This is a genomic window from Kribbella aluminosa (assembly GCF_017876295.1).
GTDB lineage: Bacteria > Actinomycetota > Actinomycetes > Propionibacteriales > Kribbellaceae > Kribbella > Kribbella aluminosa.
Window position 1 is genome coordinate 678,322 of the sequence record NZ_JAGINT010000002.1, and the last position, 57,297, is coordinate 735,618.

Genomic DNA, 57,297 nt, shown 5'->3' on the forward strand with positions numbered 1-57,297 from the left:
CTCCGCGAGCGTCGTGGTCGACTCCGGCGCGAGGTTGATGCAGGGCTGGATCTTCCAGCCGGGGCCGAGGTCGCGCGCCTGCCGGGACAGGACGCCCTCGGTCGCCCGCGCGCCGCCGCCCTTGGCGCCGTCCGGGTTCTCCGCGCTGGTCGAGTAGGTCCGCGCGGACGACAGCCGCGCCAGGTTGCCGAGATGTACGTCGAGACCGTTGAAGTCACCCATACCGGTCGACCCTAGAGCGCGGTCCGCCGCGCCACACCCCGTCGCATGAGACCGCCGAGACCGGTTTCGGCCGAGTGGTCTACCCAAGGTGCTTTACCGACCGCGATTCGTCGGTAACAGTGAACCGGTGCCTGCTTCGTCTGTCGCGCTGATCGGTCCACCCGGCCCGGCGACCGCGTTCGCCGCCGCCGGTCTCACGTTCGTCCGGTACGACGAACCCCCCGCGGACCTCGCGGCGTACCGGGCGGTGGTGGTACTCGCGGGGCACTACCCGGAGCCGGCCCGATTCGACACGTCGGCGCTGGCGGAGTACGTGCGCGGCGGCGGGACGGCGTACGTGGAGTTCGCAGTCGACGACGGCTTCCTGCCGGCCGGCCCGGTGCGGGACGCCCACATCGAACGCATCTTCACCCGCGAGCCGCTGACCGGGATCGAACCGCTCAGCATCCTCGACGAGCACCTCTCCCGCGCCCAAGAAGTCACCCCGCCGCCCTCCGCCACCGAACTCCTCACGTACGGCTCCGTCGCCGGCACCCACAAGGCAGTCTTCGGTCCCCCCGCCGAAACCTTCCCCGCCCTCCTCGACATCCCCGTCGGCACCGGCCGCCTCCTCTACGCCACCACCGCCCTCAGCCACCACCTCCAAGGCCGTTACAAACCGGTACGCCGCTGGACGCGTCTACTGCAGCTGATCACCGCCGAACTCACGGGCACCGACGCCCCACCCGACTTGGAACTCTTCACCGAACCCCACGTGTGGGTCGCGACCGGAGAACCCGCGAAGGTAGTCGTCCGCACAACCACCCAACCCCCACCCGCAACCAACCGCGACGTCCCACTTGAGCTGGTTGAGGTCGCACCCGGTCGATACGAGTCTGGGCTAACCGTGCTTCCCGACGGGGTACATACATTCGCCGTCGGCGAGCACACGACAACGATCACCGTGGGACCCCGCCCCGAGCGCTACCGCCGGATGATCGACCGCGGCATCGCCTGGTTCGACAAGGCCGGCATGTTCTACGACGCCCCCGACGGATCGAAGGGAGTCGCGGAGGGGTTCTCCAACGAGATCGGCTTCGACGGCACACTCCCCTTCCGCCCCGTCCCCCGCGGCGACTGCTACACCCAGACCGCCCACGCCTTCCGGAGGTACGCCGACCTGACCGCCGACCCCCGCGGCCACACCATCGCGGAAAACCTCATGCGCCACGTAGTAGAGGAAGAACAACTCACCGACCGCAACAACCTGTACGGCGCCTTCGAACCCCGCGGCGCCCGCACGGACCTCACCGCCACTAACAACCTGTTCGCCGACGACGGCGGCTGGATCGCGCTCTTCGCGCTGATCTCCGGCGACCTCGAGGCCGGCCTCCGCGGCGTCGAATCGCTGATCCGCACCGCCAACACCGAACTCGGCCTCCAGGTGGACCCCTGGCGCACCCCGTCCACCCTGATGGTGAAGGGCTGGGACGAGTTCGGCCGCAGCCCGATCGAGGACGGCCTCGACCTCACCTCGCACTGGCAGAGCTCCGCGCTGTGCTCCTATCTCTACGCGTACGGCGTCACCGGCGAACCGTCGTACCTGGAGATCGCCGAACGCGGGCTCGACCACATGGCGTCCCACCACCCCCGCGCCCGCCTGGAAACCAGCCGCACCTGCGAGGCCGGCCGCTTCCTGCTCCCACTCGCCGGCGGCTACTTCTACACCCGCAAACCCCTGTACCTGCAGACGATGCTCGACCTCGCCGACTACCTGAAGAGCCGCCAGGGCCCGGACGGCGGATTCGCCGAGTGGGACGGTAAGTGCCCGCCGAGCAACGAGGCGTACGGCGTCGACGAGGCGTCGATCTTCCAGGCGAACGGCGACCCGGTCACCGACCAGCTGTACGGTACGCCGTTCGCCGCCTGGGCCTTGCCGATCGTCCACCAGATCACCGGCGAACCGGTCTTCGAGGAACTCGCCCACGGCGTCCTCGACTACCTGAGCCGGATCCAGATCGACGACCCGGACGACGAGCAGCTCGACGGCACCTGGCAGCGCGCGTTCGACTTCGACGCCTGGGAGTACTTCGGGTCGAACGCCGACATCGGCTGGGGACCGTACTGCGTGGAGACCGGGTGGTCGGTCGCTCCGAGCCTGATCGCTGCCATGCAGTACCTCCAACGCGAGCCGTTCTTCCCGGAGCCCGGCACCAACCCCGCACCTGTCGCCGCCGTTCGCGCGGAGTTCGAATCGATCCGCAAGGGCGAGCCCGCGCCGCCGACGTTCCGCCGTCGTGCGGACGGGCGGATCGTTCGGGTCCAAGGCGGCGTACGGGCTGTGCTCGGCGACCTCACCGCCGGAGGTGAGCCGGCGTGGGCCCGCAACGACCCGGCGAACTCGTACGAGATCTACGTCCGCGGCGCCGACAACCACCTGCACCACACCTACCTGGACGACCGCGTCGGCCAGGGCCGCTGGCAGCAGCTCGGCGATCTCGAACTCGCCGACGACCCGGTGGTTGCCTTCAACCCCGGCGCGGACGCGATCGAGGTGTACGTCCTGGGCGCCGACCGCCGCATCCACCACTGCTCGATGATCGACGTCCGCGGCGGTCACACCCCGTGGGAACCTGTCGGTACGCTGCACTTCACCGGCTCCCCGGCCGTGCTGTACGACGAGACCCTCGGCTCGGTCCGCCTGGTGGCGAACGACACCGCCGGCCAGGACCGCCGTACCCGCAAGGTCAACCGCTGGCACCTTCCCTGGCAAGACTATTCACACTGGATCACCGCATGACGCAGATCGCCATCGACGGCGGGCAGTCCGCCCTCCGCCTCCGTGTCCTCCCGTCCGGCCGGACCGGCACCGGCCCTGGTTACACCCACGGCCCGGACGCGCTCCCCAAACTGCTCGACGCGATCGGTACCGCCGCGGCCGAGGCTCAGCTGAACGGGCCGGTCGACGTCGTCGCGCTGGGTCTCACCGGTTATCCACAGGCGCCGGGTGCCGCCGAGCGGCTGGCGGCGGATGTCGCGGAGCTGCTGGATGCGGACGAGGTACGGCTGACGCAGGACATGGTCACCGCGCACGCCGGTGCGCTTCCGGACGGGTACGGCGTAGTGGTTGCCGCAGGCACCGGTCTGGTGTGTCTCGCCGTCGACCGGGACGGGACGTGGCGGAAGCTCGACGGACACGGGTACCTGTTCGGCGACGCGGGAAGTGCGTTCGCGATCGGCCGCGCCGGGCTGGTCGCCGTACAGCGGGCCCGTGACGGCCGGGGCCCCGCGACCAAGCTCGCCGACACCGCGCTCGACCCGGTCACGCTGTACCGCTCGTCGACGCTGGTCGACGACGTCGCGCGGTTCGCTCCCGAAGTACTGCGTTGTGCCGCCGAAGGCGATCCGGTCGCGCACGAGCTCGTCGGCCGGGCCGCCGCCGACGTCGCCGAGACGATCGCCGCCGCGGTCGCGCAGCTCGCCGGTGAAGGACCCGTACCGGTCGCCTGCGTCGGCGGCCTGTTCGCAGGCGCCGGGGAACAACTGTTGACCCCAGTCCGCGCCGCCCTACCCGCGCGTGCACGGCTGTCCGCAGCGGCCGGCAACTCACTCGACGGCGCCGAGCGTCTCGCCACCGGACCCGCCGGAACGTACGCCGACCTGATTGTGACGCACCGTCGATGAGAACTCTTGCCCCCGGCACCCTCGTGGTGTCCTGCCAGGCAGGGCCCGAGAACCCGCTGTACGGTCCGGCCGGGATGGCGCTGATGGCGCAGGCCGCCGAGGCCGGCGGCGCGGGCGCGATCCGGGCCAACGGACCGCACGACATCGCGGCGATCCGCGCGGTCACCGACCTGCCGATCATCGGCATCCACAAGCTCGGCGACCCGGCGGGCGTGTTCATCACCCCGACGTACGACGCCGCGGCCGGGATCGTGGCCGCCGGCTCCGACCTGATCGCGCTCGACGCGACCCTGCGACCGCGTCCCGACGGGCAGCGGGTGGCGGAGCAGATCGCCCGTATCCACGCCGAGCTCGGCGTACCGGTGATGGCCGACGTGGACACCCTGGACGCCGGTCTGGCGGCCCGGGACGCGGGTGCCGACGTGGTCGCGACGACGCTGTCCGGCTATACCAATGGCCGTCCACCGGCCGGACCTGACGTCGAACTGGTCCGGCGGCTGGCCGCGAAACTGGACTGCCCGATCGTCGCCGAGGGCCGGATCCGGACCCCGGAGGACGTCCGCAGCGTCTGCGATGCGGGCGCGTACGCCGTCGTGGTCGGGCACGCGATCACCAACCCGATGGACCTCACCGCCCGCTTGGTCGGTGCGATGGCGGCCCCATAGACCATCAACAGTGGTCTAGTCGATCTTGTCGACCGGGCTCGAATCCCCTTCCGTGAGGCCGTCCGCCGGGCGTATCCATGACGCAGTCAACGCCCTGAGAGGACTCGTCTCATGATCGAGGTCGACCGCCGTACCCTGCTCCGCGCCGCCTTGGCCGGATCCGCCGTCGCCACGCTCGCCTCCTGCGCGCAGCCCGTCCAGAGCAAGAGTGCACCGGTCGCGGCCGGGTCGTCGGTGGACGGCAGCAAGCCGCTGGAGTTCTTCAACTTCGACGGCGGCTACGGCAAGGAATGGACCACGATGCCGCTGGATCTCTACCGCAAGGAGTTCCCGAAGGCGGACGTCAAGCTGAACAGCGGCCAGCAGCTCCAGCAGCAACTTCAGCCGCGCTTCATCCAGGGCGACCCGCCGGACCTGATCGAGAACGTCGGCATGGACGGTGCGACGCTGGCCGCGCAGAAGCAGGTGATGGACATCGGCCGGCTGCTCGACATGGAGGCCTACGGTCAGCCCGGCGTCAAGGTCCGCGACACGCTGCTCCCCGGCGTCGCCGAGGCCGGCCGGTACGACGGGGTGAAGTACGAGATGCCGTACGTCTTCGGCGTCGGCGGGATCTGGTACAGCAAGCCGATGATGGAGAAGCACGGCTGGGAGTACCCGAAGCACTGGGACGAGATGCTCGCCCTCTGCGCGGAGATCAAGAAGACGACGGACATCGCGCCCTGGACGTACCAGGGCAAGTTCCCCGGGTACCTCACCAACCCGATGCTGATGACGGCGTACAAGGCCGCCGGCCCGGACCTGAAGAAGAAGGTCGACAACCTGGAGCCGAACGCGTGGCGCGACCCGGCGCTGATCGCGGCCGCCGAGGGCTACCAGGAGCTGGCCGCGAAGGGCTACCTGCTGGAGGGCTCGCAAGCGCTCTCACACACCCAGTCGCAGACCTATTGGGCGCAGGGCAAGGCCGTCTTCATCCCGTGCGGCGGCTGGCTGGAGAACGAGCTCGGTGACATCGCGCCGAAGGACCTCGGCATGACGATGGTCCCGGCGCCGGGGATGTCGAAGGACGACAAGGCGCCGTTCGAGACCGTCACCGGTGGTCCTGGCGGCGCGCTGATCGTGCCGGCCAAGGCGAAGAACCCGCAGGGCGGGATCGAGCTGCTGCGGATCATCCTGTCCAAGCAGTGCATGCAGAACTTCACCAAGGTGACCAAGTCGCTGACCGTGGTGAAAGGCGCCAGCGACGGCGTCGAGCTGTCCTCGGCGAACAAGTCCATGCAGGCGGTGATCGAGGCCGCCGGCACGAACATGTTCGCGGACTGGTCGTGGCGGCTGTGGTACAAGAAGCTGCTGGACAACTCGGACAAGGCGATGGCCGCGCTGATGAACCGCGAGGTCACGCCGGACGGGTGGAGCAAGCAGATGCAGAATTACGCCGACGAGACCGCGAAGGATCCGTCGATCAAGAAGTTCCACGTCTGATGCACCACGGGAAGTACCGCTTCATCGTCGGCCTGCTGCTGGTCCCGCTGGCGGTCTACGCGGTGTTCGTGATCTCGCCGTACGTGCAGGCGTTCCCGATCGCGTTCACCAACTGGGAGGGGCTGTCGGCGAGCTACGACTACATCGGGTTCGGGAACTTCGTCACGCTGTTCCACGACTCGGTGTTCTGGGTGGCGTTGCGGCACAACCTGTTCCTGCTGGTGTCGTTGCCGATCATCATCGTGACGTTGTCGCTGTTCTTCTCGGCCGCCCTGAACTACCGCGGCGGCGTACCGGGTGCGCGGATCTACAAGGTCGTGTACTTCTTCCCCGGCGTACTGTCGATCGCGATCGTCGGTGTGCTCTGGCAGTTCGTCTTCGAGCCGCGGAACGGGCTGCTGAACGGGTTCCTGCGGGCGATCGGCCTGGACAGCCTCGCGCGGCTCTGGCTCGGTGACGGGAAGACCGCGCTCGGCTCGATCATGGCCGTCGTGGTGTGGGGCGGCGTCGGGTTCTACGTCGTACTGTTCACGGCCGCGATGGCGGCGATCCCCAAGGAACTGTACGAGGCAGCCCTGCTCGACGGAGCCGGCGCGATGCAGACGTTCTTCCGGGTGACGTTGCCGTTGATCTGGAACACGGTGCAGACGGCGCTCGCGTTCCAGGTGATCGGTGCGCTGGACATGTTCGCGCTGGTGAAGATCCTGTCGGTCGGCCCGGGCGGTCCGGACGACGCCACCCAGGTGATCTCGCTGTACATGTACACGAACGCGTTCTCGTACGGGAAGTTCGGCTATGCGTCCGCGATCGGAGTCACGTTGTTCCTGATCAACATGATCCTGACCCTGCTCACGTTCCGGCTGACCCGCCGCGAGCGGGTCGAGTACTGAGGGGGCACGATGGCTCTTTTGACGTCTCCTTCCCGGTCGACCGCTCCCGCCGTACCTCCGTCGCCTGGCCCGGTCCGGAGCGCCGTCGGCTCGCGGGTGCTCGGCGGGGTGTCACAGGGGTTCCTGCTGGTGTGGGGCGCGATGGTCGTGTTCCCGTTGCTGTGGGCGGTGCTCAGTTCGTTCAAGTCGGACCAGGACATCTTCACCAGCCCGTGGAGCATGCCGTCGCGCTGGCGGTGGGACAACTTCTCCCGCGCGTGGAACGAGTCGCACATCGGCTCGTACTTCTTCAACAGCGTCGTCGTCGTGTGCTGCGGAGTCGTACTGACGTTGCTGTTGTCGTCAGCGGTCGCTTACGTGCTGGCGCGGTTCGAGTTCCCGGGTTCGCGGGTGCTGTACTACGTGTTCGTGGCCGGGATGGTGTTCCCCGGGTTCCTGGCGTTGGTGCCGCTGTTCTTCGTCGTACAGAATCTGGGGCTGCTGAACACGTACCTCGGGTTGATCCTGGTGTACGCCGCGCACGGGATGTCGTTCTCGGTGTTCTTCCTGACGGCTTTCTTCAAGACGCAGTCGAAGGAGCTTGCCGAGGCGGGACTTGTGGACGGGTGTTCTCATTGGGGTGTGCTCTTTCGCATCATGCTGCCGCTCGCCCGGCCCGGTCTGGTCAGTATCGGCATTTTCCAGTTCCTCGGGATGTGGAACGAGTACCTGCTGCCGCTGGTGCTGAACACCGACGAGAAGCGGTACCTGGTCACCCAGGGACTGGCGAACATCGCGGTCACCCAGGGCTATCACAGCGACTTCTCAGGATTGTTCGCCGGACTGACCATCTCGATAATTCCGGTCCTGGCCGTATATCTTGGATTCCATCGACAGATCAGCGCCGGTATGACCGCGGGAGCCCTCAAGTGACCGAACTCCTCCTGGCAGCGAAGTCCCTGGACGTCACTCCACCGCCCGGTCATCGGCTCGACGGGTACGCCGCCCGCGCTGGAGTCTCCACCGGTACTGCGGACCCGTTGAACGCGAGCCTGATCTGGCTGTCGAGCACCGACGACCCGGGTGTCCTGTGGCTGACGCTGGACGCGATCGCCGTCGGTTGCGAGCTCGTTTCCGAACTCGCCGCGGCGGCCGGCGCAGCTGCCGGGATCCCGCCGTCGCATGTCGTGGTGTCGGCGTCGCACACGCACTCGGGACCGTCCGGCTGGACCGGCGAGATCCATCCGGTCATCCCCGCTGCCCGCGAGCGGGACCTGGTCGACGCGCTGCTCGGGGCGGTGGGTTCGGTCCGGCTGGAGCGGCAGCCGGTGACCGCGTCATGGCGATCCGTCGAGGTGGTCGGCGTCGGCACCAACCGGCACCGCCGCAACGGGCCGCACGACAACACCGCCGGGATCCTCGCGTTGCACTCGCTGTCGGGTTCCCTCGAAGCGGTGCTGCTGGACTTCGCGTGCCACCCGACGACGTACGGCCCGGAGAACCTGAAGTACTCCGCCGACTGGCCGGGCGCCGCCCGCGCCGCGCTGGCCCCCGCCGTCGTCGGGTTCCTCCAAGGCGCGGCCGGCGACGTCAGCCCACGCTTCACCCGCCAGGGTCGCGGAGCCGCAGAGATCACCCGTCTCGGCTCCCTGCTGGCCGGCCGGGTCCGGGAAGCCCTCGCCCACCCCGGCCTCGAGCTACCACAGTCACCACCGGCAATCCGCCGTACGACGCTCACCCTCCCGGTCCGCAACATCCCACCCGCCGCCGAAGTCGAAAAGGTCGTCTCCGCCGCCGCAAGCCACGTCCACGGCACCGACGACCCCTCCGGCCGAATCTCCCAAACCCGCCTCGACGGCGCCCGCGGCCAAGCCCTGATGGCAGCCGCCGCCCTCCCCCCAACCTTCGACCTCTCGATCAGCGCCGTCACCATGGGCGACGTCTGCTGGATCAACCTCCCGGTCGAACTCTTCGCCGTCCACGGCGCCTGCCTCCAGTCCGACAGCACCCACCCCATCACCCGAGTCATCGGCTACACCGACGGCTACTACGGCTACGTAGTAGACCCCGCAGCCGCCGAAGCCGGCACCTACGAAGCCCTCATCACCTTCTTCGACCAACCCACCACCAACCAACTAATCACCCAAACCGCCCTCTTCGCGAACAGCTAGGCCTGGATCCGTGGACAGCAAGGTGCCGCCGCTGAACCGAAGCCGCCCGACTCACCTTGCAGTGGACACCATTTGAGAGGTTCACCCATCACATTGCCCCTTCACCCATGGTGTGCAGGCGGTGAACGGGCAATGTCAAAGGTGAACCCTTGAAATGGGGCGGCACCCACAGTCGACAACTCCCGGCACTGCCGCGTGATCATTGCCCTAGGCATCGATATCCGCACTCGAGACCGATCGGAGAAGTGAATGGGCCTCTTACCGTTGATTCTTACCGGTGGGCCTGCGGTCGGGAAGAGCGTGACGGGCCGGGCTCTCGCGGAAGGGCGTGCGAGGTGTGCCTTCGTTGATGTGGATGACGTACGTCAGCTTGTCGTCTCCGGCTCTGCGGCCCCGTGGGAAGGCGGCGAAGGGCGGAACCAGCAAAGGCTCGGTGTGACGAACGCCTGCGGCATGGCTCGCAACCTTCTGGCCGCGGGCATTGAAATTGTCGTTGCTGACGTGCTCACACCCGAGACCTCCGAGTTGTACCGGCGAGAGCTACCCGGGTGCCTGATCGTGCATCTCATGGTGGGCTTGCCGGAGGCCCGGCGGCGGGCGGCTTCGCGCGAGGTTTGGCTCACCGACGACGAGTTCCGAATGCTCCACGAGGCGGACGCCACGAACCCGCCGTACGCCGACCAGCGCATCCAGGTGGACACACTCGACCTGCGGAACCAGCTCGCCGTGGTAGCCAGTCTCTGGAATGAAGGCCGATCTGCTGGATAGCGCGGAGACCAGTGCTCCACGGACACCGCTCCTGAACGCGATAGCCGGTTGTGCTTTGGCCAGACAGAAGGCTGCCGTATTGGCATTCGAATCACCATTCCGAATGCCGACTCGATTGACACTGACTTGCAGGTTCAATCGTGCCCCGGTCTGATACGGACTCAGCTTCGTGATGTGCGGATGGTGCGGGCTGCTTTCTGTAGTTCTGTGAGGGTGGTTCGGACGGCGGTGCGGGCTGTGTGTTCGGGGCGGTGGAGGGCGTCTATGTGGCGGAGGGTGTGGACGCCGCGGAGGGGGTGGAGGGAGACGGTGGGGTGGGGGCGGGCGGTCCAGCGGGGGATCAGGGCCAGGCCGGCGCCGGCGGCTACCAGTTCGGTGACTACCGTGAACTCGTTGACGCGGTGGACCAGGTTGAGGCGGTGGTTGGCGGCGGCGCCGATGGCCTCGATGGTGGCCATCAGGGGGAAGCCGTCATGGACGGTGATCCAGGGTTCGTGGGCGACGTCGCGTGGGGTGAGGGTGCGCTTGGCTGCGAGCGGGTGGTCAGCGGGTACGGCGACATCGAGCGGCTCGCGCAGCAGCGGAGTGACGGCGACCGTACGCGGCCAAGCCTCCGCATGGTCGAGGCGATGGGCCAGGACGATGTCGTACTCGCGGGTCAACGGCGGGAACTCGTCCTGCGGTACGTCCTCGTCGTGCAGGTGCAACTGGGGAGCGGCCTGGAGGAGCAGCGGGAAGAACGTGGCCGCGGCGCTGTGGAAGGCGGCGATGGAGACCGCTCCGTCGGGTTGTTCGATGAACTCGTCGACGGCGTGCCGCGCCCGGGCCAGCGCGGACTCGACATCCGCCGCGGCACTCGCGAGCGCCTGGCCTGCGGCGGTGAGTACGACTCGGCGCCCCGAGCGTTCGGTCAGCGGGACCGGCATCGAACGCTGCAGCAACCGCAACTGCTGCGACACCGCCGACGGGGTCACCAGCAGCGCCTCGGCCGCGGCCGTCACACTGCCGAGCTCACCGACTTCCCGAAGTACCCGCAACTGCCGCTCGTCCACAAGAACACTGTAGGCCAGCTACAACCTTGTTGAAGAACTTCGGTCTTGGCTACAACATCGGAATCGGTCACCGTTGGACCCGTGCCCGGATCCCGCCGAATCGACCTCGTCCTGCTGATGGTCGCGATCGTCTGGGGCTCGAGCTACCTCGTGGCGAAGACCGCGACCGCCGCCCTCCCCGTACTCGCCGTGCTGTTCCTCCGTTACGCCATCTCCACCCTGGCCCTGCTCCCCGCGGTACGACGCGCCAACCGCGCCGAGCTCCGCACCGGTTTCCTGCTCGGCCTCACCCAAGCCGCCGTGCTGATCCTCGAGACGTACGGCGTCACGCACACCACCGCCGCGAACGCCGGCCTGATCATCAGCCTCACCCTGGTCCTCACGCCGCTGATGGACCGCCGCCGGATGCCGCCGAGGTTCTACCTTGCCGCCGCGAGCTGCGTACTCGCGGTCGGCCTGCTGATGTCCGGCAACGGCCTGCACCGCCTCGGCGTCGGCGACCTCCTGATGCTCGCGGCCGCCGTCGTACGCGCCGGCCATGTCGCGCTCGTCGGCCGCCTCGCCCACGACGTACGCCCGCTCCAACTGACCGCGATCCAGTCCCTCGTCGGTACGGCGCTCTTCGTCGTACCCGCCGTACTGCACCTGCCAACCGCCCCGTCGACGTGGCTGCAAGTGACCTACCTAGCCCTGTTCTGCAGCGTCTTCGCGTTCCTCGCGCAGACCTGGGCGGTGCAGCGTACGTCGGCCAGCCGCGCCAGTCTGTTGCTCGGCACCGAGCCGATCTGGGCCGTTGCCATCGGCATCGGCCTCGGCGACGAACGGCTGACCGTACCGGCCGCGCTCGGCGCCGTACTCATGCTCGCCGGCACCACGTGGGGCCAATCCATCGAACGCCGCCACCGGGAGTCCCCATGCCTGACACCTACGACCGTCTGATCACCCTGCTCGAAGACGTCCCGTACAAGCTGATCGACCACGCCCCCGACGGCACCACCGAGACGGTCAGTGCACTCCGCGGTCACCCGGTCGCGCAAGCCGCCAAGTGCATCATCCTGCTGGTCAAGCCCGACAAGCGCACGACGAAGTACGTGCTGGCCGTCGTCCCCGGCGACCGGCGCGTCGACCTCGACGCGGTCAAGCAGCTGTACGCCGCCCGGTACGTCGGATTCGCCGACGCCGCGACGGCCGAGCGTCTCGCCCGGACGGTTCCGGGTACCGTCCTGCCATTCAGTCTCGACCCGGAGCTCGAACTGATCGCGGACCCGGCCGTCGTCGCCTCGCCGGAGCTGTACTTCAACGCCGCCCGCCTCGACCGCTCGGTGATGATCTCCGGCCCGGACTACGCCGCGCTCGCGAACCCGCGGGTCGAACCGATCACGCCCCAGTGACGCCGTCGACACATTAACGGGTCCACTTCTGGCCGTCAGAGCCGTTGCAGGTCGCCGTGACGACCGCTGCGCCGTTGCCGGTGCCTGTTGCGGTCAGGCAGCGCGTCGGGTCGGCCACGCTGGTCACGGTCTGGTCTTCGTTGACCTCCCACGCCTGGTTGGTCGCTCCTGTGCAGTTCTCGATGGTTACGGAGCTCCCGGCCGTCATGCACTTGTCGGCGTACACCGTGAGCTGCTTGGTGGTCGTGTAGTTCCAGGACTGGTTGCCACCGTTGTTGCAGTCCCACAGGTCCAGCGACGTACCAGGTGCCGTTGAGGACCCTGGTACGTCGGTGCACCGGCCGCTCGCGACTCCACGCAGCGGCTGGCCCGGCGGGGACGGCGGCAGCGTGTTGGTCGGCTCGTCCTTCAGCAGGCGCCAGCCCCACCACAGCTGGTCCAGTCCGCTCCTGCTGTTGACCTGCAGATCGGCCGGGCCTACCTGGGTCGTCATCGAGTAGGAGTCGCCGGTACGCAGCCCCGGCCAGTACACGATGCCCATCTTGTTCTCACGGGCGACCTGGGTGAGCGCGGCGAGGTACGACGTGTACACGTTGCCCTCGTGGTTGCCGTAGTTCAGCCCGATCGTCATCGGCGACCCGGCCTCGTCGATGATCGTCCGCGACCCGTACGACCCGATCCGGGGCCGCAGGTTCGCCAGCCACGCCGCCTCGGTGGTGTCGGAGGCCCAGAACCCGTAGAAGTGCAGCGAGAGGAGCGTTCCCTGCAGCTCCGGCGCCGCGCCGACCCCGGTCACGTTGTCGTTGTACCCGGTGCCGGAGATGACGATCCGGCTCCGCGGTACGTCGCTGTGCCGGGCGATCCAGGCCGACGTCAGCGAGACCCAGTCGGTCAGCGTGTACCCGAACGGCTCGTTCATCGGCTCGAAGTACACGTGCGGGTTCTTGGCGTACGCCTTGACCACGGTGTCCCACATCGCCGCGTACGCCGCGGTGTCGTCGACCCGCCCGTCCTTGGCGTTGTCGGCCTCCCAGTAGCTGAGGATGACGTTGAACCCGCGCTCGACGGCAGCGTCGATCGCCCCGCGGTAGGACCTCCACCAGGCAGTCCCCACGCTCGACGGGTTGATCGGCAGCCGGACCGTGTTCGCCTTGAGCTCCTTGCGGAACTCGCCGACGATCCCGTCCGCCTTGCGGTACGTCGTCGCGTAGTTGTCCGCCGTACTGAGGCCGGACGGGACCACCGCGTCGTGGGCGTAGTTGTCCCGCGGGTCGGCCCAGTTCACCCCGCGGAACGCGCCGGTGTTCGCGGGCAGCGGTGCCGCCGAGGTCGGAGGGGCAGTGAGCGTGGTGACGGCGGCGGCGACCGAGAGCATCGCGGCGGCGATCCTGCGGGCTGATCTCATGCCGCCGATGTTCACGCAAACATTACCCCTCGTCAATGCCTCGACGCCCACTAAGAAGTGCTGGGGGAGGAGCTACAGCACCAGTTCCGGCTGCAGCTTCTTGGCCGGCCAGACCCGCTGCTTGCGGGCGGCCAGGGTGGAGGCGGCGATCCCCACCACGAACCACGCGGCCAGCGCGAGCAGGTCCCGCCCGAGCGAGGCGCCGGGCCCGCCGTACATCAGGTGCCGGACGCCATCGATCGCGTAGCTCATCGGCAGCGCGTGGTGGAAGAAGTACAGCGGCTCCGGGATCGTCTGCCACGGGAACGTACCGCCGGCGCTGACCAGCTGGACCACCATCAGCACCAGGCCGAGGAACTTACCCACCGCACCGAACCACGCCGACAGCGCGTGCAGGATCGCGACGAAGGTCAACGACGTCAGGATCAGGAATCCGACCGTCAGCCACGGATGTGCCGCGTCGATCCCGAGGCCGAGTACGACGGCCACGAACACCAGCGTCGCCTGCACCGCGCCGAAGAGGGCCGGAGGCAACCAACCGCCGAGAGCCACCCGGAACGGCGACTGCAGTGCGGCCAGCGCCCGTGGGGACAGCGGCCGGACCAGCAGGAACAGGACGTACGCCCCGATCCAGCAGGCGAGGCTGAGGAAGAACGGCGCCAGGCCGGCGCCGTAGCTGGCCGCCGTGGCCTGAGAGACGTTCTGCAGCGTCACAGGGGCACCCAGCGTCTCCGCGACTGCCTTGCGCTGGTCAGCGGTCGGGTTGGGGATCTGCTTCACGCCGTTCTGCAGACCGGTGCTCAGCTGGGTCGCACCGGTCTTCAGCTGACCCATACCGGTCGCAAGACTGTTCACACCGGTCAGCAACTGGCCCTGGCCGGCCACGGCCTGCTTCTCACCGGCAGCAAGCTTCTGTGCACCGGTCTGCAGGGTGCCGAGCCCGGTCTTCAGCTGGGAGGCGCCTGTGTTGAGCTGGTGCGCGCCGGTGGCCGCAGTACTGATTCCGCTGGTCAGCGCGGGCGTAGCGTTTGCCAGCTCGGACGCACCGTCCGATACCTTCCGTGCACCGGTTGCAAGCTGGTTGAGCTGCTTGGACGTCGACTGGATCTTCGTGTTCGCCTGTACGACGGGGCCGCGCAGCTTCGCGGTCTCCTGGAGAATCACCCGGATCTGGTGCTGGCTGAGGCCCTGCTCCTTCAGCTTCGCGGCCAGCTGGGCGTCGAATGTCTTCAGGTCCTGGACCAGCGTGCTGGACGCGGTCGCCACCTGCTTTCCGACACCGGCGATCTTCTCGTTGCCGTCGGCAACCTGGCCCGCGCCGTCGGCCAGCTGCTTGGTCTGCTTCGGCAGCGAAGCAGTCTTGTCCTTCAATGTCCCTAGGCCGCTGTCGAGCTGCGAGGCACCAGTCGCGAGCGACGATGCGCCCTGCGAAGCCTGGGTTGCACCAGTCGCCAGCTGCGTCGCGCCGGTCGACAGTTGCTGCTGTGCGGTGTTGAGCTGCGTGGCGCCGGTCTGCAGCTTCGTGACACCAGTCCCGGCGGACGTCAGCCCGGCCTGCAGCTGGGCGGCACCGGAGGCCGCAGTACTGATCTGCTTGTGGATGGTGTTGTAGCCGGCCAGCAGCTGCGACGCGGCCGTCTCACTCACCTGCGACGCGACCGTCTTCGTCACCTGCGCGACGACCTGGTTGGCGATCGTGTGGGCGATGTAGTTGTTGGCGTCGTTCGTCAGCAGCTCCAGCTGCGCCTGCCGCGGCTTGAAGTCCGCACTGGATGCCAGGTCGCCCGAGAACGACTTGGGCAGCACCAGCGCGAACTCGTACTTCCCCTCCGAAACGCCCTGCGTCGCGTCCGCCCGGTCCACCTGGTGCCAGTCGAAGCTCTTCGACTTCACGAGCTCGTCCGCGACCTGCGGTCCGACGTTGAGCTTCTCGCCGGTCGCCAGCGTCGTACCTTGGTCCTCGACGACAACTGCGGTCGGGATCTTGTTGAGCCGGCCGTACGGGTCGTGGTTCGCGTAGAGATACAGGCCGCCGTACAGCACCGGCACCAGCAGCAGCGCGACCACGGCCAGCTTGGGCAGCCGCCCGGCCGTCAGGCGCCGCAACTCACTCAGGGCCATCCGCAGCGCGGTCACGCCTCTGTCTCCTCTTCCTCTTCATCTTCAATTGCAGTCACGGGCTCGACAGGAGCTGTCGGAGCGACCTGCACGGGGTCGGGCTGATCCGTCTCGCCCATGCGGGCGGCCTTGATGTCGAGCAACCGCGCTGACGCGTCAGCACACGTGATGATCACGCCGTACCCGTCTGCCGCCAGCCCGCGCCCCAGCTCGTACCAGCCATGCGGATCGCCACCGTGTCGATCCGGCATGGTCAGAATGACCACCTGTACGTCGGGACGCGCAACGGTGAGCTCCGCGAGGAGTCTTGTCCGTACGGCGACCGGCAGGTGCTCGAACCGCTTGTCGGCGTGCTCCGCGGCGTCATGCTCGTTCAACCACTCGAGCACCGCCTTACGCCCGGCCTTGCGACCGGCGATCGCGAGCTCCTCGCCGACAACCGTCTGAACCGGCAGGGCGTCGTCGGGCTCGGTGATGCCGGGGGCGTCGACCACGGCGACCCGTCGCCGCAGCAAGGCGAGGTCGGCCTTGCCGTCGAACCGGACCGTGCCGGTGTCTGGCTTCAGCCGACCGGACAGCCCCAGCGCCGCGGCTACGTGCCCAGGGCCCGGGTAACCGGTTAGCAGCACCACCTGATGATCCGCGACCGACACCGACGTGGCGAGCAGCATCGGTGCGTGCGGACCACGCACACTGATCCCGACGGCCTCGAGCTCCATCCTGCATCCCCGTTCAATACGGTTGTGTATTCAATACAGAACTGTATCCTACTCCTATGGAACCTCCCAAGCGCCGCCGTTCGAACACGCGGGCCCGTCTTCTCGAAGGCGCCCTCGAGGTGTTCGCCGAGCGCGGGTTCCACGGCGCGTCGGTGGAGGACATCTGCGAGCGCGCCGGGTTCACCCGCGGCGCCTTCTACTCGAACTTCGGCTCCAAGGACGAGCTGGTGCTCGCGCTGTTCCAGGCCACCACCGACCGGCTGCTGGAGCAGATCGAGGCGCTGCTGCCGGAGCTCGCGAGCCAGCCCGGCTCGTTGCTCGACGCCGTCCTCGGACTGCTCGACGAGACCGCGCCGGACCAGCGCCAATGGCACCTGATCTCGGCCGAGTTCACGCTGCACGCACTGCGCGACCCGGACGCGGCGGAGGCGCTGAACAAGCAGCGCGCGATGTTCCGCGAGAGCCTGACGCGGTTGGTCGAGCAGATCACCGAGACGAGTGGCCTCGAGCTGACCGTCCCGGCGGAGCAGTTCGTCCGGATGGTCATCGCCGTACACGAAGGGGCTCGGTCGCAGAGCCTGCTCGAGCCGGACGAGGTGCCGGCCGGGACGCTGGAGCACACGTTCCTGCCGATGGTGCTGGAGGCGGTCAGCCGACCTTCACGCTGACCGTGTGCAGGCCGGTCGCGCCGTTCGGAGCGGGTGGTGCGGACGACTCGACCTGCGGATTGCCCTGCGCGTCGAACGCCCGTACCTGCAGCAGATGCGTGCCGTGCGGCGCGTTCCACGTCCAGTGCCACTGCCGCCAGGTGTCCACCGACGGGTCCGCGGCCAGCGTCGCTTGTTGCCAAGGGCCCCCATCTACCCGGACCTCGACCTTGGACACGCCGACGTGCTGGTCCCAGGCCACACCGGCCACCGTCACCGGTCCGGGTGTGACCTTCTTGTTCTGCGGGGTGTCGATCCGCGACGACAGCTTGATCGGCCCGAGCGCCGACCACCCGCGCGGCGTCCAGTACCCCTCGAACTGGTCGAACCGCGTCACCTCGATGTCGACCAGCCACTTCGTCGCCGACACGTAGCCGTACAGCCCGGGTACGACGATCCGCACCGGGAAGCCGTGTTCCACCGGCAGCGGCTCGCCGTTCATCGCGAACGCCAGCATCGCCTGGCGGTCGTCGAGCAGCGTCGGAAGCGGCGTACCGGCGGTGAAGCCGTCCTTCGACGTCGACTTGATCGCGTCCGCGTCCTTCGACGGCCCCGCCTCCTGGAGCAGGTCCTTCAGCACGACACCCGACCAGAGCGCGTTGCCGATCAGGTCGCCGCCGACCTCGTTGCTCACGCAGGTGAGCGTGACCCACTTGTGGATGACCTGGCGTTTCAGCAGGTCGTCGAAGTTGAGGTTGAGCTCGCGGTCGACCATGCCGTGGATCCGCAACTTCCAGTCCGCGGGCACGATCTGCGGTACCGAGAGGGCGGTGTCGATGCGGTAGAAGTCCGCGTTCGCGGTGCCCCACGGTACGGCGCCGTCCGCCTGGACGCCGGCCGGCGGTGCCAGGGACGGCGGCTGCGGGAGCTTGAGCTGCTTGCGGGCGTCGGCGACCGCGGCGCGGTTCCCGCCGACGACCTTGCCGAGTACGGCGATCGCGGCGGAACCGAGGGCCACGCCCGCGGACAGCTGCAGGAACCCACGGCGGCTGACGGCGTCGTCCGGGCCGTGCCTGTCGATCGAAGAGGCCAGCAGGGGTTCCAAACGTCGGCTGAACAGGCGCAGTACGAGCAACGCAGTGACGCCGGCGAGCATCGACGGGAGGAATCCGGTCTGCCCGGAGTCCGCGCGGGTGTACGCGGCCGCGACGGCGGCCCCGCTGAGCGCGATCGTGATCAGCGCGCCGGCCCAGTACCGGCGTACGGAGAGAATCCCTCCGACTGCGGCGAGCACCGCGATCACCAGCAGGATCCCGATCCGGAGTGCCGTCTTGTCATGGGTCCCGAACCAGGAGATCGCCAGGTCCTTCAGCCACGGCGGCACCCGATCGATGAACGCCGACCCGATCGCCACCACCGGCGTCTGCGGCGTACCCACCACGGCCGCGACCACGCTGCCGACCGCGAGCCCCGCCAAGGCCGCCAGCACCCCGCCCAGAGCGCCCCGCCACCACAAACCCCGTCGCTGGTTCACTTCTCAACAATTGCGCGATGGGGCGCCCGACACCAGTCGAGCGCCCCATCCGTTAGTCGCGGGTAATGCGATTGGTGAAGTTGTGGTGCTGGTCAGATCCGGTCGGGCGTGATCGGCCCCAGGCCCGGGCGGCCGTTCGGCCACCGACGGGCGTTGTCCCGGACCCGGCGGAGCTTGCCGAGTACGACGTCCTGCTCGTCCGCCAACTGGGACATCCAGAGGCTGTCGATCTCGAGCAGGTGATCCGGCAGTGCGTCACGCAGCCGCCGCTTCCCCTCCTCGGTCAGGACGGCGAACGAGCCGCGGGCATCGTCGGGACAGGGCTCCCGGCGGACGAGGCCGAGGTTCTCGGCTCGGTCCACCAGACGGGTAATGCCACCAGTGGTGACGGTCAGCTCCCTGGCAAGGGAGGTCAGACGCTGCTTCTCCCCGTTGCTACGGGCCAGCCGTAGCAACAGTTCGAACATTGCCATTTGCAGTCCACTGCGCTTCAAGGAATGGCGCATCAGGTGATCCAGCTCAGCTGCTGCTTCTCGCAGCAGCCCGTAGGCCGTCAGCACGTCGCTTTCCCAGGGTTCGGCGGCGCGAGTGGGTTCTGCATCGGCGAGCGCTAGGGGCGAGCAAAGCGAAGGCGCGATGGTCATGCGCGGACTCTATTAGCTGACCAGTTCACTTCGCTACACGGGGTGACCTTTCGGCTACAGATCGACCCAGAACCGCAAACCTCCTGAGCGTAACGGACACCCAGAACCAGATCCGGTCTAGAACGGTGAAATTCGTACTGCGGCGGCGCCGGAACGGTGGCAGGATGACCGGACGCGCTCGCTGGGGAGGGTACGCATGGCGGTGATCGAGGCGGTCGAGCTGGTCAAGGAGTTCAGCCGGCCCGCGGTACTCCCGGGCCGCCTGCCGCGCCCGCGAGCGCTGTTCAGCACCAAACGCGACATCACCCGCGCGGTGAACGGCGTGAACTTCGAGGTCGAGCCCGGCGAACTCGTCGGGTACCTCGGCCCGAACGGCGCCGGCAAGTCGACGACCATCAAGATGCTGACCGGGATCCTCACCCCGACGTCCGGCGTCTGCCGGGTCGCAGGGCTGGAGCCGTCCCGGGACCGCGCCCGGAACGCCCGCAACATCGGCGTGGTGTTCGGTCAGCGGACGCAGCTCTGGTACGACCTCCCACTCCGCGACTCGTTCGAAGTACTGGCGGACCTGTACAACCTGGACCGGGCGACGTATCGCAAGGTGTCGGCCTGTTCACCGAGCTGCTCGACCTGTCGGACTTCCTGGAGACACCGGTGCGCTCGCTGTCGCTCGGCCAGCGGATGCGTGGCGACCTGGTCGCCGCGATGCTGCACGAACCGTCGATCCTGTTCCTCGACGAGCCGACGGTCGGGCTGGACGTGGTCGCCAAGGCGCGGCTGACCGAGTTCATCGCGGAGACCAACCGGACCGCGGGCACGACCGTTGTGCTGACCACCCACGACATGGACGACGTCGAGCGGCTCTGCCAGCGGATCATCGTGATCGACTCCGGCACCGTCCTGTACGACGGGGACCTGTCGCGGCTGAAAGAACGCTTCATGCCGTACCGGCTCCTCGTCCTCACGCTGGCCGAGCGCAGCATCCGCCGGGTCGCGGACATCCCGTTCGCGACCGAGGTCGACTCCGCCGCGGTCGGCACCGTGCTGGCGTACCCGGACCGCAGCGTCGTACTGCGCTTCGACCCGCGGGAGATCACCACCCCCGAGCTGATCGCCCGGGTGTCGCAGGTCTACCAGGTCGACGAGCTGTCGATCGTCGATCCACGCCTGACGGACGTGATCTCCCAGCTGTACGACGGACTGCTCACGTGAGTACGGCGGAGCAGGCGGCGCGGATCAGGGCGTTCCGGGGCATGACCCGGGCCGGGACGCGATCCCTCCTGATCTACCGCGGCGATCTGCTCACCGGCGCGGTGACGCTGGTGATCCAGGTGGTGCTGGCGATCGCGGTCTGGCGGATCGTGTACGGCGACCGGGGGCCGGTCGCCGGTGTGGACGTGCATACGGCGGTCGCGTACGCGGCGATCGCGGCGTGTCTGCAGTCGGTGCTCCTTCCGTGGCAGTTCTCGTCGTTGCCGATGCGGATCCGGAACGGCCAGATCGCGACCGACCTCACCCGGCCGCTCGGCCTGATGTGGCAGGTCCTCGGCCAGAACTTCGGCGTACTGCTCGGCCGGCTGCCGCTCGGCGCGATCGGGCTCGCGGTTGCGGGCGTGATCGGTGCGCTGGTGCTGCCGCCGAGCGGGGGCGCGTTCCTCCTTTCGCTGGTGGCGACGGTGGCCGGCGTCCTGGTGGCGATGTTGTGCAACCTGATCGTGTCGATGGTGACGTTCTGGACGTTCGAGGTCGGCGGGCCGCTGATCGTGTACCGGTTCGGGAGCGCGTTCCTCTCCGGCTCGCTGATCCCGTTGTGGTTCATGCCGGGCTGGCTGCGGTCGTCGGTCGAGTGGCTGCCGTTCCAGGCGCAGGTCTACACCCCGGTGTCGATCTACCTCGGCCGGCTGCGGGGCGGCGAGGCGCTGGCGCTGGTCGGCGTACAGCTGCTGTGGGTCGTCGTACTTGCGGTCCTCCTCGAGCTGGTGTGGCGACGCGCGCGGCACAAGGTGGTGGTGCAGGGTGGCTGAGCCGTCGTGGCTCCGGCAGTACCTGATCCTCGAGCGTGCGGCGCTGCGGGCGCAGTTGCAGTACCGCGTGAACTTCTGGACGACGCTGATGGGCGGCGTCGCCTTTCAGGGCACGCAGCTGCTGTTCCTCGGCGTCCTTCTCGGAAAGTTCGGTGTGATCGCGGGCTGGGGTTTCCCCGAGGTCGCCTTCGTGTTCGCGATGCGGCTGGCATCGCACGCGCTGTACGTCGTTCCGTTCGGGGCCTTGATGTTGACCGACGAGATGGTGCGCGACGGCGAGTTCGACCGGGTGCTGTTGCGACCGGTGAACCCGTTCCTGCAGTTGGTCACGCGACGGTTCTCGCTGATGTCGCTCGGCGACGCGCTGCTCGGCGTCGGCGCGCTGGTCATCTTCAGCCGACAGGCACCCGTCGACTGGGACGCGGTCAAGATTGCCTATCTGCTGCTGGCAGTGCTCGGCGGCAGCCTGATCGAGACTGGCATCGCAACCTTCTTCTGCGGACTGTCCTTCGTCGCAACCTCGACGTTCTCCCTCCGGATCTTCGCCGACAGCTCCATCACCCAGTTCTCCGGCTACCCGTTGACCATGTTCGGTCGGCCGGCCTTCTACGCCTTCTGCACCGCCTTCCCGATGGCCTTCATCTCCTTCCTCCCCGCCACCGTCCTCCTGCACCGCACCTCCGACGTCCCGCTCCCCATCTGGCTGACCACCGCCTCCCCCTTGGCCGGCGCCCTCGCTCTGACCCTCGGCTACGCCTTCTTCACCCGGATGATGCCGAAGTACACGAGTCCCGGAAGCTGACTCACCAGTTGCCGCTCGGGCCGGCCCACGCCGGCTCCCGATCCTGCTCCTGCCCCGAGGAGTCGGGCGGCGGCGTCGGTCGCGGTGTGCGCGGGCGCGCGGTGGACGAACTCGACGGCGCCGAGCGAGCCCCCGAACTCCCGCCCGGCCCACCGCCCGCACCCCCGCCGGAGCCCCCGCCCGAGCTGAACGAACTGGTGGGCGTGGCCGCGCCTCCGGCGGACTCGCCCGCGGAGTGCGCGGCCGCTCCGGCAGCGCCACCGGCGGCCTTGCGCGCACCGTTGACCGCCATCGCCGCGCCGGCCAGGGCCGCCCCCGCGGGACCGCCGGCCGCGGCAGCCCCACCGCCGGAAGCACCCGCACCCGCGCCGGCCTTACCGGCCCCCGCGGCGCCGCGACTGCTGGCGATGTTCAGCGCACCGGTGGCCGAGCCACCCGGGTCGACGGCCGCCGTACCCATTCCAGAGCTGCCACCCGCGACGGCCGCCGTGACCGGGACGATGAACCGCAGCAACGCCGGCAGCGCCGCGATCGCCATCAGCAACATCATCAGCCCGGTCGTCGTCTGTACGAACGAGTTGGACGTCGCCGCGGCCTGCATCTCGTCCGTCTTCGCCGCCGTGATGTGCATCTCGTTCATCTTCATCGCCGCTGCGTAGATCAGGGCCGCGGCGGGTTTGTAGGCGATGAAGGCGAGCGACCAGTTGCAGTACTTGCGCAGCCAGTTCCTGCCGACCTCGGTGTTGGTCGCGGAGGCGGCCAGCGGGAACGTGCCGGCCAGCAGAATCAGCAGCGCCGACCGGACCAGCATCAGCGCCACCTGGACCACACCGGCGATCACCACGATGACGCCGGCGAACATCAGGATCAGCCCGGACACGTTGTCGCCGAGCGAAGCCTTGAAGACCATGGCGACCAGCATCGGGCCGATCTTCGACTGGTCCGGCTGCACCTGCTGGATGATCCTGACCGCCAGCTGGTCCGAATACGTGATCAGCAGCTGCATCGTCGCCGTACCGGCCGCGCTCACCACCACGAAGGTCAAGATTGCCTGCAGCAACGACCTGAGCGGCTCGGCGCGCTGCTCCCAGGCGGTCCGGATCGCCGCGACCAGGATCGCGAGCGTGAACAGCGCCATCGAGATCCCGAGGACGTTGTCCTGCAGGTACTGCACGATCTCGGTGTTCCTGGGGGCACCGGTGTCGGCGCCGTAGGCGATCTCCGGTGTCGGGGACTTGATCCAGAAGGTCGCGACCGCGTTCATCGCCTCGCTCGCGCTCTTGCTGATCGCGTCGGTGAGTTGGCTGAGAGCCGAGTTGGCCGCGTTCATGAGGCCTTCACCGATGTGACAGGTCACGTTGGTCGGTCCGCACATCAGACACCACTCCAAGCCACGAAGTCCCCGAGCCCGCGGACCTGGGAGAACGGCGCGCCGACCGCTGCACCCGGCTGTGGTGGCTGGACCCGCCAGTCTCCGCCGTGCCAGACGAGCGTCAGGGTGGCGCTCATGTACTGTCCTTCGACCGGGAGTGCGAGCGTGATCGTCGCGCGGTCCCGGCCGGCGTCGAGGATCCGGTACCCGGCGATCTGGGTTGCTTCCGAATCGTCCGACGAGCTTTCCCGCCGGAGCGCCGCGATCAGGGCGTCGGTGTCCGGTCCCGGCAGCATCAGCTTCCGGACCGTGGGGATGGCCTGACGCACGTCGGCGAGGGCTGCCAGGGCGTTGTACGCCGCGTACACCGCGCCGGTCGGCGAGTGCGCGAAGCACCGGCGGAACCCGTCGCTGTCGGTCTTAGCCGGACCGAACCTGGCCGACTGCGGTACGACGACCCGGCGGCTGACCTCCCACCGATCCACGGAGGGCGCCGTACTCGGCATCCCTTGATCCCCATCCCCCAGCCCACAACCACCAGCCCCACCACCAGCCCCATCCCCGGCTCCGGTCCCACTCCCGGCTCCGGTCCCAGTCCCAGTCCCGGTTCCGGCTCCAGTCCCGGTTCCGGCTCCAGTCCCGGTTCCGGCTCCAGTCCCGGTTCCAGTCCCGGTTCCGTTCCGGCCGGGGCCGGGCGCGTTCGGTCCGGGCGGCGTGGCGCCGGACGCCGAGGTGGGTCCCGCCGAACCCGCTTGCCCGGCCGACACCTCCGACCGCACCGCCGCGGAGTGACCCGAGGATCCGCTGGTCGCGATCAACGTGACCCCGCAGGCGACGATCGCCCCCACGACAATGCACGCCGCGACAAACCCCGGTCCGTACGGCGACCTGTCCTCGCTCTTGTCCATCCCACTCCCCGATCTCTCAGCCGGAACCTCGCCTCCCAAGGCTGACAAAAATCGGAACCCCGCCGCAGAAGTTATCCACAGGCCCGCGAAGCAGCACTGCTCAGACCGAACTGAGAGCGGTTTCCCCAGAGTTTTCCACAGCTGTGGATCCGAGCGGTTACTTGAGGAGCAGCGCCTCAGAGCCGACTGGCTTGTAGCCGGCCGCCAGGAACGTGCGAAGGGAGGCGGCGTTGCCGGGGGTGATCTGGGCCCAGACGGCGGAGTCGGGCGGGATCAGGGCTCGGGCCGCCAGCGCGAGGCGGCGGCCGTGGCCTTGCCGGCGGGCGTTCGGGGGTACTTCGATGGCACACTCCAGGCGGTCCGCCAGGCCGCGGCCGGTCAGTACCAGGCCTTCGTCGGCGTCGACGTACACCCGGACGTCGTCGCGGTAGCGCCAGGCTCGGTCGACTCGAGGGTGGTCCAGGTCCTGGAGTTCGGTGAGGCCTGCAGTGGCTGCGGTGCGTTCACCCGGGTCGGTGAGGGCCGGGGCGAGCAGCATCGCGTCGAGTGCGCTGACCCGGCGGCCGGTGAACTCCTCGAGCGCGGACAGGAACGGCGGGTTGGTCGGCGCGCACAGGTCGCCCTCCGGTACCCGCTCCGCGACCCACGCCGGATCGACGTCCGCGGCGATCACGATGTGGCCGGTGAACGACACCACGCACGACTCCCGCTCCGACGGCGGCGGTACGACCGAGACGCCGAGATCCGGGGGCGGGAAGGCGCCACGTTCGGCGGCACGCAGAATGGCAGCAAGAGTTGTCATCAGGAGCATTTCATCAAGAGCATCGTCGCGGAGACCCCGCGGCACGCTCGACCGCCGAGGAGGCAGCACGATGCGCGAACCGCAGCTGGTCACGGCCGAGGGACTGCCCGACCGGGTCACGATCTACGAGGTCGGCCCGCGCGACGGGTTGCAGAACGAGTCGGCGATCGTCGACGTGGCGGTCAAGGCGGAGTTCATCCGGCGCCTGGTCGACGCCGGGCTGACGACGGTCGAAACGACGAGTTTCGTGCACCCGAAGTGGGTCCCGCAGCTGGCCGACGCGGCTGAGCTCCTCGAACAGCTCGATCTGCCCGACGGCGTCCGCGCCCCGGTCCTGGTCCCGAACGAGCGCGGCCTCGACCGCGCGCTGGCGGCCGGCGTCCGGGAGATCGCGATCTTCGCGAGCGCGACCGAGACGTTCGCGACGAAGAACCTGAACTCGACGCTGGACGAGCAGTTCACGATGTTCACACCGACGATCCAGCGGGCGCTCGACGCCGGGCTGACGGTCCGCGGGTACGTGTCGATGTGTTACGGCGACCCGTGGGAGGGCGACGTACCGATCGACCAGGTGGTCAAGGTCGGCGCGCGCCTCGTCGAGCTCGGCTGCCACGAACTCTCCCTGGGTGACACGATCGGCGTCGCCACGCCGGGCCAGGTCACGGCGCTGATCAGGGCCTTCACCGCCGCAGGCGTCCCTGTGGACAAACTCGCGGTCCACTTCCACGACACGTACGGCCAGGCCCTCGCCAACACCGTCACCGCCCTCCGCGAAGGCATCACCACCGTCGACAGCTCCGCCGGCGGCCTCGGTGGCTGTCCGTACGCCGAGAGCGCCACCGGCAACCTCGCCACCGAAGACCTCCTCTGGCAGCTCAACGGCCTCGGCATCCACACCGGCGTGAACCTCGAAAAGCTCGTCACCACGTCCACCTGGATGGCTGGCCAACTGGGCAAACCCTCCCCGAGCCGAGTGGTCCAGGCGCTGGCCGGCTGAAACTGTCGGTGGCGGCGAGCAGACTGGGCGCGTGAGTGCGCAGCGGGTTGAGCTTGGGGAGTTCTTGAAGGCGCGGCGGGCGCGGGTTGCGCCTGAGGACGTCGGCCTGCCCGGGGGTGGGCGGCGGCGGACGCCGGGGCTGCGGCGGGAGGAGTTGGCACAGCTGGCGGGCGTCGGCGTGACTTGGTACACGTGGCTGGAGCAGGGGCGGCCGATCAACGCCAGTGGGCAGGTGCTGGACGCGGTGGCGTCGACGTTGCGGTTGACACCGGTGGAGCGGGAGCACCTGTACCGGCTGGCCGAGGCGACGCCGATGCGGTTGCCGCGGATGACGGACTGCGCGAGTGAGGCGGTGTTCGAGGAGATCGTCGACGGGCTGGATCCGCTGCCGGCGGTGATCACCAACACCCGGTTCGACATCGTCCGGGCGAACCGCGCGTACCACGACCTGTTCCACGACTGGCACCAGCTGCCCTGTATCCATCAGAACCTGCTCTGGTGCATCGTCACCGAGCCGACCGCGCGCGAGCAACTACTCAACTACGACACCGAGGTGCCGTACCTGGTCGGTCGGCTGCGGTCGGCGTACGGCGAGCACGTCGGCGACCCGGACTGGGAGACGGACCTGGCCCGGCTGCGGTCGATCTGCCCCGAGTTCGAGCAGCTATGGTCGCGGCACGAGGTCTCGGCCTGTACGTCGAGGCACCGCCGGATCAACAACCCGCGGGCCGGCGAGCTGAACCTGATCGTCACCGAGCTCGCCGTCTCGGCACACCCCGACCTGGTGCTGTTCGTGGAAACCCCCGCCGACGCGGAAACCCGCGCCAAACTCCCCCTCACCCGGCGGGAGACTGCGAATCAGTCAGCGTGACCCGCGGAAGTCACGGCTCGATCGGTCGGCGGATGCGTCGGACCAGGCTCTTGTCCGCGAACTGACCGACACGGTACGTCGACCAGCCGTCGACGCCGGCGCCCACCGCACCGCCGAGCAGCGGCACCCGCCGGGTGACGGTGATGGCCATCCGCTTGCCGCTGATCCGGCCGATCAGCTCCGCGACGACCTCGCCGGACACCTGCCGGTCGAGCTCCGGGTCGAACACAGGCGCGGTCGCGATCGCCAGCGGGGAGGACACCAGGCTGGACTTCTTCAGCCGCGCGGTCACCCCGTCCTCGCCGAGCAGGCAAGTGATCACCGCCGTCCGGACGCGTGGATCGTCCAGGTCGTACCCGCGCAGATGGGCGATCGCCGCCACCATCCGGCACTGCACGACCGCGAGACCGGTCAGGTTGGCGGGCAGCGCGACCGGTAGCGTCACGAGACCGCCGATGCTGGTCGCGAACCCTTGGACGCCGGCGAGCCGGATGTGCTGGTCGATGACCGCCTCGATCGCGAGCGTCACGTCCCCGCCGCAGCGCTCCAGCTTGTTGTCCGCGATCCGCTCCGCGCCCGGGAACCGCTGGTACCCGTCGATCGCGACCTCGAGGATCTGACGCAACATGCCGCCCGCTGCCGTCGGGGCGAACCGCTGGGCTGCGGGCGCAAGACTACTGGCGACGAACCTGGCTACTCCGGCCACGGTGCTCCTTCCCGCCCGGCCCCACGCGTCAGAACCCGGACGTGCTTCAACTGTACGTGCCTCCCCGCCCATCGCCACTCGGGAGAAACCCTTGATGTCCCCTAGGTGAGAATGGTTGGGTGCCGATCGAACCTGCTCCGACTCAGTGGGAGTTCCCGCCTGTAGGGGTGGCCGGGAGCAGTGACGTGGTTGCGGGGGGTGCCGATCTCGCGCCGGGGACGGTGCTGGCGGCGTACCGGCGGGGGCTGTTCCCGATGCCGGACCATCGCGGCTCGGTGCTCTGGTGGTCGCCGGTCGACCGTGGGGTGATCGACGTCGCCGGGTACCAGCCGTCGCGGTCGCTGCGGCGGGCGCGGGCGAAGTTCGAGATCCGGGTGGACACCGCGTTCGACCAGGTGATCCGCGCGTGTGCGGACCCGCGCCGCCCCGGTTCGTGGATCGACCGCGACATCATCGCGTCGTACACCGAGCTGCACCGGCTCGGCTGGGTGCACTCGGTCGAGGCCTGGAACGGCGACGAACTGGCCGGCGGGTTGTACGGCGTGGCGATCGGCGGGCTGTTCGCGGGCGAGTCGATGTTCCACCACCAGACCGACGGGTCGAAGGCCGCCGTCGCGGGCACGATCGAGCTGCTGAACGACGAGTACGCCGCCGACCGGGTGTTCGACATCCAGTGGGTGACCGACCACCTCGCCACGCTCGGCGCGGCCTCGATCCCGCGCGAGACCTACGTACGACGGGTCGTGCGCGCCGTCGACGTACCGCTGCCGAAGGCCTTCAGCTGAGCCCGACGAACGCCGCCATCTGCCGCGCGGCCGACGCGAAGAACGCGTCCGCCGGATCCATCGACCCGACCAGCTGACCGAACAGCTCGAAGCTGATCATGCCGAACAGCTGCGTCCACACGATCACCGCGCGTACCAGCACCGCCGCCGGAACGTCCGGCGCCAGCGCGAGCAGCACCTCCGTCTGCCGGGCCAACGTGCCCTCGGGCTCCGGTGCATCCCCCGGCACGGACAGTCGTCCGGCCGCCTGCGCCCGCTGCAACAACCCGAGCAGCGCCAGCGGCACCCGCGACGCCGGCTCGACCGTCGTCTGCGGCGCCTGGTACCCGCTGATCGGGGAGCCGTAGATCAGCGCGTACTCCTGTGGATAAGTCCGCGCCCACCCCCGTACGGCGGCGTAGATCGCGAGCCACTCCTCGATCGGATCGTCCCCGGTCGCCGCGCCCTCGGCCGCCTCGCCGAGCGCGTCGTACGCGTCGATGATCAGCGCGGTGAGCAGCTCGTCGCGGCTCGCGAAGTACCGGTACAGCGCCGACGACACCATCCCGAGCTCGCGGGAGATCGCCCGCAGCGAGAGCGCCTCGGCGCCGACGGTCGCCAACTGCTGCCTGGCGACCGTCTTGATCTCGTCGGTCAGCTCGGCCCGGGCACGTTCACGGGCAGTACGTCCGGCGTTCATGTCGCCAGTCTGCCACAAAACCGAGAGCAGTGCTCTTGACAGTGAGCAGCGATCTGATGTTCACTGATCACAACAGAGAGCACCGCTCTCGCCAAGCTGAAGGAACGCCGCCATGACCGAGTACAAGCAGACCTACGACAGCAAGCGCGTGATCACCGACAAAGAGGGCAGCATGCGGGTGTTCAACCGGATCGTCGCGCGGCTGACGAAGCTCGGGCTGAGCCTGATGGGCAGCCGGGTGCTCTCGGTGCAGGGTCGCAAGTCCGGCGAGTGGCGCAGTACGCCGGTGAACCTGCTGGTCATCGACGGGCAGCGGTACCTGGTCGCGCCGCGCGGCCACACCCAGTGGGTGAAGAACCTGCGCGCCAGCGGCACCGGCCGGCTGCAGCTCGGCGGCAAGGTGGAGACGTTCCACGCCGAGGAGCTCGCCGACGCCGACAAGCTGCCCGCGCTGCGGCTCTACCTGAAGAAGTGGGCCTGGGAGGTCGGCGCATTCTTCGGCGGCGACGTCACCAAGAACTCCCCCGACGAGGTGCTGCGGCACATCGCCCCGGGCGTCCCGGTCTTCAAGATCAGCTAGTGGTACGCCGCCGCCTGGATCCGGTACAGCTCGGCGTAGTGCCCGTTGCGGGCCAGCAGCTCCTCGTGGGTCCCGGTCTCGACGACCTGAGCGCCGTCCAGTACGACGATCAGGTCGGCCATCCGGACCGTCGAGAACCGGTGTGAGACCAGGATCGTGATCCGCCCGTCGGTACTGTCCCGCGCCGCAGCGGCGTACCGCTCGAAGAGCGCGTGCTCCGTCTCGGCGTCCAACGCGGCGGTCGGCTCGTCGAGCACCAGCAGCAGCGGCCGGTCCCGCATGAAGCCGCGCGCCAACGCCAGCTTCTGCCACTGCCCGAAGCTGATCTCCGCACCGTCCGGCCAGGTCGCGCCGAGTTGCGTGTCCAGCCCCGACTCCAGCCGCGCCAGCACATCCTCCGCCCCGGCTCGTCCGACGGCAGTCGTCACCGCCGGCACGTCGTCTAGCCGCGGCAGGTCACCCAGCCCGACGCTGTGTGCGGCGCGGAACTCGAACCGGAAGAAGTCCTGGAACGCGCCCGTGATCTTCGCCCGCCACGCCTCCGCCGGGATCCGGTCCAGCGGCCGATCGTCCAGGAACACCCGTCCGGCGGCCGGCTCGTACAGCTTGCAGACCAGCTTCACCAGCGTGGACTTGCCGGCACCGTTCTCGCCCACGACCGCGATCACCTTGCCGGCCGGCAAGTGCAGGTCGACGTTCTCCAGCGCCGGGCGATCCGAACCGGCGTACGAGAACGACACGTTCTCCAACCGGATGCCGTCGACGAGCCGATCCGGCGCGGGCTGATCCGCGCTCTTGTCGAACGACGCCGCGTAGTTCTCCAGCCACACCAGCCGCCGCGACCCGTCCAGCCAGATGCCGCGCAGGAACCCGATCTCGCCGACCGTCGCACCGATGTACGACGACAGCCGCGCACCGGCGGCGAGGATCAGCAACACGTTGCCGACCGATCCGTGCAGCCCCACCGCGACGAACAGCACCGCACCGACGTATGCCGCCCCGAAGACCGCCCAGGCGATCGCGTGCCACACCGCGCTCGTCCAGCGCGCGGCGGCGATCGGCCGGTACCACTGCTCCCACTCGCGGCGCCGGCCCGTGACGAGATCGGGCCCGATGCCGATCACCCGGACCTCCTTGCCCGGTGCAGGAGTGGTCGCGGTCCTGAACAAGTGATCCGCCAGCCGGCTGTGCGCGGCGTACCGCTCCTCGACCTCACGCTCGACGCCGGGACGCCAGCTGGAACTGAGGACGGTCGGTAGTGCGAAGAGCAGGAGCAGCGCGAGCGCCGGGTGGATCGACACGAGCAGAGCGACCGTCACACCCAGCCGCAGGATCCAGCCGCAGGTGGAGAACAGCGACATGTACATGTGGTCCAGCACGAACACCTGCTTGCGCAGCACCGACAGACGGTCAAGGTAGTCGCGCCGCTCGTGGTGCTCGACCGTGGCGACCGACGCCTGCAGCCGGGCGACATGCGCTTCGAGCAGGATCGTCACCCGGTCCCGGAACCGCCGCGAGATCCGCGTCGACAGCGTGCGCAGGAACCACGTCGCCGTCACCGACAACGCCAGCCCACCCGCGGCCAGTAGGGCAGCGCGACGATCGCCGCGCAGTACGCCGTCCGCGAGAATCTTGAGCCACAACGCCAGCAGGGCATCCGGTACGGCGGCGAGCAGCGTCATCGCGAAGGCAGCGACCAGCAGCCACGGCTCGTGCTGGTAGCCGAGCTTGCAGAGCCGCCACATCGCGGGGATCGCCTTGGGCAGGTCGTCAGAGCGTGTCATAGCTCAGCCCCTCCTCGTCGACCTCGGCCGTGAACCGCTGCGCCTGCAGGTCGAACATCGTCCGGTACCGCCCGCCGAGAGCCACCAGCTCGTCGTGGCTGCCGAGCTCCACGACCCGGCCGTGCTCGAGGACGCAGATCCGGTCTGCGTGCCGGACCGTCGAGAACCGGTGCGAGATGAGGATCGTGGTGACGTCCCGGGTCGCGGTCAGGATCCGGTCGAAGATCGCCGCCTCGCCGCGAACGTCCAGCTGTGCGGTCGGCTCGTCGAGCAGTACGAGACCGGCGCCTTGCCGTACTGCGCACAACGCCCGAGCCAGGGCGACCCGCTGCCACTGCCCGCCGGACAGGTCGGTGCCGTCGCCGTACCCGGTGGCCAGCCGGGTGTCGAGATCGGCCAGGTCCGAAGCGCCGGCGTCCGCGAGGGCGGCGCGAATGTCCGCCTCGGGTGCACCGGCCGGCGCGACGTTGTCCCGCAACGGCAGCTCGAGCTTGAGGAAGTCCTGGAAGACCGCGGCCACCCGTGTGCGCCACGCCTCGACGTCGAGATCCCTGAGGTCGGTGCCGTCGATCCGGATCGTTCCGGCGCCGGGGTCGTACAGCCGACAGAGCAGCTTGGCCAAGGTGGTCTTGCCGGCGCCGTTCTGACCGACGACCGCCAAGGACGACCCGGCCGGGATCGTCAGATCGAGCCCGTCGAAGACCTGACGCCCGGCCTGTGGATAACCGAAACGCAGGCCACGAAGCTCGATCTCGACCGCACCCCGGCCGCGACCCGCCGAGCCGCTGCCAGGCTTCGAAGTACGGGCAGGTGTCAGTGCGCCGGCAGGTGCCATCGCGGGCTCCAGCCGCTGGACGGCGGCCACCGGTGCGGCCGCGCCGTCCAGCGCCCAGTTCAACCCGCCGAACGCGATCATCCCGACCCCGATCGCCACCTGCGCGAACACCACCAGCCGATCCAGCGGCAGGCTCCCGCCGATCGCCGCCGCACCGAGCGCCCAGAACACCACGCCGTTGGCGACCACGATGATCAGCAGACTCCAGATCATTGGGCGCTCCCGCAGTCGGGTCGCGGCGTACTGCAGCTCGAACAACCGCCGGCGCCGCTCGGTGAACCGCTCCACCGTCCAGTCCGCCAGCCCGAACAGCCGCAACTCCTTCGCCGCACCCGGCTCGACGGCCAGCTCGTACGCGTACGTCGCATGCCGCTGGGCCGAGCGGACCTCGGAGGTGTTCCGGTCCTTCCAGACACCGCTCTCGCGGAGCAGCCAATGCGTCGCGACCCACCCGGCGACCAGCACCAGCGGCGCCCACCAGTTGAACCCGAACAGCACGATCGCGGACGCGATCCCGCCGACCAGCTCGACCAGACTGCCCGCGACGAAGTCGACGTTCAGGTACATCGGCGGCCCGGTCTGCCCACGGTCGAACTCCCGCGCCACCGTCAGGTCCTCGCTCAGCGCCGGATCCTCCAGATGCCCGATCCCCGGCGGCCCGACACACGCCGTCGCCAAGGCGTCGTTCAGGTACGCCGACACCCGATTCCCGAGGTTCGCACTGACCGCCTGATGGACCGGAGTCAGCACCTGCAGCAGCACGAACGTCACCCCCATCAGCACCAACGGCCCCGCCAACGGCCCGCGATGCTGCACCGCCCCCACCAACCACCCCATCGCGACCGCAAACACCGCCGGCAACGCTCCCCGCGCGACCAACAACCCCCACCAAGCAGCAGCCAGCCCCCGATCGGCCCGCGGCAACACACCGAAGAACCGCCACTCGGGACGCCCACGCAGCCGACTCACCATCTCCTCACGATGACACCCCGCACCGACAGAAGTCTTGAACGTTTGCCGGATCAGACCTCAGTCGCGAGTTCGGCCTCCAACTCCTCGACGCTCGGCAGCGCGGACCGGAACTCCTCGGGCAGCGAGTTGTTGATCGCGTTCGTCCACTCCGCCACGCCGATCGGCGCCTTGAATCCCCTCAGCGCGTACTCGGCGACGACCTGGTTCTTGTTCCGGCACAGCAGCAGACCAATGGTCGGACTGTCGCCGTCCTTGGCGAGTACGTCGTCCACCACCGCCATGTACAGGCCGAGCTGGCCGAGGAACGCGGCGCTGAACTTCACCGCCTTCAGCTCGACAACCACGTAGCAGCGCAGTTCGAGGTGGTAGAAGAGCAGGTCACAGAAGAACTCCTCGCCGTCCAGCTCGAGCCGGACCTGCTGCCCGACGAACGCGAACCCCTGGCCGAGCTCGAGCAGGAACTTCCCGACGTGCTCGACCAACTTCTGCTCCAGCTCACGCTCATGCCACCCGTCGGTCGCGCCGAGAAAGTCGAACAGGTACGGATCCCGCGTCGCCTGCTGCGCGAGATCGGATTCCTCCGGCGGCATCGCCGTGGCGAAGTTGGTCACGGCCTTTCCAGCACGCTCGTGGAACCGGCCGTCGATGTGCAACGCGAGCACGTCCCGGCTCCACCCCCGCTCGACCGCCGCCGCGGCGTACCACGTCCGCAACTCGGCGCCGTCGACCTTCGCCAGCAGGGCGAGGTGGTGGTACCACGGCAATTGTGCAAGCGGGGCTTGCACAATTGCCTCGAGCGGCCAGGCGGCGGCGAAGGCGCGCATGTATTTCAGATTGCGGGGTGAGTATCCAGTCGCTCCGGGGAAGCGGGTCTTGAGATCGGTGGAGAGCCGGTCGATGACCTTGCTGCCCCAGCCTTCCTCGTGCTGGCGGTTCAGGATCTCCCGTCCGATCGACAGGTAGCTGACGAGCATCTCCTGGTTGGCGGCGGTGACGGCCCGTCGGTGGCCGGTGGTGATGTGGGTGGAGATGCGGTCGAGCAGGTCCGGGTACCAGTCGGGCAGCGAGGATCGGGCAGGGGCGCTTTCGAAGCGTGGAGTCTTGTCGTTCATGGGCACCAGGCTTCCGGTCGCGGTGCGCGCGACACGAATGCCTTTCCGGGGCATCGCGGGGCAGATCCGGGCCGATCGAGGGGCACGTAGGAGCAGATTCCCCGGAACGGCTGCGAAGATGGCCGCATGATCACTCCCGAGGAGCTTGTGGCTGCGCCGAAGGTGCTTTTGCATGACCACCTGGACGGGGGGTTGCGGCCGGGGACGGTTGTGGAGTTGGCGCGGGAGATCGGGCACGCGTTGCCGCGGAACGACGCGGCCGAGTTGGGGGCGTGGTTCGTGGAGTCGGCGGACTCCGGGTCGTTGGAGCGGTATCTGGAGACGTTCGACCACACCGTTGCGGTGATGCAGACCGTCGAGGCGATCAAGCGGGTGGCCAGTGAGTGTGTGCGGGATCTCGCGGCGGACGGTGTCGTGTACGCCGAGATCCGCTACGCGCCCGAGCAGCACCTGCATCGTGGGCTGACGCTCGAGCAGGTCGTGGACGCGGTCCGGGAAGGGTTCGAGCACGGTATGGCGACCGCCGAGCGGCCGATCGTGGTTCGGCAGTTGCTGACCGCGATGCGGCACATGGCCCGGTCGATGGAGATCGCCGAGCTTGCGGTCGCGTACCGGGACGCCGGTGTGGTCGGGTTCGACATCGCCGGGGCCGAGGCGGGCTACCCGCCCACCCGGCACCTGGACGCGTTCGAGTACCTGCAGCGGGAGAACGCGCACTTCACCATCCACGCCGGCGAGGGGTTCGGGCTGCCGTCGATCTGGCAGGCGATCCAGTGGTGCGGTGCGGACCGCCTCGGGCACGGCGTACGGATCATCGACGACATCTCCCACGACGGCGACAAGGCCGAGCTCGGGCGGCTCGCGGCGTACGTCCGGGACCGCCGGATCCCGCTGGAGATGTGCCCGAGCTCGAACCTGCAGACCGGCGCGGGCCGCGTCGATCGCCGAGCATCCGATCGGCCTGCTCACCGAGCTCCGCTTCCGGGTCACGGTGAACACCGACAACCGATTGATGAGCGGCACGTCGATGAGCCGCGAGCTCGCCCTGCTCGCGGAGGCGTTCGGCTACGACCTCGCCGATCTGCGCTGGTTCGCGATCAACGCGATGAAGTCGGCCTTCCTCCCGTTCGACGAAAGACTTGCGATCATCAACAACACCATCAAACCCTGGTACGACTCACACTGACCCAAGGGAACGAGAAAAGTAAGAAAAGCGGCTGTGCGGGGGTCTGGTACGACTCACACTGAGCGTTGGTATGTGCGGAAGGCTCGGGTCGACAGCCAGGCCACGATCAGGGTGAAGGCGAGCAGATAGCCGCAGTGCCGCCACACCGACGACCAGTCCGGTGACGCGGCCAGCGCCTGGCGGGCCGCGATCGTGGCCCAGTCGACCGGGTTGAACCGGGCCGCGACGTTCACCCAGTGCGGAGCGACGTGCGGGTCGATCATGATCGACGACATGAAGGTCAGCGGCAGCGAGACGAACTGCGAGATCCCGATCAGCGCCTCCTGCTGCCGGGTGAGCAGCGCGACCGCGTTCGACAGCGAGCCGAACCCGAGACCGACCAGCACCGACGCGACGATCGTGATCAGGTAGCCCCCGATCCCGCCGTCGTACCGCGCGCCCGCGGCGAACCCGATCGCGAACACCAGGATCGTCTGGATCAACGTGGTCGACGCGCTGCTGAGCAACTGTCCGGCCATCAGCCCGCCGCGGCTGATCGGTGACGCGAGCATCCGGTCCATCACGCCGCGCTCCATGTCCTGCACGAACGACGTACCGCTCCAGCCGCTCGTCATCAGCGACGTCATCATCACGATCCCGGGCGTCAGGAACGCGATGTACGTCGAGTTCCCGAACCCGGGGAGGTGGACGACGCCCTGGAACAGCTGCCCGAACAGCAGCAACCAGATCGCCGGCTGGACCAGCGTGAACGCGATCAACGCCGGCTGCCGGTACGACGCCCGCGTCCAGCGGCCGAGGATCAGACCCGTGTGCGCGATCATCCCGCCGCCTCCGCAACCTTGAACGACCGGCCGGTGTGCTGCAGGTACACGTCGTCCAGCGACGGCCTCGACACGGTGACCGCGACCACCGGAATCTCCTTGTCCTCAAGGAGTCCCAGGACAGCCGGTACGGCGGTCGCGCCGCGGTCGACCCGGGCGCGCAGAGTGTTGCCCTCGACAACGATCTCGCCGACGCCGGGCAACTGCCTGAGTAGCAGGCGGATCGTGCCGTCGGTATCGGGATCGACCAGCTCGACCTGCACGGAATCACCGCGCAACGAGGCCTTCAGCGACTCCGGGGTGCCCTCGGCAACGATCTTGCCGTGGTCGACGATCGCCAGCTGACCGGCCAGCCGATCGGCCTCCTCCAGGTAGTGCGTGGTGAGCAGTACGGTCAGCCCTTCCTGCCCGGACAACCGCAGTACTTCGTTCCACAGATCGGCGCGGGCCTCCGGGTCGAGACCCGTGGTCGGCTCGTCGAGGAACAGCACGCGAGGCCGATGGACCAGCCCGAGTGCGACGTCCAGCTTCCGCTGCATACCGCCGGAGTACGTCTTCACCGGGCGACCGGCATGCTCCGCCAGGCCGAAGCCGGCCAGCAGCTCGCGGGCACGCTGAACAGCCTCAGCACGGGGCAGGCCGAAGATGCGCCCGCTCAGCACGAGGTTCTCGAGCCCGGTCGCCATCGGGTCCGAGCTGGACTTCTGCGGTACGTACCCGATCGCGTGCCGGACCTTGTCCTGGTCACAGTTCACGTCGTACCCAGCGACATGAGCGGTGCCCGAGTCGGCCCGGGACAGCGTCGTGAGGATCTTCACGGTGGTGGACTTGCCGGCGCCGTTCGGCCCGAGCAGCCCGAGGACGACGCCCTCGGGAACGCTCACGGTGAGGCCGTCGAGCGCGCGCAGCGGTGGATTCTTCCGGCCGGCCGGGTACGTCTTGACCAGGTCGACCGCTTCGACGGCATGCGTAACCATCAGGTAACTCCCTACCTACAGCGCTTCCGGTGGCATCGCCTGCATCCAGGCGAACTTCTCACCGAAGTACTTCACCGGATCCTTCAACTGGTCGCTCGGGGCGATGCCCTCCTCCAGGTAGCGTTTCCACGCCATCCGCCAGTACGTCGACCCGCCGAGCGTGTCGGTACGGATCTCCTCGGCGAGCTGGTGGACGTACGCCGACTCCGCGCGCAGCAGCGCCAGCCGGAACTCCGACTCGACCCAGAAGATCCGCGGGAAGTCGACGGCCGCCATCTGCTCGTGTTCCGTGGTCGCCTTGGCGATCTCCGCGTCGACGACCACCAGCCGCTGCTCCAGCAGCTCGACGGCCCGGTCCGGTTGCAGACCCGGCAGGTACGCGAGGCCTGCCTCCAGCGGGTGGAACTCGCGGGACGGCGTACCGACCAGCTCGCCCAGCCAGTCCTCGAACTCGGCCCGGCCGGCGTCGGTGATCCGGTACACCGTCCGCTCCGGCCGGTTGCCTTCGCGGACCGTCTCCAGCGCCTCGATGAAGCCGTGCTTCTCCAGGTTGGACACGACCGAGTAGAGCGAGCCGTAGTTCATCTTGATGCTCTGGTCCTTACCGCGGGCCCGGAGCGTCGTGGAGATCTCGTACGGGTGCATCGGCCGCTCGCTGAGACTGCCGAGCACGGCGAACGCCAGCGGATTGCCGACCTTGCGTCTGGCCATGACACCTCCTCGATCTCGATTACTCGAAATCGAGTATTAGCTCGCGAGTATCCGATGTCAAGTATTCAGCCAGGCGAACGCGCGGGCTCCCAGCCCGCGCACCGGGAGCGCGGCGAGGGCGCGGTACATCGGCTCCTCGACGTACTTCGTGAGCAGCCAGGCGAGACCGATGACGCCGACCACCGCGCCGGCGATCTGGGTCATCCGGCCGGCACCGAGCTCCATCAGCCGGTACGCGATCAGGTAGCCGACCACCTGGTTGAGCAGGTACAGGGCGAACGAGATCCGGGCCAGGAACTGGATCGGCCGCCGGAACCGCGCGAACACCGTCCAGTCCGGGCCGCGGGCGGCCAGCGCGACGAGCAGCAGCAGTACGCCGATGCCGAGCGAGGACGGCAGGTCCGACGTGTGTGCGTGCTGCGCGAAGACCGTCGCCACGATCAGCGCGCTGAGCTGCACGACGCCGATCCGGCGCTGCGACCAGAGCCAGATCGCGATGCCGATCGCGAACAGCTGCAGGCGGTGGATGCCGAGCCCGTTCCACACCTGGATCACCCAGAGCGGGCTGCGGTCGATACGCCCGTTCCACTGCAGGGCCACCGGCGCGAGGATCATGATCCAGAGCATCGTGGTGATCCGCGGCCCGATGCCACGCGGCCAGAGCAGGGCGGCGGTGGCGAACGCCATCAGCTGCAGCGGCAGCGTCCAGTACGAGCCGTCGATGAGCTGCACGGTCGGGTCGAACGAGGCGGCCAGTGTCAGGTTTCCCCACAGGTCGTGCCGGGTCGGCAGGTTCCAGCTCGGCGGCCCGAAGAACAGCAGCAGCGTGTACGTGAACAGCACGGCGGCGAGGTACGGCGGGAGCACCCGGCAGGCGCGGCGCCACAACCAGTGCGGCGTGGAGCCCTTCCGGATCGTCACGCAGACGAAGTACGCGCTGATCACCAGGAGGATGCTGGCACCGACCTGGAACGGGTACCGCCCGAGCGGCGTACCGAGCTCAGGGTGCAGGAACGGACCCATGTACGTCGTGTGGGTAAACATCACGGCGAGCACCGACAGGACGCGCACCACGTCCCAGCTCAGCCTGCGTGTGGTCCTTCCCGAAGGGCGGTCGGGCGTCGTCACACTCACTCCATTTACGCATCGCTCGCCGATCTCTTCGGCCGTTACCCCCCTGTGACCCTAGGCAGAGACGGGGGTGCCGATGCAAATCGACCCGGTGATGCCTTCCTCACATCAGCCGGCGGTTTGAAACGTCCGCCGGTAGTCCTGCGGCGGTACGCCGACCACGCGGCGGAAGTGGTGGCGGAGCAGGGCCGCCGTACCGAAGCCGGACTCGGTGGCGATCTGTTCGATGCCCATCCGGGTTTGTTCGAGGAGGGTGCGGGCGCGGAGGACGCGTTGCGTGGTCACCCATTTGAGGGGGGTCGTGCCGGTCTCGGCGACGAAGCGGCGGGCGAAGGTGCGTTCGGACATCTGGGCGCGGCGGGCCAGCGCCGGCACGGTGTGCTCGGTGGTGAGGTTGCCGATCATCCAGTTCAGGACCGGCTGCAGGCTCTCGGCGGAGCACTCCGGCACGGGCACCTCGACGTACTGCCGCTGGCCGCCGTCGCGCTGCGGCGGGACCACCATCCGGCGGGCGATCCGAGTCGCGACCGCGCTGCCGAGTTCGCGCCGTACCAGGTGCAGGCAGGCGTCTATGCCGGCCGCCGTACCGGCGCTGGTGATGATGTTGCCGTCGTCGACGAACAGCACGTCCGGGTCGATCTTCGCGGTCGGGAACTGCGCCATGAATTTGTCGATGTACCGCCAGTGGGTGGTGCAGGCCCGCCCGTCGAGCAGCCCGGCGGTACCGAGGACGAAGGCGCCGGAGCAGACCGTGAGCAGGATCGCGCCACGCGCCTCCGCCCGGCGCAGCGCGTCCAGGATCCGCTCGTCGTACTCGTGCCGCCAGGTGGTCGCCGGGATGCCGATCAGGTCGGCGTCCTCGAGCTCCTCCAGGCCGTACGGCGCGATCACCTGGGAGTGGCTGCTGGTCTCCATCGGCACGCCCGGCGTGGTCGAGCAGACCTTGAAGTCGAACGCCGGTACGCCGTCGTCGGTGCGGTCCAGTCCGAAGACCTCGGCGAGCACTCCGAACTCGAACAGGGCGACGTCCTCCATCAGCACGACCGCGATCTTCTGCAGCATGGCAGAATCTTATCGGACTATGTCAATAGTGCCACTGGTGGCAGGATCTGGAACATAGAATCATTACTGCCATGACCGGATACGTAGTTCTCGTACTTCTCGTCCTGGCCGTGATCGCGGCTCTGGAGGTCAGCAACAGGCGCAACTCGACCGGTCCGGCTGCCGGACCGCGGGGCACCTGGGCCGCTGACGACCGCGACCTGGCCCGAACCAAGCTCGACCTGCTCGCGCTCGGCGCGACGGCCAAGCCCTTCACCAGCAAGCCCGCCTCCACCACCGGAACGGTGCACACCATCCGCACCGCCCGCATCACCCACGGCCGTCACGCGGCCTGAATACGCCAACTCGGGGCGTCGTCGTACGACCTGGTCTACACCGGGATTGGTGCGATCTGCTGGCTGCCGGACATCCGGCGGGGCTGACCTTCGAACCACTCACCGAGCACGACAGCGCACCGTGGAACGCGCTCCCCGGTCTGATGACCGAGGATGCGACCGGTGAGTGGCGCCTGACGGAGAATCCGCGCCGCCTGGCGGCCACCTACACGCTGCAGGCGCACAAACCTACTGAGCCCGGCGCTGCTGTACCTTCTGGAACGCCTGCTTGATCTTCGCCTGGTTCTCCGGCTTGCTCAGTTCGCGCTGTGCGACCTGAACCAGCTTGGCGACCACGGCGCCCTTCACCAATGTCTTCACGAACCCCATCAGGGCCTCCCTCTGTTGCCCCCGACGCTACCGGCCGTGACAACCCTCCTCCATGGGTGATCCACCGGAACTGTCCCTGGCGTCGGGCACACTAGGGGTATGCCTGAGTTGCCGGAGGTCGAGTCGCTGGCGGTGTTCCTGCGGGAGCGAGCGGTGGGGCATGCGTTCGTGCGGGCGGACATCACCGCGATCAGCGCGCTGAAGACGTACGACCCGCCGATCTCGGCGATGGTCGGGCTGCTGATCGACGACGTGCGGCGGCACGGGAAGTTCCTGGACATCTCGGCGCAGGGCGTGCACCTGGTGATCCACCTGGCGCGGGCCGGCTGGCTGCGGTGGAAGGAAGAGCAGAACACCGGGCTCGTGCGGCCGGGGAAGGGGCCGATCGCGCTCCGGACCGTGCTGGACGACGGCGCCGGGTTCGACCTGACCGAGGCCGGCACCCAGAAGAAGCTAGCGGTGTACGTCGTTCGCGACGTCGACGAGGTCCCCGGCGTCGCGCGCCTCGGGCCGGACCCGTTCACGCTGTCGCTGGAGGACTTCGGCGAGATCCTCAAACGCGAGGGCCGCGTCCAGCTCAAGGGCGTCCTGCGGAGCCAGTCGGTGATCGCCGGCATCGGCAACGCGTACTCCGACGAGATCCTGCACGTCGCGAAGATGAGCCCCTTCAAACCGGCTTCGAACCTCTCCGCCGACGAGCTCCAGACCCTGTACGACGCGATGCGCGAGACCCTCCAGGACGCCGTCGACCGGTCCGCCGGGCTCGCCGTCCAGGACCTGAAGTCGGAGAAGAAGTCCGGCCTCCGGGTGCACGGCCGGAAGGGCCAGAAGTGTCCGGTCTGCGGCGACATCGTCCGCGAGGTGAGCTTCGCCGACTCCTCCCTGCAGTACTGCGCGACCTGTCAGACCGGCGGCAAACCGCTGGCCGACCGGAGGCTGTCGAAGCTGCTCAAGTAGGTTCCCGCGCATGCGGAAGATCTACGTGGCAGCACACGTCTACATGATTCTCGGGCTGATCAGCGGGCTGTACTACCGCGAGCTCACCAAGGCGAAGGACTTCACCGGCGACTCCCAACTGGGTGTGGTGCACACCCACATCCTGGCGCTCGGCATGCTGTTCTTCCTGATCGTGCTCGCGCTGGAGAAGCTGTTCACGCTGACGAACGGCAAACTCTTCACCGCGTTCTTCTGGGTCTACAACGCGGGCCTCGCGCTCACCGTCGGCATGATGCTGCTGCGCGGCACGCTGACCGTGCTCGGGCACCAGACCGGCGCCGCCCTGGACGGCATCTCCGGTCTGGGCCACGTCACGATCACCCTCGGCCTGATCTTCTTCTTCATCAACCTCGGCAAGTGCCTGCCGGCCAAGGAGCCTGCGAAGGAGAAGGTCGAGGCCTAGGTCGTCCCCTCCGACCGCGTCGATCAGGTTCGCGCCGTTGCGCTGCAAGCGGTCACAGGCGGATGACGTACGGCGAAGACGCCGACCGGCGACCTGCGTCCAGCCGGGCGCGCAGTTCGTGCTCGCCGGCCCCGGTGACCCGGGTGGCCCAGCCGATCGACCGTCCCGGCTCGAGGCCGTCGAACCTCCACCCCTGCTCGGAAGCTGACCAGTCCGGCGGCAGCGGGAGGTCGACCTCGCCGCGGGCCGGCGTACGGCCGAAGTTCGTCACCACCACGGTCAGCTCGCCGCGGCCCGGGTGGATCGACGCCAGCACCGTACCGACCGGAGCGACCAGGACGCGGCGTACGCCGGTCGGCACCGCCAGCGGTACCACGCGGCGCTCCGGCATCGGGAACGGGCCGATCGTGGTCCGGGTGAGCTCGTGACCGGTGACGGCGTACCGGCGGCCGGCGAACCGGATCTGGTGCAGGCTGTCCGGCTCGGCCATGCCGACGAACCGGACCGCGACATCGGCCGTGCGCCGGGCCACCAGGTGTGCGGTCGTACCGGCCGGGGTCAGGTCCCAGACGCCGTCGGCGTTCGCGGTGACGGTGTCCTCCGGGACGATCCGCAGCTTCCCGGCCAGCGCGACCCGGACGACCGGCGGCTCACCGGCCTCGGGCAGCCGGACGACCAGATCGTCACCGTCGCGGCGCCAGGTCAGCGCTCTGCCGGTGTGGTCCTCGACGACGTGCCGTGGCATGGTCACCAGCCCCGGCAGCCGTACTTCGTGATCCGCGGGCCGGCACGCGATCCGGAGCAGCAAGAGCTCACGGCTTCGCACGATCGCCTCACCCCACGGTTGCGGTGCGAACTCGCCCGGGATCCCCTGAATCAGCGCCACCGCGACCTCCTCCGAGCCACGGTCCTAGATCCGCCCGCCGGGGTCAACGTTTTATCCCGTCCGCGCGGCAACCGCCTTCCGAAACCGGTTGTGCGTTTCGGCCGACCGCTGGTCTGACATGCTGGGTGCATGTTCCGGAACCAGGAGATTCCTTCGGTCGTGGTGAGCGAGCTCGACGACGCGCTGCTGGCGGAGGCGTTCGTACTCGACGTCCGCGAGCCGGACGAGTGGGACCGCGGCCACATCGAGGGCGCCACCCACATCCCGCTCGGTGAGCTCCAGGAGCGGGTCGGCGAGGTCCCGCTGGACCAGAAGGTGCTCTGCGTCTGCGCGGTCGGCGGCCGCTCCGGCATGGCCACCCAGTTCCTGAACCAGGTCGGCCGGGAGGCGATCAACCTCGACGGCGGCATGCACGCCTGGGAGATCGCCGGCCGCCCGGTCAGCACGAACTAACAGATAGAGAAGAAAACCTTCCACACGGTGACTGCAGGCGTTACTTTGTCACCGGTCGGTTGATCGGCGTACACCTGCGGCTCATGAGGCGGTAGCGCGCGCGGCGTCGGATGACCGCGTCCGTCCACCGTGGGGAGGCTCCTGTGTCGCTCATCCGTCCCTTGACCACAGCGATCGGCGTTGGTGGCCTGTTGGCCGGCGTGCTGGTCAGTCCCGCCGTCGCCCGGCCCGGTGCCGCGGCGATCCCGGACGCCGCGATCGCCGAGAACGGCGTACTGACGTCGCGGTCCGACAGCCCGGTCGCGCCCGGGGTGAACTACACGTCGTTCGAACGGCTCGACCCGAAGGGCTGGCAGCGCGGCGACATCCTCGACACCGACCTGAGCAAGCACGGCGTGACCGTCGACCTGGTGAACACCGGGAAGGTCTCCGGCGGGCAGCCACTCAGCCGGCAGTTGGCGAGCAAGGGCGCGATCGCAGGCGTGAACGGCGACTTCTTCGACATCAACGACACGAACGCGCCGCTCGGCGTCGGGGTCGAGTCCGGCAAGCTGGTGAACGCGCCGGCCGCCGGGCACAACGACACCGCGGTGATCGGCAAGGACGGGCTCGGCAGGATCGCCCAGCTGTTCCTGCAGGGCACCGCGACCGACGGGCCGACCAAGCTCGAGCTGACCAACCTGAACTCGCCGGCGGTGAACGCCGGCGGGATCGGCCTTTACACCCCGGAGTGGGGCGATGCCGCCCGAACCCGGACCGTGGACGGCCTGCCGACCGTCCGCGAGGTGATCCTTCGCGACGGTGTGGTCGTCTCGTCCGCCACCACTCCGGCCACCACCCCGCTGGCGGCGAACGAGCAGGCGCTGATCGGTCGCGAGGCCGGTGCGGAGGCGCTGACCGCACTGCAGGTCGGTGACAAGGTCGACGTCGCGTACGGCCTGCGCCCGGACGCCGCCGACGTCGCGGCCGCGGTCAGCGGCAACTACCAGCTCGCGAAGGACGGCAAGGTGCCGGCCGACGTACCGGACGCCGACCTGGCGCCGCGGACCGCGGTCGGGTTCGACGCCGCGGGCGGCCGGATGATCCTGCTGACGGTCGACGGCCGGGCGACCGGTTCGCGCGGCCTGTCGCTGAAGGAAATGGGTCAGCTGATGATCAGCCTCGGTGCTGACGAAGCGCTCAACCTGGACGGCGGCGGCTCCTCGACGATGCTCGCCCGGACGCCGGGCAAGGCCGCGCCGGACGTCGTCAACAACCCGTCCGACGGCAACGAGCGACTCATCCCGAACGGCCTCGGCCTCCTCCCGGTGAAGGGCAGCGGCGCGCTGAAGGGCTTCCGCGTCGAGTCGGTCGGCACCTCCGCCGAGGGTCCCGACGCCGACATCTCCCGGAGTTCTCGCGTCCTCACCGGCCTCAGCCGGGTCCTCAAGGCCACCGGGTACGACGAGACGTACGCTCCCGCCATCGGTACGCCGTCCTGGTACGCCGGCAGCAACGTCCGCGTCGACCAGCAAGGCGTCGTGACCGGCCGCCGCGCGGGTGACGTGATCGTCACCGCCGCCCGCGGTACGGCGAACGGAAGGTTCCCGATGACCGTCCTCGGCACACCGACCCGCCTGGCGCCGAGCACCTGCCAGGTGTCGCTCGCGGACTCGAACGCCAAGGGCTTCTTCGAGGTCGACGGGTACGACGCCGACGGGTTCTCCACCTGGGTCGAGCCGCGCGACGTCAAGCTCAGCTACGACACCGCCAAGGTGCAGGTGGTTGCGAAAGGCAACGGGTTCGAAGTCAATGCCCTGGGCAACGATGCTGTGTCGACCGTGGTGACCGCGACGGTCGGCACCCTGAGCACGCAGCTCAGCGTCACGGCCGGTCTGGCGAGCACCGTGGTGGACGGCATGGACGACGTCACCAAGTGGGCGGCGAACGCCGTACCGGCCGGCGCCGCGACCGCGTCCCGGTCCGCCGCCGAGGGACATGACGGCGGGCAGGCGATCGCGCTCGACTACTCGCTGACCGGCAGCACGGCCACGCGCGCGGCGTACCTCTCGCAAACCCCGCAGCAGACGCTTCCCGGCCAGCCGCAGAAGCTCGGCGTGTGGGTGTACGGCGACGGCAAGGGCGCCTGGCTGCGGGCGAACGCGTACGACGCCGCGGGCGGTACGGCGCAGAGCCTCAACCTGGCCGCGGCGGTCGACTGGACCGGCTGGAAGTACGTCGAGGCGGACATCCCGCCGGGTCTGACCTACCCGCTGCGGTTCTGGCGGATCTATGTCGTGGAGACCTCGCCGACCCGGCAGTACTCGGGCCGGATCGTGATCGACGACCTGACCGTGCGCAGCGCGCCGCCGGTGACCATGGATCCGCCGGCCAAGGTGATCGATCCGATGGTGGTCACCGACGGGACCGTGACCACGAGCGGCCGCTGGCGGTTCGCGGTGATGTCGGACGCGCAGTTCACCGCCGACGACCCGAACTCGGACTACGTGAAGCAGGCCCGGCGGACGATCCGCGAGGCGCTCGCCCAGAAGCCCGACTTCCTGGTGATCAACGGCGACTTCGTCGACCGGGCGTTCGGGCCGGACATCGCGCTCGCCAAGCAGATCATCGACGAGGAGGTGGCCGGCAAGGTGCCGGTGCACTACGTGCCGGGCAACCACGAGACGTACGGCCCGGGCGACCTGTCCGAGTGGAAGAAGGTCTTCGGCAGTCCGACCAGCACGTTCGACCACAAGGGCACCCGGTTCGTGCTGCGGGACTCGTCGCTCGGCTCGCTGCGGGCCGGCGGGTTCGACCAGATCGCCGACCTGCGCAAGCAGCTCGGCTCGGCTGCCCAGGATCGCTCGATCCGGAACGTCGTGGTGATGGCTCACCACCCGATCGACGACCCCTCGCCGACGCAGAACTCGCAGCTCGGTGACCGGAAGGAAGCCGCGATGATCGTCCGGTGGCTCGCCGACTTCCGCAAGGCCACGGGCAAGGGCGCCGCGTACATGGCGGGGCACGCGGGGACCTTCGCAGCCACCCGCACCGACGGCGTACTGCTCCCGCTGACCGGCAACTCGGGCAAGAGCCCCGCAGCCGCACCGGACGCCGGCGGCTTCACCGGCTGGGCATTGGTGGGGATCTCGAAGTCGGCCGGGCAGCCCTGGTTCCAGGTAGAACTGCGCCCGCACGTCGACGCGCTCGAGCTGGCCGCCCCGACCACCATGCGCCGCAACCAGACCGCCACGGCCGCCGCGACCGTCATCCAGGACAACCGCCGCGTCCCGGTCTCGTTCCCGGTCTCGGCCGACTGGTGGGGCTCGGCCACGATGTACATCGGCCCGGTCAAGAGCGCCCCGTTCTGGGCTGTCGCCGCGTACGACCCGTCCACCGGCCAGCTGAGCGCCCTACGCCCGGGGAGCGCCCAACTGGGCGTAACCGTGAACGGCGTCTCCAAGAGCTCGACCATCCAGGTCGATTGGTAACGTCAGCGGAATGAACGACGTGGTGCTGCCGCAGCGGCTGCAGGAAGGTGACCGGGTTGCTGTGGTGGCGCCGTCGGGGCGCGTGGATGCTGGGCGGCTGGCGCGCGGGGTGGAGTACGTCCGGTCCTGGGGGCTCGAGGTGGACGTGATGCCGTCGGTGCTGGCCGGGCACGAGCGGTTCAAGTACCTGGCCGCCGACGACAAGGCACGGGCCGAGGACCTGCGGCACGCGTGGCTGGACCCGCAGTACGCCGCGGTGCTCTGTGCGCGGGGTGGGTACGGCGTGCAGCGGATGCTGGAGTACGTCGACTTCGACGAGCTGGTCGCCGTACCGAAGTGGTTCGTCGGGTTCAGCGACATCACCGCGCTGCACGAGCCGCTGAACGCACGTGGTCTGGTGACGCTGCACGGGCCGATGGCCGCGGCTGTAGAGCAGTTGGCCGTAGAAGAGGGGCGGGAGCGCCTGCGGGCGTTGCTGTTCGAGCCGGAGACCGTCACGGACCTCCTGCTGGGTGCTCGCACTCTTGTTGACGGTGTCGCGGAGGGCCTGCTGCGTGGTGGCAACCTGGCGATGCTGGCGTCCAGTGTCGGTACGCCGACGTACGCGCCGCCGGCAGGGGTCGTCGTACTCGAGGAGATCAACGAAGAGGCCTACCAGGCGGACCGGCTGCTCACGCAGCTGCTGCGCGCCGGGTGGTTCGACCAGGTGACCGGGCTGGTGATCGGTGACTTCAGCCAGGGCGGGGACGGGCTCGACGACACCATCCGGGAGCGGCTCGAGCCGCTCGGCGTACCGATGGTGGAGGGTGCGGCGATCGGGCACGAGCCGTTGAACCTCGCCGTACCGCTCGGGCTCCCGGTACGGCTCGACGCGACCGCCGGGACCCTTACGCCAGGTGGTCTCGGAGGAAGCTGAACGCCTGCGGGTACGCGTCCAGGCGGTTCGCCAGCTTGGCGAGGCCGTGGCCTTCGTCCGGATAAACGAGCAGCTGGCACGGTACGCCGCGGTTGGTCAGCGCCTCCGTGATCTGCTCGGCCTCCGACAGCGGCACTCGCGGGTCGTTCGCGCCGTGGATGACGAACAGCGGCGCCCGGATGTCGTCGACCCGGCTGAGCGGGCTCGCGGACTCCAGGAACTCCCGGTCGGTGGCGAGGTACCCGTACTCGCGCTCCCGCATCGCGCGGCGGTAGTCCGACGTGTTCTCCAGGAACGTCACCAGCGAAGCGATCCCGACGATGTCCACCCCGGCCGCCCACAGGTCCGGCTGGAACGCGACGCCGGCCAGCACCATGTACCCGCCGTACGAGCCGCCCCAGAGCACGGCCCGCTTCGGGTCGCCGTCGATCGTCGGCAGCCACGCGTTGATCGCGGCCAGGTCCTTCACCGAGTCCAGCCGCAGCTGACGGTCGTCCAGCGAGTACCAGCGCTTGCCGTAGCCGGCCGAGCCGCGGACGTTCGGTACGACGACCGTGTGTCCCTCGCCGGCCAGCGACGAGATGATCGGGCTCCAGATCCGCATCGCGGCACCCTCCGGCCCGCCGTGCACGTGGACAACCGTGGAGCCCAGCTTCGGAGCGGTCGGCCGGAAGACGAAGACCGGGACCTGCTCGCCGTCGAACGACGGCACCCGCAGGCTCTCCGGATGCTGCAGCTCGGCCGGGACCTCGACCTGGGCGATCGCCGTCAGCTCACCGTTCGGCACGTACCGGTACACGGTCGGCGGGGTGACCGGGGAGTTGTAGGTGATCGCCGCGAACGAGCCGTCCGCCGACCAGATCGGGTCCGGCGTCATCATCGTCAGCGCCGCGCAGCCGCCCGCGGGCAGTCCGACCGGCGCGATCAGCGCGCCGTCCTCGAGCCGGTGCAGGGCCAGCGCGACCTCGCCGTCCTCGAGTACGCCGACCAGCTGGTGTACGCCGTCCGGCGACGGCCAGGCGGCGAGGTCCCGCGCGTCGTCCACCAGTACGTCGCTCCACGCCGCGTCGGCCACGTCGTACCGGCGGACCGCCTTGCGATCGCGGTCGACGTCGGTCGACACCAGGAACGCGGACGAGTCGGGCAGCCAGGCGACCGGGGCCCCTGGTCGTTGTGCGCGTCCGCGGGCGTGAGCTCGGTGACCGACCGGCTCGACGTGTCGACCAGCAGCAGCTGGATCGAGTTCGCAGGGCTGCTGGCCTTCGACAGGACGACCCACTTGTCGTCCGGGGACGGGTCCACGCCCATCACCCAGCCGCCGGCGTCGTACAGCACGGTCTCGGTGCCGCTCGCCAGGTCGCGGGTGATCAGGTCGAAGTCGACACTGTTGCGACGGTTCGTGGTGTAGAGGATCCGGCCGGCGCGGGCGGCGACCAGATGGTGGATGTACTCCGCGTCGTGCACCAGCGGGGTCAGCGCCGGGAGACCCGAGCCGGCGAGATCGAGCAGCGAGAGTTGACCGCGCTCGTCGCCGCCGGTGTCGTGCTCGACGACGACCTGGCTGCTGCCCGGGACGAACCGGGCGCCGCGGCAGGTGTCGCCCAGATCGGTCAGTGCGCGCCAGGTCCCGTCCGCGGTGACCTCGTTGACCTGGCGGGTGCCGGTGCCGTCGTACAGCACCAGCATCCGGCCCGCGTCGTCGATGTCGAGGGCCAGGGTGGTGGGCAGAGAGAACAGCGTCGTCAGCAGCACGCGCACATCCTCCCACCCACCCCAGGTCGCTTACGTCCGAAGATCTGAGGGCTCTGGACCACGATTCTTCGGACGTAAGCGGCTTTAGCGGTCTCCGTGCCAGGAGTGCCAGAGCGCGGCGTACGGACCCTGGGCGTCCACCAGTTCGTCGTGGGCGCCCAGCTCGACGATCTTGCCGTCCTCGACGACGGCGATCACGTCGGCGTCGTGGGCGGTGTGCAGCCGGTGCGCGATCGCGACCACGGTCCGGCCTTCCAGTACGGTCGCCAGCGACCGCTCCAGGTGCCGGGCCGCCCGCGGGTCCATCAACGAGGTCGCCTCGTCCAGGACCAGCGTGTGCGGGTCAGCCAGCACCAGCCGGGCCAGTGCGACCTGCTGCGCCTGTGCCGGCGTCAGCGAGACACCACCGGACCCCACCTCGGTGTCCAGCCCGTCGTCGAACCCGGCAACCCAGCCGTCGGCGTCCACCGACCGCAGCGCTGCCCACAGGTCCGCGTCGGACGCGCCCTGCCGAGCCAGCCGCAGGTTGTCCCGCACGCTGCCCACGAACACGTGGTGCTCCTGGTTGACCAGGGCGACGTGACTGCGCACCTGCTCCGCAGACATCCGGTCCAGCGCCGCACCACCCAGGGTGATGTCGCCGACCCGTGGCGAGTAGATGCCGGCCAGCAACCGGCCCAGTGTCGACTTGCCCGCACCGGACGGCCCGACCAGCGCCACCCGGGCACCTGGCTCGACGGTCAGCGTCACGCCGTGCAGCACGTCGCGACCCTCCAGGTACCCGAACCGTACGTCGTCCGCCAGCACGGTCCGCCCGTTCGGCTCGTCCTCGCTGGTGGTGACAGCCGTCTCCACCTCACGGACCCCGACCAGCCGCGCCAGGGACACCTGCGCCACCTGCAGCTCGTCGTACCAGCGGATCATCATGTTGACCGGCTCGACCAGCTGCTGGATGTAGAGCGCACCCGTGGTCAGCGCACCGACCGTCAGCCAGCCCTGGATCGCGAACCCGCCACCGATGACCAGCACTGCGGCCAGTGCGATCGTGTGGGTCATGTTGATGATCGGGAACAGGATCATCCGCAGGTACAGCGTGTACCGCTCCCAGGCGACCCACTGACCGATCCGGGTGTCACCGGACTGGATGCGCCGGTGACCGAGCCGGTGCGACTCGACGGTGCGGCCGGCGTCGACCGTCTCGGCCAGCGCCGAGGCGACCGCGGCGTACCCGGCCGCCTCCGACCGGTACGCCGATGGCGCACGGCGGAAGTACCACCGGCCGCCGATGATCAGGATCGGCGCCGCGATCACGATCGCCACGGCCAGCGCCGGCGCGGTCACGATCAGCGCTCCGATCAGCAGCGACGCCCAGATGATCGCGATCGTCAGCTGCGGTACGGCGTCCCGCATCGCGTGCGACAGCCGGTCGATGTCGGTGGTGATCCGGGACAGCAGGTCACCCGTACCGGCCCGCTCCAGCACGCCCGGCGGCAGGCCGACCGCGCGGACCAGGAAGTCCTCACGGAGGTCCGCGAGCATCTCCTCACCGAGCACCGCACCGCGCAGGCGGGTGATCCGGGTGAACACGGTCTGCACCGCGAGCGCGATCACGAACCCGATCACGACGGACGGCAGCTGCACGTCGGTGCGGCCCTCGGACAGCTTCTGCACCACGTTGCCGAGCAGCCACGGTCCGACCATGCCGCTGAGCGCCGCGACCGCGTTCACCACAGTCAGCCACAGGAACTGCCGCCGGTGCCTGCGGAACAGCGACTTGATGTAGGCGCGGACGGTTGTGCCCTGCGCCACCGGGAGCCGCACTACTTCCTGCGGGGCTGCCGGGTCGTACAGCGGGCGCTTCACACCGACTCCTCGAACGTTGCTTCTTCTTCACGGGTCACAACCGCGCGGTACTGCGGGTTGGTGTGCAGCAGCTCGTGATGCGTACCGACAGCGGCCACCTGGCCGTCCGGCACGAACACCACCCGCTCCGCGCGGTCCAGCATCAGCGGGCTCGACGAGAACACCACTGTGGTCCGGCCGCGGCGCAGCAGTTGCAGGCCATCCGCGATCCGGGCCTCGGTGTGCGCGTCGACCGCACTGGTCGGCTCGTCGAGCACCAGCACCTGCGGGTCGACGTACAGCGACCTCGCCAGCGCCACCCGCTGCCGCTGACCGCCGGACAGGGACCTGCCCCGCTCGGTCAGGAACGCGTTCATCGCGTCGGACTCACCGGCCGGCAGCGACTGCCGCAGCACATCGAGGATGTCCTCGCACTGTGCCGCGTCCAGCGCCGTCTCCGCAGAGACCACGCCGCTGGCCGGTACGTCGAACAGGTCGCGCACCGTCCCCGACAACAGCACCGGGTCCTTGTCCTGCACCAGCACGACAGTGCGCGCCGAGTCGAGCGGGAGGTCGTCCAGCGCGACACCGTCGAGCAGCACGGAGGCCTCGTCGGTAGCCGTCGGGCTGTGGCCGCCCAGCCGGTCGGCCAGCAGACCGCCGGTGTCCGGGTCGCCGCTGACCACCGCGGTGAAGCTCCCGGCCGGGACGTGCAGCCCGGTGACCGGGTCGAGCAGGTCGCCCGCCGGCAGTTGCGCCTCGGCTGTGGCCTTGGTCTCGTCGGTCCGCTGCAGCGACAGCACCCGCGCCGCCCGCCGGGCCGACACCTTCGAGAAGATGAACGCGCTCGCGGTCTCCTCGAACGTGTGCAGCGGCACCAGCATGAACGTGATGAAGCCGTACGTCGTGACCAGCTCGCCGACCGAGATGTGACCGGACGTCACCAGCCCGACGCCCATCCACACCACGATCACCAGGAACAGCCCGAAGAACAGCACCTGGAGCGCGGCGATCAGCGACCACATCCGGGCGCTGCGCACCGCGCTCGTGCGGTACTCCTGCGAGGCGGCGCGGTACCGCTCCAGGAACAGCTGCTCACCGCCGATGCCGCGCAGCACCCGCAGCCCGGCGACGGTGTCGGCGGCGAGCTCGGTGGCCCGGCCGCCCTTGGCCCGCTGCTCGTCCGCGCGGCGCTCCGCGGGACCCATCAGCGGGATGATCGAGAACGCCAGCACCGGGACGGCGACGGCGACCACCAGCCCGAGCCGGGGTTCGTACAGCAGCAGGCCGATGACGACGGCGAAGCAGGTCAGCAGCGCGGCCACGAACCGGCCGAGCACCTCGACGAACCAGCCGATCTTCTCGACGTCGCCGCTGCTCACCTGCACGACCTCGCCGGCCGCGATCCGCCGGGTGAGCAGCGAGCCGAGCTCCGCGGCCTTGCGGAACAGGAGTTGCTGGAGGCGGGCCGCGGTACTGATCCAGTTAGTCACGACGGCCCGGTGGAAGAACGAGTCGGCGCCGGCCTTGGCCGCGCCGAAGGCGAGCAGCAGCACGCCGGACAGGATCAGCTTGGACCAGGACAGGTCGATGGCCGCCTGCACGGCGAGCCCGACCGCGACCGGAGCGGCGGCGATCCCGCCGAAGTACACCAGGCCCCAGAACACCGCGAGCAGCTGCCCGCGGAGCTGCTGGTGCTCCAGCCAGAGAATGAGTCGGAGGCCGGACCGGGTATCGGGCACACCCGGATCGGCGAACGGAATGAGGCGCAACGACATGACGTCTCGCAATGAGGCATAGAGGGATTGAAAAAAGGGGCCTGACCAGGCGAATGGATCAAGCCTAGGCGCCCCCGCCGACAACCCGTCAAACCCTTTTCAGCCAGTGGTCACCGGGCTCGCCTCAGTTGTCCGAGCGGCTCAGTCCGACGGCCAGCCCGGCCTGGAACCGGGTCGCTGCGTTCAGCGTGGTCTGTACTCGTTGGACTCGCCTGCCGACCGTCCGCAGGCTGATGCCCAGCTGGCGGGCGATGGCCTGGTCGCCCATCCCCGCGGCGAGCAGAGCGATCAATGTGCGGTCGTCGTCGGGGTCCAGTTGGTCGCTGCGCGGTGCGGTGTCCAGGGTCAGTGGTGGAGCGCTCGCCCACACTCGCTCGAAGAGTGCGATCAGGCTGTCCAGCAGCGAGCTAGGCCGGATGACCAGCAGCCCTTCGGTCACCGGGCGTCCAGTGACCGCCGGCATGGTCGCCACCTTGTCGTCGTAGATCGCGAGCCGGACCGGTACGTCGCCGACCACCCGAGCCTGCTCGCCGACGGTCAGCGTCTCACGCAGCATGTCCAGTCCCTGCTCGTCCACGGCGGCCCGGCTGTAGACGATCCGGTGTCGGACACCGCGCTGGATGGCTGCCGTGACCGGTTTGGTGTCCGCCGGTACCAGTCGCTTGCCGTACGGCGGTGTCTCGAAGGCGCGGATCTCGGAGCGGGTGGCACTGTGCAGGGCGAGCCCGTAGGCAGGCGCCTGGTCTCCCGGGACAACCTCCACCGGTGCCTGCCGGAGCGGATCCGGGGTGGCCCGGTGCAACCGCTCCAGCTCCTGCACTCTGGCCGCTGCCCGATCCAGCTCCAGCTGACGCGTGTCGAGCATCCCCTGCAGCGCGAGCTCCGGTGGCACCGCCGTGTACCGCCCGTCGGTGACGCGGAGGAAGTGTTTGGCCAACAGAGCGGCGAGGGTATCGCTGACGGGTACGTCCGGATCGGCGTGGACCAGCTCGTCCGCCGTCTGGCCGGGATGCGTCAGTACGTGCTCGTAGAGCCGCTCTTGCGTGGCGTCGATCCCCAGGCCTTCCAGCACTCGCACAGGCTATGGCCGATCTCAGTCAATGGCCTAGTCCGGTCCTCCGGATACCTTTACAGCCCTGACGAGGCTCGGTGACGCTCCAGGTATCCGCCTGTGCCTCAGGAGCCGCCATGTCCCGCCCAGCTCTGTCTGTCCTGCTCGGAACCATGCTGGTCGCCGGTTTGCTGTCCGCGGCCGACGCCGCGGCTGCGTCCCCGCAGCGGGCTGCGTCGGCTTCCCGGAGCACCGCCGACCCCGGTCTGCCGCAGGTCACCGCCCCGACCACCGTCACCCTGGTGACCGGCGACAAGATCACCCTGACCCCCGATCCGGACGGCACCCAGGTGTCGATGCAGCCGGCCGTGCGCCCGAACGGCTACCGCCCCGTGATCCGGCTGAGTGAACTCAACGGTCACCGGGTGGCCGTCCCCGAGGACGCTGGACCGCTGATCGCGTCCGGAGTGCTCGACCAGACCCTGTTCGACCTCAACTACCTGGTCGCCAACGGCTACGCCGACAACGCGACCAAGCAGTTGCCGTTGATCACCCAGATGACCTCCGCGGTCCCGGCCGCGAAGGTACGCCACCAAGCCGACGCGGTCCCCGGGGTCACGCCGACCGTGCAGCTCGACAGTTTGCACGCCACGGCGGCCGACGTACCGAAGTCGCAAGCCGGTGCGTTCTGGGCCTCGATCACCGGCGGTACGGCGCCCACGCCGGGCAAGGCCGCCGCCAGGGCCTTCGGGCAGGGCATCGCGAAGGTGTGGCTCGACCGGAAGGTGAAGGCCACGCTGGACCAGAGCGTCCCCATGATCGGCGCGCCGCAGGCCTGGGCCGCCGGGTATACCGGCAAGGGGGTGAAGGTCGCGGTGCTGGACACCGGCATCGACCCGAACCACCCCGACCTCAAGGGCCGGGTGACCGAGTCGAAGAACTTCACTCGGGATGCCGACATCACCGACGGCTTCGGCCACGGCACCCACGTCGCCTCGATCATCACCGGATCCGGTGCCGCGTCGGGAGGCAGGTACAAGGGTGTCGCGCCCGACGTGGACCTGCTGGTCGGCAAGGTGCTCGACCATACCGGGACCGGTGAGGAGTCCGACGTGATCGCCGGAATGGAGTGGGCGGCCGCACAGGGTGCGAAGGTGATCAACCTCAGTCTCGGCGGCGACCCCTACGGTGACGAGTCGCAGGACCCCGGTTCACTCGCCGTGAACCGGTTGACCGAGTCCACCGGCGCCCTGTTCGTCATCGCCGCCGGAAACAACGGCCAGTACGGCGCCTCCACCGTCGGCAGCCCTGGTGTCGCGAAGGACGCCCTGACCGTGGCGTCCGTCGACAAGAGTGACCAGCTGGCCTACTACTCCAGCCGTGGACCGCTGCTGTACCCGGACCGGGTGAGCAAACCGGACATCGCGGGTCCCGGATCGGACATCGTCGCCGCCCGGGCCGCCGGTACGTCGATGGGTAGTCCGGTCGACGACCACTACACCTCTGCATCCGGTACGTCGATGGCGACGCCGCATGTCGCTGGTGCCGCCGCGATCCTGGCCCAGGAACATCCGGACTGGTCGGGCCTCCAGCTCAAGGCCGCACTGATGAGCACAAGTAAGGACGACCACTACTCCGTCTTTCAGCAGGGCGCCGGCCGCGTCGATGTGGCTCGCGCTGTCACCCAACAGGTGGTCGGTGTGACCACGGGCGTCGACTACGGCCGCATTCTGGACACCGAGCAGGGCGATGTGGTCCGGCCGGTCACCTATCGCAACGACAGCGCGTCGGACGTGACGCTGAGCCTGACTGGCTCGCTCCGCACTACCACTGGCACCGATACGAGTGCCGCGGTGTCCGTGCCCGGTCAGGTCGTCGTACCGGCGCATGGGACCGCGACCGTGGACGTCACGGTGCATGCCGCGGAGCTCGCGGCCGGATTCTCCTCAGGAGCGGTCGTGGCGACCGCGGACGGCGTGCAGGTGCGTACGGCAGTCGCACTGCGGAAGTCCCGCCAGACCTTCCCGGTCCAGGTGACCGTGAAGTCGTCGGCGCCGATGTACTCCGGTGCGGACGTGTCCGCGTTCGACGTGGAGGACTCGACGGTGCCGAGGATCGACACCTATGCCGCGATGTCGCCGGACCGGATGACCGCCTCGATCACGCTCGACCTGCCGCCGGGCCGCTGGTGGATCCGCGTCGGGCACGACCGGCTCCATCCATCCCAGCGCGCCGAGCGGGTGGTGTTCTCCGAGCCCGATGTCACCGTGGCGGGGCCGGCCCCAGCTCAACTTCGACGACAGGGACGCCGTTCCGCTCAGCGTGACCACGGACACGCCCAGCCATCCGATCTCCGGTGGGTTGACCGAGCGGCGCGACAGCGCGGACGGCAGCAACGGCCTGGTCCTGGTGGAGAACTTCACCTGGTTCGGCGACGGTGACTTTCTCGCCGCCCCGAACAAGCCGGTCACCGACGGGAAGTACACCGTCAACCTCGAGTCCACCCGAGGTCAGCCGCAACTGCGGCTCACGGTCGACTCCGCCAACGGACGCGGCCTCGCCCTGCTGCCGAGTTATCC

General features: G+C 69.0%; 53 protein-coding genes and 2 pseudogenes (2 of these 55 cut by a window edge). 28 read left to right on the forward strand and 27 right to left on the reverse strand.

From position 1 onward, the window contains the following. Positions 1-222, reverse strand: the beginning of a protein-coding gene (locus tag JOF29_RS24620; protein WP_209696829.1) for a glycoside hydrolase family 172 protein. Its footprint begins 864 nt before the window's first position; only the first 222 of its 1,086 coding nucleotides appear in the window; it begins with the start codon at positions 220-222; the stop codon falls past the left edge of the window. Between the two features lie 127 nt (positions 223-349). Here JOF29_RS24620 and JOF29_RS24625 point away from each other — a divergent pair, with 127 nt between their 5' ends. From JOF29_RS24625 to JOF29_RS24660, 8 genes are all read left to right on the forward strand, one after another. After that, the gene (locus JOF29_RS24625) at positions 350-3,001 is read left to right on the forward strand and encodes a hypothetical protein (RefSeq protein WP_209696830.1); all 2,652 of its coding nucleotides are present in this window, start codon (positions 350-352) and stop codon (positions 2,999-3,001) included. Beyond that, complete coding sequence (locus tag JOF29_RS24630) at positions 2,998-3,885, forward strand: N-acetylglucosamine kinase (RefSeq protein ID WP_209696831.1); 888 nt, start codon at positions 2,998-3,000, stop codon at positions 3,883-3,885. The genes JOF29_RS24625 and JOF29_RS24630 overlap by 4 nt, the downstream gene beginning before the upstream one ends. Then, positions 3,882-4,550 (forward strand): N-acetylmannosamine-6-phosphate 2-epimerase, encoded by a 669-nt coding sequence (locus JOF29_RS24635; RefSeq protein WP_209696832.1) that lies wholly within the window; start codon positions 3,882-3,884, stop codon positions 4,548-4,550. Before JOF29_RS24630 ends, JOF29_RS24635 begins: the two co-directional genes overlap by 4 nt. 111 nt (positions 4,551-4,661) lie before the next feature. Then, entirely contained in the window at positions 4,662-6,032 is a 1,371-nt protein-coding gene (gene ngcE / locus JOF29_RS24640; RefSeq protein WP_209696833.1) for an N-acetylglucosamine/diacetylchitobiose ABC transporter substrate-binding protein, read from the forward strand. Continuing rightward, complete coding sequence (locus tag JOF29_RS24645) at positions 6,032-6,922, forward strand: carbohydrate ABC transporter permease (protein ID WP_209696834.1); 891 nt, start codon at positions 6,032-6,034, stop codon at positions 6,920-6,922. Before ngcE ends, JOF29_RS24645 begins: the two co-directional genes overlap by 1 nt. Before the next feature lie 9 nt (positions 6,923-6,931). Continuing rightward, the gene (locus JOF29_RS24650; RefSeq protein ID WP_372446349.1) at positions 6,932-7,834 is read left to right on the forward strand and encodes a carbohydrate ABC transporter permease; all 903 of its coding nucleotides are present in this window, start codon (positions 6,932-6,934) and stop codon (positions 7,832-7,834) included. After that, complete coding sequence (locus JOF29_RS24655) at positions 7,831-9,072, forward strand: hypothetical protein (protein ID WP_209696836.1); 1,242 nt, start codon at positions 7,831-7,833, stop codon at positions 9,070-9,072. Before JOF29_RS24650 ends, JOF29_RS24655 begins: the two co-directional genes overlap by 4 nt. 435 nt (positions 9,073-9,507) lie before the next feature. Further along, positions 9,508-9,840, forward strand: coding sequence for a hypothetical protein (locus JOF29_RS24660; RefSeq protein ID WP_209696837.1), 333 nt, complete (start codon positions 9,508-9,510; stop codon positions 9,838-9,840). Positions 9,841-10,001: 161 nt separating this feature from the next. Here JOF29_RS24660 and JOF29_RS24665 read toward each other — a convergent pair whose 3' ends face one another. Then, positions 10,002-10,892: a LysR family transcriptional regulator gene (locus JOF29_RS24665; protein ID WP_209696838.1), complete on the reverse strand. Its 891-nt coding sequence runs from the start codon at positions 10,890-10,892 to the stop codon at positions 10,002-10,004. Between the two features lie 81 nt (positions 10,893-10,973). Between JOF29_RS24665 and JOF29_RS24670 the strand changes: the two genes are divergently transcribed. Both JOF29_RS24670 and JOF29_RS24675 read left to right on the forward strand, forming a co-directional pair. Further along, positions 10,974-11,831 (forward strand): DMT family transporter, encoded by an 858-nt coding sequence (locus tag JOF29_RS24670; RefSeq protein ID WP_209696839.1) that lies wholly within the window; start codon positions 10,974-10,976, stop codon positions 11,829-11,831. After that, positions 11,807-12,283: a YbaK/EbsC family protein gene (locus JOF29_RS24675; RefSeq protein ID WP_209696840.1), complete on the forward strand. Its 477-nt coding sequence runs from the start codon at positions 11,807-11,809 to the stop codon at positions 12,281-12,283. The genes JOF29_RS24670 and JOF29_RS24675 overlap by 25 nt, the downstream gene beginning before the upstream one ends. 13 nt (positions 12,284-12,296) lie before the next feature. Here the strand turns inward: JOF29_RS24675 and JOF29_RS24680 are convergent, their stop codons facing one another. The 3 genes from JOF29_RS24680 to JOF29_RS24690 form a co-directional block, all read right to left on the reverse strand. Beyond that, positions 12,297-13,688 (reverse strand): ricin-type beta-trefoil lectin domain protein, encoded by a 1,392-nt coding sequence (locus JOF29_RS24680; protein WP_209696841.1) that lies wholly within the window; start codon positions 13,686-13,688, stop codon positions 12,297-12,299. 72 nt (positions 13,689-13,760) lie between these two features. Next, positions 13,761-15,824: a YhgE/Pip domain-containing protein gene (locus tag JOF29_RS24685; protein ID WP_209696842.1), complete on the reverse strand. Its 2,064-nt coding sequence runs from the start codon at positions 15,822-15,824 to the stop codon at positions 13,761-13,763. Further along, positions 15,821-16,525, reverse strand: a complete 705-nt coding sequence (locus JOF29_RS24690; protein ID WP_209696843.1) for a hypothetical protein — start codon at positions 16,523-16,525, stop codon at positions 15,821-15,823. Before JOF29_RS24690 ends, JOF29_RS24685 begins: the two co-directional genes overlap by 4 nt. Positions 16,526-16,581: 56 nt before the next feature. Here JOF29_RS24690 and JOF29_RS24695 point away from each other — a divergent pair, with 56 nt between their 5' ends. Then, positions 16,582-17,193, forward strand: a complete 612-nt coding sequence (locus JOF29_RS24695) for a TetR/AcrR family transcriptional regulator (protein ID WP_209696844.1) — start codon at positions 16,582-16,584, stop codon at positions 17,191-17,193. On the opposite strand, the gene JOF29_RS24700 is transcribed toward JOF29_RS24695, so the two are convergent. Both JOF29_RS24700 and JOF29_RS24705 read right to left on the reverse strand, forming a co-directional pair. Beyond that, positions 17,174-18,706 (reverse strand): molybdopterin-dependent oxidoreductase, encoded by a 1,533-nt coding sequence (locus tag JOF29_RS24700; RefSeq protein WP_307863656.1) that lies wholly within the window; start codon positions 18,704-18,706, stop codon positions 17,174-17,176. The two genes, JOF29_RS24695 and JOF29_RS24700, sit on opposite strands and share 20 nt — an antisense overlap. 92 nt (positions 18,707-18,798) lie before the next feature. After that, a complete protein-coding gene (locus JOF29_RS24705) occupies positions 18,799-19,350 on the reverse strand; it encodes a MarR family winged helix-turn-helix transcriptional regulator (RefSeq protein ID WP_238156732.1) in 552 nt (183 codons plus the stop codon). Between the two features lie 196 nt (positions 19,351-19,546). Between JOF29_RS24705 and JOF29_RS46325 the strand changes: the two are divergent. The 4 genes and pseudogenes from JOF29_RS46325 to JOF29_RS24725 form a co-directional block, all read left to right on the forward strand. Continuing rightward, positions 19,547-19,840: pseudogene (locus JOF29_RS46325) on the forward strand (ATP-binding cassette domain-containing protein); the annotation flags it as partial. Between the two features lie 32 nt (positions 19,841-19,872). Next, positions 19,873-20,562, forward strand: a complete 690-nt coding sequence (locus JOF29_RS24715) for an AAA family ATPase (RefSeq protein WP_504739550.1) — start codon at positions 19,873-19,875, stop codon at positions 20,560-20,562. Continuing rightward, the gene (locus tag JOF29_RS24720; protein ID WP_209696845.1) at positions 20,559-21,374 is read left to right on the forward strand and encodes an ABC transporter permease; all 816 of its coding nucleotides are present in this window, start codon (positions 20,559-20,561) and stop codon (positions 21,372-21,374) included. The genes JOF29_RS24715 and JOF29_RS24720 overlap by 4 nt, the downstream gene beginning before the upstream one ends. Then, complete coding sequence (locus JOF29_RS24725) at positions 21,367-22,176, forward strand: ABC transporter permease (RefSeq protein WP_209696846.1); 810 nt, start codon at positions 21,367-21,369, stop codon at positions 22,174-22,176. Before JOF29_RS24720 ends, JOF29_RS24725 begins: the two co-directional genes overlap by 8 nt. Before the next feature lies 1 nt (position 22,177). On the opposite strand, the gene JOF29_RS24730 is transcribed toward JOF29_RS24725, so the two are convergent. The 3 genes from JOF29_RS24730 to JOF29_RS24740 all read right to left on the reverse strand — a co-directional run bounded on the left by JOF29_RS24730 (position 22,178) and on the right by JOF29_RS24740 (position 25,258). Beyond that, positions 22,178-23,551: a TrbL/VirB6 family protein gene (locus JOF29_RS24730; protein WP_486327216.1), complete on the reverse strand. Its 1,374-nt coding sequence runs from the start codon at positions 23,549-23,551 to the stop codon at positions 22,178-22,180. Further along, positions 23,551-24,456 (reverse strand): DUF8175 domain-containg protein, encoded by a 906-nt coding sequence (locus JOF29_RS46330; protein WP_209696848.1) that lies wholly within the window; start codon positions 24,454-24,456, stop codon positions 23,551-23,553. The genes JOF29_RS24730 and JOF29_RS46330 overlap by 1 nt, the downstream gene beginning before the upstream one ends. Positions 24,457-24,613: 157 nt before the next feature. Beyond that, positions 24,614-25,258: a GNAT family N-acetyltransferase gene (locus tag JOF29_RS24740; protein ID WP_209696849.1), complete on the reverse strand. Its 645-nt coding sequence runs from the start codon at positions 25,256-25,258 to the stop codon at positions 24,614-24,616. A 70-nt stretch (positions 25,259-25,328) separates the two neighbouring features. Between JOF29_RS24740 and JOF29_RS24745 the strand changes: the two genes are divergently transcribed. Beyond that, positions 25,329-26,255 (forward strand): hydroxymethylglutaryl-CoA lyase, encoded by a 927-nt coding sequence (locus JOF29_RS24745; RefSeq protein WP_209696850.1) that lies wholly within the window; start codon positions 25,329-25,331, stop codon positions 26,253-26,255. Positions 26,256-26,286: 31 nt separating this feature from the next. Further along, positions 26,287-27,126 (forward strand): helix-turn-helix transcriptional regulator, encoded by an 840-nt coding sequence (locus JOF29_RS24750; protein ID WP_209696851.1) that lies wholly within the window; start codon positions 26,287-26,289, stop codon positions 27,124-27,126. A gap of 10 nt (positions 27,127-27,136) precedes the next feature. Here the strand turns inward: JOF29_RS24750 and JOF29_RS24755 are convergent, their stop codons facing one another. Beyond that, positions 27,137-27,832, reverse strand: coding sequence for an EcsC family protein (locus JOF29_RS24755; protein WP_209696852.1), 696 nt, complete (start codon positions 27,830-27,832; stop codon positions 27,137-27,139). 185 nt (positions 27,833-28,017) lie between these two features. Between JOF29_RS24755 and aat the strand changes: the two genes are divergently transcribed. Continuing rightward, a complete protein-coding gene (aat, locus tag JOF29_RS24760) occupies positions 28,018-28,617 on the forward strand; it encodes a leucyl/phenylalanyl-tRNA--protein transferase (protein WP_307863657.1) in 600 nt (199 codons plus the stop codon). Here aat and JOF29_RS24765 read toward each other — a convergent pair. After that, on the reverse strand, positions 28,610-29,296 hold the full coding sequence (locus JOF29_RS24765; protein WP_209696854.1) for a TetR/AcrR family transcriptional regulator: 687 nt from the start codon (positions 29,294-29,296) through the stop codon (positions 28,610-28,612). The genes aat and JOF29_RS24765 overlap by 8 nt on opposite strands. Positions 29,297-29,408: 112 nt before the next feature. On the opposite strand from JOF29_RS24765, the gene JOF29_RS24770 reads away from it, so the two are divergent. Then, the gene (locus JOF29_RS24770) at positions 29,409-29,876 is read left to right on the forward strand and encodes a nitroreductase family deazaflavin-dependent oxidoreductase (protein ID WP_209696855.1); all 468 of its coding nucleotides are present in this window, start codon (positions 29,409-29,411) and stop codon (positions 29,874-29,876) included. Here the strand turns inward: JOF29_RS24770 and JOF29_RS24775 are convergent. Genes JOF29_RS24775 through JOF29_RS24785 form a run of 3 tightly spaced genes read right to left on the reverse strand, consistent with a single transcriptional unit; the run spans position 29,873 to position 34,579 of the window. Then, positions 29,873-31,660, reverse strand: coding sequence for an ABC transporter ATP-binding protein (locus JOF29_RS24775; protein ID WP_209696856.1), 1,788 nt, complete (start codon positions 31,658-31,660; stop codon positions 29,873-29,875). The genes JOF29_RS24770 and JOF29_RS24775 overlap by 4 nt on opposite strands. Next, complete coding sequence (locus JOF29_RS24780; RefSeq protein ID WP_209696857.1) at positions 31,647-33,467, reverse strand: ABC transporter ATP-binding protein; 1,821 nt, start codon at positions 33,465-33,467, stop codon at positions 31,647-31,649. Before JOF29_RS24780 ends, JOF29_RS24775 begins: the two co-directional genes overlap by 14 nt. A gap of 50 nt (positions 33,468-33,517) precedes the next feature. After that, positions 33,518-34,579, reverse strand: coding sequence for a PDDEXK nuclease domain-containing protein (locus JOF29_RS24785; protein WP_209696858.1), 1,062 nt, complete (start codon positions 34,577-34,579; stop codon positions 33,518-33,520). A gap of 126 nt (positions 34,580-34,705) precedes the next feature. On the opposite strand from JOF29_RS24785, the pseudogene JOF29_RS24790 reads away from it, so the two are divergent. Continuing rightward, positions 34,706-35,765: pseudogene (locus JOF29_RS24790) on the forward strand (adenosine deaminase). A 53-nt stretch (positions 35,766-35,818) separates the two neighbouring features. On the opposite strand, the gene JOF29_RS24795 reads toward JOF29_RS24790, so the two are convergent. The 5 genes from JOF29_RS24795 to JOF29_RS24815 all read right to left on the reverse strand — a co-directional run bounded on the left by JOF29_RS24795 (position 35,819) and on the right by JOF29_RS24815 (position 40,467). Beyond that, positions 35,819-36,586: an ABC transporter permease gene (locus JOF29_RS24795; protein WP_209696859.1), complete on the reverse strand. Its 768-nt coding sequence runs from the start codon at positions 36,584-36,586 to the stop codon at positions 35,819-35,821. Further along, complete coding sequence (locus JOF29_RS24800) at positions 36,583-37,563, reverse strand: ATP-binding cassette domain-containing protein (protein ID WP_245359430.1); 981 nt, start codon at positions 37,561-37,563, stop codon at positions 36,583-36,585. The genes JOF29_RS24795 and JOF29_RS24800 overlap by 4 nt, the downstream gene beginning before the upstream one ends. A 15-nt stretch (positions 37,564-37,578) precedes the next feature. Next, the gene (locus tag JOF29_RS24805; protein WP_209696860.1) at positions 37,579-38,274 is read right to left on the reverse strand and encodes a PadR family transcriptional regulator; all 696 of its coding nucleotides are present in this window, start codon (positions 38,272-38,274) and stop codon (positions 37,579-37,581) included. A 57-nt stretch (positions 38,275-38,331) separates the two neighbouring features. Next, positions 38,332-39,348, reverse strand: a complete 1,017-nt coding sequence (locus JOF29_RS24810) for an acyltransferase family protein (protein ID WP_209696861.1) — start codon at positions 39,346-39,348, stop codon at positions 38,332-38,334. A 165-nt stretch (positions 39,349-39,513) separates the two neighbouring features. Continuing rightward, a complete protein-coding gene (locus tag JOF29_RS24815) occupies positions 39,514-40,467 on the reverse strand; it encodes a helix-turn-helix domain-containing protein (RefSeq protein WP_209696862.1) in 954 nt (317 codons plus the stop codon). A gap of 71 nt (positions 40,468-40,538) precedes the next feature. Between JOF29_RS24815 and JOF29_RS24820 the strand changes: the two genes are divergently transcribed. After that, entirely contained in the window at positions 40,539-40,802 is a 264-nt protein-coding gene (locus JOF29_RS24820; RefSeq protein WP_209696863.1) for a hypothetical protein, read from the forward strand. Positions 40,803-41,030: 228 nt separating this feature from the next. Here the strand turns inward: JOF29_RS24820 and JOF29_RS24825 are convergent, their stop codons facing one another. Then, positions 41,031-41,171, reverse strand: a complete 141-nt coding sequence (locus JOF29_RS24825; RefSeq protein WP_209696864.1) for a hypothetical protein — start codon at positions 41,169-41,171, stop codon at positions 41,031-41,033. A 99-nt stretch (positions 41,172-41,270) separates the two neighbouring features. Between JOF29_RS24825 and JOF29_RS24830 the strand changes: the two genes are divergently transcribed. Beyond that, entirely contained in the window at positions 41,271-42,128 is an 858-nt protein-coding gene (locus JOF29_RS24830) for a DNA-formamidopyrimidine glycosylase family protein (RefSeq protein WP_209696865.1), read from the forward strand. A 10-nt stretch (positions 42,129-42,138) separates the two neighbouring features. Beyond that, positions 42,139-42,570, forward strand: coding sequence for a DUF2871 domain-containing protein (locus JOF29_RS24835; RefSeq protein WP_209696866.1), 432 nt, complete (start codon positions 42,139-42,141; stop codon positions 42,568-42,570). A gap of 52 nt (positions 42,571-42,622) precedes the next feature. Here the strand turns inward: JOF29_RS24835 and JOF29_RS24840 are convergent, their stop codons facing one another. Further along, a complete protein-coding gene (locus JOF29_RS24840) occupies positions 42,623-43,456 on the reverse strand; it encodes a hypothetical protein (protein ID WP_209696867.1) in 834 nt (277 codons plus the stop codon). Between the two features lie 129 nt (positions 43,457-43,585). Between JOF29_RS24840 and JOF29_RS24845 the strand changes: the two genes are divergently transcribed. The 3 genes from JOF29_RS24845 (at position 43,586) to JOF29_RS24855 (ending at position 48,295) form a co-directional block, all read left to right on the forward strand. Next, positions 43,586-43,909 (forward strand): rhodanese-like domain-containing protein, encoded by a 324-nt coding sequence (locus JOF29_RS24845; protein ID WP_209696868.1) that lies wholly within the window; start codon positions 43,586-43,588, stop codon positions 43,907-43,909. Positions 43,910-44,052: 143 nt separating this feature from the next. Further along, a complete protein-coding gene (locus JOF29_RS24850; RefSeq protein WP_307863658.1) occupies positions 44,053-47,379 on the forward strand; it encodes a phosphodiester glycosidase family protein in 3,327 nt (1,108 codons plus the stop codon). 10 nt (positions 47,380-47,389) lie between these two features. After that, the gene (locus JOF29_RS24855; protein ID WP_209696870.1) at positions 47,390-48,295 is read left to right on the forward strand and encodes a S66 peptidase family protein; all 906 of its coding nucleotides are present in this window, start codon (positions 47,390-47,392) and stop codon (positions 48,293-48,295) included. Here the strand turns inward: JOF29_RS24855 and JOF29_RS43515 are convergent. The 5 genes from JOF29_RS43515 to JOF29_RS24875 form a co-directional block, all read right to left on the reverse strand. After that, entirely contained in the window at positions 48,267-49,175 is a 909-nt protein-coding gene (locus tag JOF29_RS43515) for an alpha/beta hydrolase family protein (RefSeq protein ID WP_307863990.1), read from the reverse strand. The genes JOF29_RS24855 and JOF29_RS43515 overlap by 29 nt on opposite strands. 44 nt (positions 49,176-49,219) lie before the next feature. Further along, complete coding sequence (locus JOF29_RS43520) at positions 49,220-50,047, reverse strand: hypothetical protein (protein ID WP_245359431.1); 828 nt, start codon at positions 50,045-50,047, stop codon at positions 49,220-49,222. 84 nt (positions 50,048-50,131) lie between these two features. Beyond that, positions 50,132-51,910: an ABC transporter ATP-binding protein gene (locus JOF29_RS24865; RefSeq protein WP_209696871.1), complete on the reverse strand. Its 1,779-nt coding sequence runs from the start codon at positions 51,908-51,910 to the stop codon at positions 50,132-50,134. Next, the gene (locus tag JOF29_RS24870) at positions 51,907-53,667 is read right to left on the reverse strand and encodes an ABC transporter transmembrane domain-containing protein (protein WP_209696872.1); all 1,761 of its coding nucleotides are present in this window, start codon (positions 53,665-53,667) and stop codon (positions 51,907-51,909) included. Before JOF29_RS24870 ends, JOF29_RS24865 begins: the two co-directional genes overlap by 4 nt. A 124-nt stretch (positions 53,668-53,791) precedes the next feature. Further along, entirely contained in the window at positions 53,792-54,739 is a 948-nt protein-coding gene (locus tag JOF29_RS24875) for a helix-turn-helix domain-containing protein (protein WP_209696873.1), read from the reverse strand. A gap of 116 nt (positions 54,740-54,855) precedes the next feature. Here JOF29_RS24875 and JOF29_RS24880 point away from each other — a divergent pair, with 116 nt between their 5' ends. Both JOF29_RS24880 and JOF29_RS24885 read left to right on the forward strand, forming a co-directional pair. Beyond that, positions 54,856-57,159, forward strand: coding sequence for a S8 family peptidase (locus JOF29_RS24880; RefSeq protein ID WP_209696874.1), 2,304 nt, complete (start codon positions 54,856-54,858; stop codon positions 57,157-57,159). Then, a protein-coding gene (locus JOF29_RS24885; protein ID WP_209696875.1) for a protease-associated domain-containing protein crosses the window boundary here: on the forward strand, positions 57,080-57,297 show its start. It continues 1,480 nt past the right edge of the window; 218 of the gene's 1,698 nt are visible here — the first part of the coding sequence; it begins with the start codon at positions 57,080-57,082; its stop codon lies beyond the right edge, outside the window. The genes JOF29_RS24880 and JOF29_RS24885 overlap by 80 nt, the downstream gene beginning before the upstream one ends.

Coding starts and splice junctions, on each gene's coding strand:
- JOF29_RS24805 (WP_209696860.1), bottom strand. CDS start 38,274: ATGGCCAGACGCAAGGTCGGCAATCCGCTGGCGTTCGCCGTGCTCGGC.
- JOF29_RS24780 (WP_209696857.1), bottom strand. CDS start 33,467: ATGGTGAGTCGGCTGCGTGGGCGTCCCGAGTGGCGGTTCTTCGGTGTG.
- JOF29_RS24740 (WP_209696849.1), bottom strand. CDS start 25,258: ATGACAACTCTTGCTGCCATTCTGCGTGCCGCCGAACGTGGCGCCTTC.
- JOF29_RS24785 (WP_209696858.1), bottom strand. CDS start 34,579: ATGAACGACAAGACTCCACGCTTCGAAAGCGCCCCTGCCCGATCCTCG.
- JOF29_RS24645 (WP_209696834.1), top strand. CDS start 6,032: ATGCACCACGGGAAGTACCGCTTCATCGTCGGCCTGCTGCTGGTCCCG.
- JOF29_RS24845 (WP_209696868.1), top strand. CDS start 43,586: ATGTTCCGGAACCAGGAGATTCCTTCGGTCGTGGTGAGCGAGCTCGAC.
- JOF29_RS24830 (WP_209696865.1), top strand. CDS start 41,271: ATGCCTGAGTTGCCGGAGGTCGAGTCGCTGGCGGTGTTCCTGCGGGAG.
- JOF29_RS24650 (WP_372446349.1), top strand. CDS start 6,932: ATGGCTCTTTTGACGTCTCCTTCCCGGTCGACCGCTCCCGCCGTACCT.
- JOF29_RS24880 (WP_209696874.1), top strand. CDS start 54,856: ATGTCCCGCCCAGCTCTGTCTGTCCTGCTCGGAACCATGCTGGTCGCC.
- JOF29_RS24690 (WP_209696843.1), bottom strand. CDS start 16,525: ATGGAGCTCGAGGCCGTCGGGATCAGTGTGCGTGGTCCGCACGCACCG.
- JOF29_RS24795 (WP_209696859.1), bottom strand. CDS start 36,586: ATGATCGCGCACACGGGTCTGATCCTCGGCCGCTGGACGCGGGCGTCG.
- JOF29_RS24680 (WP_209696841.1), bottom strand. CDS start 13,688: ATGAGATCAGCCCGCAGGATCGCCGCCGCGATGCTCTCGGTCGCCGCC.
- JOF29_RS46330 (WP_209696848.1), bottom strand. CDS start 24,456: ATGGACAAGAGCGAGGACAGGTCGCCGTACGGACCGGGGTTTGTCGCG.
- JOF29_RS24705 (WP_238156732.1), bottom strand. CDS start 19,350: ATGACCATCGCGCCTTCGCTTTGCTCGCCCCTAGCGCTCGCCGATGCA.
- JOF29_RS24815 (WP_209696862.1), bottom strand. CDS start 40,467: ATGCTGCAGAAGATCGCGGTCGTGCTGATGGAGGACGTCGCCCTGTTC.
- JOF29_RS24820 (WP_209696863.1), top strand. CDS start 40,539: ATGACCGGATACGTAGTTCTCGTACTTCTCGTCCTGGCCGTGATCGCG.
- JOF29_RS24635 (WP_209696832.1), top strand. CDS start 3,882: ATGAGAACTCTTGCCCCCGGCACCCTCGTGGTGTCCTGCCAGGCAGGG.
- JOF29_RS24675 (WP_209696840.1), top strand. CDS start 11,807: ATGCCTGACACCTACGACCGTCTGATCACCCTGCTCGAAGACGTCCCG.
- JOF29_RS43515 (WP_307863990.1), bottom strand. CDS start 49,175: ATGATGACGCCGGACCCGATCTGGTCGGCGGACGGCTCGTTCGCGGCG.
- ngcE (WP_209696833.1), top strand. CDS start 4,662: ATGATCGAGGTCGACCGCCGTACCCTGCTCCGCGCCGCCTTGGCCGGA.
- JOF29_RS24745 (WP_209696850.1), top strand. CDS start 25,329: ATGCGCGAACCGCAGCTGGTCACGGCCGAGGGACTGCCCGACCGGGTC.
- JOF29_RS24765 (WP_209696854.1), bottom strand. CDS start 29,296: ATGAACGCCGGACGTACTGCCCGTGAACGTGCCCGGGCCGAGCTGACC.
- JOF29_RS24825 (WP_209696864.1), bottom strand. CDS start 41,171: ATGGGGTTCGTGAAGACATTGGTGAAGGGCGCCGTGGTCGCCAAGCTG.
- JOF29_RS24630 (WP_209696831.1), top strand. CDS start 2,998: ATGACGCAGATCGCCATCGACGGCGGGCAGTCCGCCCTCCGCCTCCGT.
- JOF29_RS24695 (WP_209696844.1), top strand. CDS start 16,582: ATGGAACCTCCCAAGCGCCGCCGTTCGAACACGCGGGCCCGTCTTCTC.
- JOF29_RS24870 (WP_209696872.1), bottom strand. CDS start 53,667: ATGTCGTTGCGCCTCATTCCGTTCGCCGATCCGGGTGTGCCCGATACC.
- JOF29_RS24855 (WP_209696870.1), top strand. CDS start 47,390: ATGAACGACGTGGTGCTGCCGCAGCGGCTGCAGGAAGGTGACCGGGTT.
- JOF29_RS24775 (WP_209696856.1), bottom strand. CDS start 31,660: ATGACACGCTCTGACGACCTGCCCAAGGCGATCCCCGCGATGTGGCGG.
- JOF29_RS24730 (WP_486327216.1), bottom strand. CDS start 23,551: ATGTGCGGACCGACCAACGTGACCTGTCACATCGGTGAAGGCCTCATG.
- JOF29_RS24770 (WP_209696855.1), top strand. CDS start 29,409: ATGACCGAGTACAAGCAGACCTACGACAGCAAGCGCGTGATCACCGAC.
- JOF29_RS24835 (WP_209696866.1), top strand. CDS start 42,139: ATGCGGAAGATCTACGTGGCAGCACACGTCTACATGATTCTCGGGCTG.
- JOF29_RS24800 (WP_245359430.1), bottom strand. CDS start 37,563: ATGGTTACGCATGCCGTCGAAGCGGTCGACCTGGTCAAGACGTACCCG.